A 55,747-nucleotide genomic window follows, 5' to 3' on the forward strand; every position below is an offset into this window, starting at 1 on the left:
CGGCTGGGGCTCGTCGTCGTCAATGACCGCGTGTTCAAAGGCTTCATCGCCGACGTAACCTTCCAGGCCGGCGGCGGACTCTTCGTCCTTGCCGAACATCCGGCGCCGCTTCTTCTTGGGCCGGTCAGGCTGGGGACGGTCCAGGTAGCTGCGGTCATGGCCCGCAGCCGGGTCCTGCTCCATCAGGTCGATGCCCATGAGGTGTTCGTAGGCTCCCCGGAGGCGCCGGGGGATGGCAGTGAACGGCGTGGCCGTGATGATCAGCAGGGAGACAAACGCCAGGACGCCGTAAACGGCCAGCGGTACTGCGGGGTGGATGGCGGCCAGGGGTGTCGCGGCGAGGAAACCGAGCATGCCGCCGGCTGCACGCAGGCCGTCGAAGCCCTCGGCCACTGTGGGCTGCCCGCCCAGGACGTGGGCAAGGCCGGAGCCGGCGAAAGTCATGATGAGGAAACCGATGCCTACGCGGTTGTTGCCGCGCCCGTCGGACGGCTGCCGGAAAAGCCTGAACGCGCAGACGAAAAGCATCAATGGCAGCAGGAGCGCCATCCAGCCAAAGGTTCCGTTGACCACGGCGTGAACGGCGTCCGGGAACCAGCCCGTAAGCCCCCACCAGGCGAAGGTGGCAATGAAGACCGCAAGTACCAGGTTGAAAAGTGCGGCGCCGTCGCGCCGCTCCTCGGCAGGCAGATCGCTGACGTCATGGCCGATGCGCCGGACTCCCCCACCCACGAGGTGCCCGATGCCAAGCCACGCCCCGCCAGCCACGCGCAGCAGCCATGGCTGGTGGTGTTCGACGGCGGGAAGGGCGCGGGTGCGCGATGAACCGGCCGACGTAGCGGACCGGCCGGCCTTGGAGGCGGCGCCGCGGCTTCCCGCACCGCCGGATTTGGTGGCGGAGCTGCCCCTGCCTGATCCCCTGGGCGCGGAAGTAGTACGTGTGGCCATACTGCCACGCTACCGGAAGCAGGCCCCGGTTCCCCGGATTTACTGCCGTCCCGCGCTGTTCCCCGGCACACGTTTAAGCGCCTGTGCCCCGGTTCAGGCGAACCGGGGCACAGGCATGGCAGGGTGGCTGGATCAGGCCTCGAGCACCACGGGGATGATCATCGGCTTGCGGCGCAGCTTGCGGTTGACCCAAGTGCCCACGACGCGGCGGACCACTTGCTGAAGCTGGTGCGTGGTGTGGTCTGCATGGTTGAGCACGGCCTCCTCCAGCGCTGCGTTGATCTTGGGCATGATGTCGTCGAACACGGAGTCGTCCTCCGCCACGCCACGGGCGTGGATTTCGGGACCCGAGACGACCTTGCCGGTGGCGCGGTTGATGACCGTGATGATGGAGATGAAGCCCTCATCGCCGAGCACGCGGCGGTCCTTGAGGTCGGCGTCGGTAATTTCGCCAACGCTGGAACCGTCCACATAGACGAAGCCAACTTCCACCTGGCCCACGATGTCCGCCTGGTGGTCCCGGAGGTCGATGACCGTTCCGTTGTCCGCGAGGATAACGCTCGCTTCCGGCACGCCGGACTCGATGGCGATCTTGCCGTTGGCGATGAGGTGCCGGGTTTCGCCGTGCACGGGCATCGCGTTCAGCGGCTCGAGGATGTTGTAGCAGTACAGCAGTTCGCCGGCAGCAGCGTGCCCGGAAACGTGCACCTTGGCGTTGCCCTTGTGGATGACGTCTGCGCCAAGCTTCAGCAGGCCGTTGATGATCCGGAAGACGGCGTTTTCGTTGCCGGGGATGAGGCTGGAGGCCAGGATCACGGTGTCGCCGTCACCCACCACCACCCGGTGGTCGCCGTTTGCCATGCGGGACAGCGCGGCCATTGGTTCGCCCTGGGAACCGGTGGACATGAGCACCACGCGGTTGTCCGGGAGGTTGTCGATGTTCTTGATATCGACGATCAGCCCGGCCGGAACGTCCAAGTAGCCGAGCTTCTCGGCGATCGCCATGTTCCGCACCATGGAGCGGCCTACGAAAGCCACTTTGCGGTTGTGCTTGGCGGCGGCATCCAGCACCTGCTGGACGCGGTGCACGTGCGAGGAGAAGGACGCCACGATGATGCGCTTGGTGGCCTGGCCGAACATCCGTTCCAGTGTGGGGCCGATTTCCTTCTCGGCCGTGGTGAAGCCGGGGACGTCCGCGTTGGTGGAGTCGGACATGAACAGGTCCACGCCTTCTTCGCCGAGCTTGGCGAAGTGGCGGAGGTCGGTGATGCGCCCGTCCAGCGGCAGCTGGTCCATCTTGAAGTCGCCGGTGTGCAGCACGGTGCCGCCGGCGGTCCGGATGAACACGGCCAGGGCGTCGGGGATGGAGTGGTTGACGGCCACGAACTCGCATTCGAACGGACCGAACTTCTCCACCTGCCCCTCTTCCACGGTCAGCGTGTAGGGACGGATGCGGTGCTCCTGCAGCTTGGCCTCGATCAGGGCGAGCGTCAGCTGCGATCCGACCAGGGGAATGTCGTTGCGCAGCCGCAGCAGGTACGGCACAGCGCCGATGTGGTCCTCATGGCCGTGCGTCAGCACAACGGCCACCACGTCATCGAGGCGATCCTCGATGTAGGAGAAGTCCGGGAGGATCAGGTCAACGCCCGGCTGGGTCTCTTCCGGAAAGAGGACGCCGCAGTCAACGATCAGCAGCTTGCCATCGATTTCGAAGACGGCCATGTTCCGGCCGATCTCCCCCAGCCCGCCCAGCGGGACAATCCGGAGCGTGCCCTGCGGGAGGCGGGGCGGGGTGACAAGGCCGGTAAGGGCGGTTTGGGTCATATTGCACTACTTTCCAGGCGGAAGGTGCCGGGCTTCACCGTCAGGAGAAGACCAGCCCTGCTTCCGCCAAATCCCCGCGGATGGTTTCGATCTCGGTTTCGTCCGGCTCCACGAGGGGCAAACGGACAATCGAGTTGGGCAGGACTCCCTGCCATTTAAGAATCTGTTTGGCGGCTACGGCGCCCTGGACCCGGCTCATGGTGGCGCGGACCACGGGCTGGAGTTCGAAGTTGATCTTCCGGGCCGTGGAGAGGTCGTTGGCATTGACCGCGTCGATGAGCTCGCGGAACCGGCGGGTGGCCACATGGGTGGTCACGCCGACCAGGCCGACGGCGCCCAGGGCCATCCACGGCAGGGTGAGCCCGTCATCTCCCGAGTAGAACAAGAGGTCCGTCTCGGCCATGACGCGGGTAGCGGCGACGAGGTCCGCCTTCGCATCCTTGACTGCCACGATGTTGGGGTGCTGGGCCAGCCGGATCATGGTGTCCGGCTCGATGGGAATCGAGGAGCGGCCCGGGATGTCATACAGCATGACGGGTACGTCCACGGCCGAGGAGATGGTTTCGAAGTGCGCCCGCAGGCCAGCCTGGCTGGGCTTGTTGTAATACGGGGTGACCAGGAGAAGGCCATCGACGCCGAGCTTCGCCGCCTCCTGCGACAGGTGCACGGAGTGGGCGGTGTCATTGGTGCCGGTACCGGCAATGATGGCCGCGCGTCCGCCGACGGCTTCCTTGACCGCCCGGAACATGCCGAGGTTTTCCTCGTCCGTGAGGGTGGAGGTTTCGCCGGTGGTGCCGGTGACCACCAGTCCGTCGCAGCCGTCATCCACGAGCTTAGTGGCGAGCGCTGCGGCCTGGTCGTAATCCACGGCGCCGTCCTTGGTGAACGGGGTAACCATGGCGGTCAGGAGCGTGCCAAGGGCAGGGATGTGCGCGGAATTGTCAGCCATGGAAAAAACGTTACCCTGTCCCGCACTGGTTAGGACAATGCCGCGGCCGTGATGAAGATCAAATTGCGCTGTCCGGAGCGGACGGCGCTCCGCAGTAGCGGCGGACAGCCGCCTCCCGCAACTCCCCCGCCCAGGCCTCGAGCCGCTGGGCTGCCCGCACATAGTGGAACAGCTCCACCGGAGTGAGGGCGTCCAGATCCGCTTCCGCGATTCGGCGGGCCAGCTCGGCCCCCACGGGCTGTGCGGAAAGAGTGACCCCTTCACGCTCCCACTGCTCGTCCTCGGGCGGCCGGCCGGCAACCAACTGGCGAAACAGGTAGTCCACCACCCCTGGACTCATGGCCTTCATCACCCCGGCACGGGAGTCCGGGGCGGCAGGTACATCGGGTGACGTTTGCATGAGGCCACTTTATTCGAACATATCTTCGAATACAACACCTCTTTTGACGGCCATGACAGGCGGCTTCCCGGCCCCGTGTGAGAGCATCGGCTCATGACCCCCCGCACCCAGGCACGGAGTTCTGCCGCCAGCAACCGGGCGGGCTCCGGGCGCCTGTACGGGATCGATGCCGCGCGCGGGCTTGCCCTGTTGGGCATGATGGCCACCCACCTGCTGCCCACGTTCGAATCCAATGCCGAGCTGACACCCACCTGGGTGGGGTTGGTGTTTTCCGGCCGGGCTTCGGCCCTGTTCGCCGTTTTGGCCGGCGTGGGCCTGGCACTGTCCACAGGGAAGCATCGGCCCCTAGCCGGCCCCGAACTCTGGGGAGCCCGCCGCGGCATAGCGCTCCGCGCGCTGGTGATTGCCGCCGTCGGACTTTCCCTGGGCGGGCTGGAAGTCAACGTGGCCATCATCCTGGTGCACTACGCCGTGCTGTTCCTGTGTGTCCTGCCGTTCCTCGGAATGGAGCTCAAGCGCCTGTGCGCGTGGACGGGCGGCTGGATCGTAGCGTCCCCGGTGCTTGCCTACCTGCTCCGGCCCTGGTTCCTTGCCCCGGAACCTCCACTGAAGCTGGGCCACAATCCGTCATGGGAGGACGTGTCCACCCCGTCCCGGCTCCTCGGCGACATCTTCTTCACTGGGTACTACCCCGCCTTCCAATGGCTGTCCTACTTCCTGGTGGGACTCGTCGTCGGCAGGCTTGTCCTGGACCGTGCAATGGTGCCAGTGGTGCTGCTGGTGGGCGGGCTGATCGTTGCCCTGCCCGCCAAGTGGCTGGGCACTGCCGCGATGCAGGACTGGGGCGGCCTGGCGGCGCTGGAAAACGTGATCAACTCCCCCGGCTATCCACTGGAGAACATCCTGCAGGTGAACCTGACCGGCATCCCGCAGGAGGATTCGTGGTGGTGGCTGGCTTCTGCGGCCCCGCACTCGGGCACCACCCTGGACCTACTGCACACCGCGGGAACTGCACTGGCCGTGATCGGGGCCTTCCTCCTGCTGGAACGACTGGCCGCATGGGTGAACCTGGACCTGCTGCTGCCGCTGCGGGGTGCCGGCGCGATGACCCTGACCCTGTATTCCGCACACGTCTGGGCGATGTCCGGCCTTTACGGCGAGCCGGTCCCCAGAGGGTGGACCGAGGAAGGCCTGTTCTTCGTCCAGGGAGCCATTGTCGTGGCGGTTGGCGTGGTGTTCGCAGTGCTGCAGCGCCGTGGTCCACTGGAGTGGGTGGCGCACTCCGCCGCCCGGTTGGGTCGGGGAAAGGTCAACGCGCGGCGCTAAAGAGCCGCCCGGCGTCGCGCATTGCCGCCCGCGCACGCTTCCGGTCCCCAGCAGCGTCGTAGGCGCAGCTGAGGCGGAACCAGGAACGCCAGTCGTCCGGTGCGGCTTCGGTCTCGGCCCGGTACTTCTCGAACTCGGCGTCGGCGGCGGCCCGGACGATCCGCCCGGCAGGAGTGCGGGGAAGCTCATCGACCGGCAGTCCGCCCTCGGCCTCGAGGATCTTGGCCATCTTTTCCGTGCGGGCGCCGAACATCAGCTCGCGGATCAACGCCCAGGCGCCGATGGCCGGCAGCACCAGGTAGGCGGCGCCGATGGCCTTCGCCGTCACGTTGGGGTCTGCCAGGAGCAGCACCGAACGCTGGAACGACACCACGAGGTAGAAGACCAGCAGCAGTGTCACCGCGCCCACCCAGATCTTGGTGCGGTTCTTCCGGAAGGCGTCCATCACGGCCGGCATGCCGCTAGAGTCCCAGGTCAAGGTAGCCGTCCAGGCCTACGGTGAGGCCGGGGTGGGCTGCCACCTGACGGACGCCCAGCAGGACGCCAGGCATGAACGAGGCGCGGTCATAGGAATCGTGGCGGAAGGTCAGCTGTTCGCCGGGACCTCCCAACAGCACTTCCTGGTGCGCCACCAGGCCGCGCAGCCGCACGCTGTGCACACGGACGCCGTCCACGTCACAGCCGCGGGCACCGGCGAGTTCGCTGGTGGTGGCGTCGGGGCTTGGCGCAACCTGCGCCGCCGCGCGCTCTGCGGCGATGAGCTGGGCGGTGCGGACGGCGGTGCCGGACGGCGCGTCCACCTTGTCCGGATGGTGCAGCTCGATGATTTCGACTGATTCGAAGTACTTCGAGGCCTTCGCCGCGAACGCCGACGCCAGCACCGAGCCGAGAGCAAAGTTGGGGGCGATCAGTACGCCGGTGCCGGGGTGTCCTGCCAGCAGGTCCTTGAGGGCGGAGAGCCGCGCTGCGTCCCAGCCCGTGGTGCCGACAACGGCATGGATACCGTGTTCGACGGCGAATCGGACGTTAGCCTCGGTGCTTTCCGGCACGGTCAGGTCAACCAGGAACTGGGCACCGGCTTCCGTGACGCGCTCCAGTGAGTCGCCCCGGCCCAAGGCTGCGACAAGTTCCATGTCGGGTGCGGCCTCGACTGCCTTGACGGCTTCGGCGCCCATGCGGCCATTGGCGCCCAGCACGGCGACACGGAGGAGGGCAGGGTTTTCTTCGGTCATGCCGTTAACCCTACCGGCGGAAGCGGGAGTCAGCCGCCGGCGCCGACCCACTCCACGGTGCCATCCGTAAAGAACTGTTCCTTCCAGATGGGCACCTGCTCCTTGATCCGGTCCACCAGTTCAGAACACACGGCGAAGGCCTGTCCGCGATGGGCGGCAGAGACTGCGCAGACAAGGGCAGGATCGCCGATTTCCAGCATGCCGATCCGGTGTGCGGCCCAGATGCGGACCGGTTGGGCAGGAGCCTGGCTGGAGGCCTCACCTTCCGTCTGCTCGGCAACCAGCCGGGCAACGACGTCGGCCATCACCTGGTGCGCCGTGGGGTGCGCACTGTAACTCAGCCGCTCAACCTGCTTGCCGCCGTCGTGATTCCGCACCACGCCGCTGAAGCTCACCACGGCCCCGGCCGTTTCGCTTTCGACGGCCGCGATTGCCTGGTCCACCGAGATCGGGTCCGCGCTGAGGACGGCGTGGACCACCTCGAATGCCTGGTCAGTGCCCATGTACGCCTTCCAACTGGTCGCAGAGGTGCCCGATCACCGGGTCCAGGACGGTCAGCCCGTCCATGACGCCCTTGGGTGATCCGGGCAGATTAACAATAAAGGTGCTCCCGGCGGCGCCCGCGTATCCGCGGCTCAGCGCAGCAAGCGGTGTCTTGGCGGCGCCCGCGCGGCGGATCGCCTCCATGATGCCGGGAATTTCCCGGTCGAGGAGCGGCAGGGTCACTTCGGGCGTGCGGTCGTCCGGGTTCAGTCCGGTGCCGCCGCTGGTGATGACGACGGCGGGACGCTGGGTGAGCAGGGCCCGCACCGCGGCGCCCACCGGGTCACCGTCCGGGACCACCATGGCCGGGAAAACGTCGAAGCCGTGCTCGGTGAGCCAGTCGGTGATCACGGGGCCGGTTTCGTCGTCATACAGTCCGGCCGCTGCGCGTGTTGAGGCAATGACCACCCCGGCTTTCCTGCCCTGGACGTCGCCGTGGCGGTGGGGTTCGGGGGAGGTGCTCACAGGGTCCAGTCTCCGCTCTTGCCGCCACTCTTTGCCAGGACTTTGATGTCCGTCAGGACGGCGTGCTTATCGACGGCCTTAATCATGTCGTAGACGCTGAGCGCGGCCACTGAGGCTGCCGTCAGTGCCTCCATTTCGACACCGGTGACGCCCCGGGTCTTGACCGTGGCGACGATCGTGACGGCCTCGGCGTGCAGCGAGAAGTCCACCGTGACCTTGCTCAGCGGGAGCGGGTGGCACAACGGGACCAGCTCGGGGGTCTTCTTGGCGGCCATGATCCCGGCAACCCGTGCGACGGCGAGGGCGTCGCCCTTGGGGAGTCCGCCGGAGCCCAACAGCCCCATGACTTCCCCGGTGGTCCGGACGGTGGCGGTGGCCGTGGCCTCGCGGGTGGTCTCTGGTTTGGCGGAAACGTCCACCATCTGGGCGCTGCCATCCTGGCGCAGGTGCGTCAGGGCCGGCGGGGTCTGTTCTTCATTCACAGTGTCCATACTTCCACTTCGTCCCCGGCGTTTAGAGCCGATTGTCCTTCCGGGACGTGGACCAGGGCGTTGGACCCTGCCAGCGCGTGCATCAGGTGCGAACCGGGTCCGCCCTGGAGTTCCACCGTTCCGTCCGGGTGCAGTGTGCCGCGCCGGACCTGGTGCTTGTGGGCCGGCGATTCGAGCGGGTGCCGCAGGCGCGCACGGACCCGCGGCCGGGGCGCTGGGGCACCCAGGAGTTCTGTCAGGGCCGGCCGGAGGAACATCTCGAAGGACACCAGGCAGCTCACCGGGTTTCCGGGGAAGCCAAGGAACGGCACGCCATTAACGGTGCCGATCCCCTGCGGGCCGCCCGGTTGCATGGCGACCGGCAGGAAATCCACCGGCTGGTCCGCCAGTGCCTGCCGCACCACTTCGTAGGCGCCCTTGCTCACCCCTCCGGTGGTCACGATGAGATCGGCGCCGGCTGCTTCGGGACGGAGCAGTTCCAGCAGCTCCGCCGGGTTGTCCGTTGCAATGCCGGCACGGCGCACCCGGAGTCCGGCCTGGACCATGGCCGCTTCGAGGAGGGTGCCGTTGGCGTCGTAGATCTTGCCCTCGGGCAGTTCCTGTCCCGGCGCCACCACTTCATCGCCTGTCGTAACCAGGAGAACCGTCACCGTTCGATAGACGGTCACCTCGGGCAGGCCGAGGGCCGCGAGCAGCCCCAGCTGGGCCGGTCCCAGGAAGGAGCCGGCGGGCAGGGCAACGTCCCCTTCCCGAAGGTCGCTGCCCACCGCGCGGACATAGGCTCCGGCGTCCGTGGCCGGCAGCATCACCACCGGTTCCTCGTCCGCGGCCAGGAACCGGTCCGGCACCGCCTTTTCAATAGGCACGACGGCGTCTGCCCCCGCCGGGATCATGGCACCGGTCATGATGGGTGCCGCTGTCCCCGATGCCAGCGCTGGCGGCGTCGCGCCCGCTGGAACCGGGGCCGAGACGCGGAGCCGGGAGCCGTCGTCGTGCGTTGCTCTTTGCGTATCCGGGGAGCGGACCGCATAGCCGTCCATCTGCGAATTTGCGAACGGCGGAAGGCTGACCGGCGCGATAACTGGATGCGGCAGGCCCCTGCCCAAGGCCTGGACCAGGGGCAGCACCTCGGTGCGGCTGGACGAGCGGAGGTCCACAAGCAGCGCGACGACCGCGGCACGGTGGGCAGCGATGGTTCGGGGAGTCATGCGGGCGCCTTCGGTTGCGGGCTGTGGACAGGGTCCACTCTAGCCAGCGCTGCCCGCGTCATGTGTGATGGGCCACCCAACGTGGCGTAGCCTGAAACCATGACTGTCCAGTTAGGCATCCCGCAGCCCCGGGAGGAAGGTTCACGGCCGGCGCTGCCGGAACCGGCCCCCAGGCCTGGTGACGCTCCGGACGGCCTGGCGGACCGCTATGGCCGCCGTGCCACGGACATGCGGCTGTCCCTCACCGACAAATGCAATCTGCGCTGCACCTACTGCATGCCTGCCGAGGGCCTCGAATGGCTGGCCAAGCAGGCGGTGATGTCGGCGGAGGAAATCGTCCGGATCGTGCGGATCGGCGTGGAGCATCTCGGCGTGCGCGAACTGCGCCTGACCGGCGGGGAACCGCTGGTGCGCCACGACCTCGTAGACATCATTGCCGCGCTGCGCCGCAACCATCCTGCGCTCCCCATTTCCATGACCACCAACGGTGTCGGGCTGGCGAAGAAGGCCGCAGCGCTCAAGGCGGCCGGACTGACGCGGATCAATGTGTCGCTCGATTCATTGCACGAAGAGACCTTCACCCAACTGACCAGGCGGCCTTTCCTGGACCAGGTGCTTGCGGGGGTGGACGCCGCATGGGCCGCCGGGCTCGGGCCCGTCAAGCTGAACGCGGTGCTGATGCGCGGAATCAATGACGCCGAAGCTCCCTCCCTGCTCGCGTGGGCGCTGGACCGCGGCTACGAGCTTCGCTTCATCGAGCAGATGCCGCTGGACGCCGACCACGGCTGGACCCGCCGCAACATGATCACCGCCGCCGAGATCCGCACTCTTCTGTCCCGGGACTACGTCCTTAGTCCTGATCCACGCTCCCGCGATGGGGCACCCGCCGAACGCTTTGAGGTACGACGGCGGGCGGCGGCTTCCGGGTGTTCCGGTGACGCGGGGGCCGCCTTGGGTCCCGTGTTGGGGACCGTGGGGATCATCGCTTCCGTGACCGAGCCGTTCTGCGCCGATTGCCGCCGGACCCGGATCACAGCCGAGGGGAAGATTATGAGCTGCCTGTTCTCCCGTGAAGAGTTCGACCTCTTGGGGCTGCTTCGTTCCGGCGCCGACGACGCCGCACTGGCACGGCGCTGGCAGGACGCGATGTGGCTCAAGCCCAAGGCCCACGGCATGGACCACGTGGGACTGGACGCTCCGGACTTCGTCCAGCCGGACCGCAGCATGAGTGCCATCGGGGGCTGATCAACCGCATGAACGTACGTTATTTCGCTGCCGCGCGCGCCGCTGCAGGGCTGGAAGAAGAACGCTTCGACCTTCCTGCCGGATCCACAGTGGCCGATCTCCTTGACGCAATCCTGGCCGTCGAACGCGCCACGCCGCCGGCCGGGACGCCGCCTCTCCCTCGAATCCTGGCCCGCAGCAGCTTCCTGCGCAATGAAGTTGCCGTGCGGGATCACAGCACCGCTTTGGGGGCGGACGACGTCGTTGACGTGCTGCCTCCTTTCGCCGGCGGGTAACGGCCCGGGCGGCGGTAACGGCCCGCTCCGGGGGAACGCGCGCTCCGGGGTAACGGCGCGCTTCCAGTCCGCTTCGGCCTATGTTCCGGGACCGGTCGCCTATGTCTTGGGATTCGGACGCATGGCCCTTCGATCCTGCGGACAGGTTTTTCCGTGATGCTCCGGCTCAAATTGTCGGACCGGGGTTGGATGATGTGGGTATGGGTTTTGGTGGGGGTGTCGGGGCGGCGGTGGAGGCGGTTGGGGGCTCCGCCGCGCGCCTGGATGCCCTGGTCCGGCAGGCCGCCGAACACGCGGAACCCGGTCCCGCTGGCCCGGATGACGCGGCTCCTTCTACCGGCGAAGCGAATACTGCCGGTGGGGTGCGGGATTGGTGGGCTGATCCGATGCGGGTCGAGGCCGACGCCCTGTTGGAGGTGATGGCCGAAGCGGCCCGGCTTGAGGCGAAGGCGGCGGCGTTGAAGGCCCGGGCTGCTGCCCGGTTCGCGGAGCTCGAAACGGCTCTCGCCCCGCCGGCGGTGAAGGCTGCCGGGATGCTCGAGGTGTCCATCCGGGCCGAGATCGGGTGCCTGCTGCGGATCAGTGACGGCGCCGCGGCCCTGTTTCTGGCCCACGCCCGGGCCCTGTGCACGGATCTGCCGTTGGCGTTGGGTGCGTTGGAGGCGGGGGCGATCTCCTGGCGCCACGCGGTCATCGCGTGCGATGAAACCACCGGCCTCACCCCTGCCGGGACCACAGCCCTCGAAACCCACTTCCTCACCCCAACACCGTCGCTTCCCGACGAGGCCGCTGGCCCCGCTGAGGCCGCCGGCGCCGATGATTCTGCTGATCCTGCCGGCCTTGATGTTGGTCCTGGTGGGGTGTGGTCGTGTGTTGCGGGGGATCTGACGCCGGGGAGGTTCCGGTCCCGGGTTCGGGCCTGGCGTGAACGCCATCACCCGGAGACGCTGGAGCAGCGGCATGTGAAGGGTGTCGCGGACCGCCGGATCGAATGCTCGGCGGACCGGGACGGGATGTCCTGGTTCAGCGCCTACCTGCCCGCGCACCAGGCCGAAGCGATCTGGAACCGGACCACCGCGATCGCCCGCGCCCTCCAAGGCCCCACCGAATCCCGGACCCTCACCCAACTCCGGACCGACATCTTCGCCACCGCCCTCCTCACCAACACCACCGAGGTCAAAACGGGGGCCGCCGCCTCAGCCAGGGGCCATGACGCCAAGACCGAGAATGATGCCGACGCCCGTGCTGCCGCTGATACCGGTGCTGACCTAGCCGGGCCGGCCGGTGAGGGGCTGGCCGGTAACGGTGCGTTGGCGCGGGTGCCGGTCCCGCGGGCGCAGGTCCTGGTGACCGTGCCGGTGTTCGCGCTCCTCGGGCTCACGGACGAACCGGCAGAGCTGGACGGATACGGGCCCGTCCCCGCCTCCATGGCAAGGGAAATCCTGGCCGACGGGGCGGACTCGTTCTACCGGGTCCTCATCGATCCCCGCGACGGGGCGCCGTTGGAGATCGGCCGCAGCAGCTACCGCATCCCGCAGGCCATGCGGAACTGGCTCCGGCTCCGCGACACCAAATGCCCGTTCCCGGGCTGCACCAACCACTCCCTCGACAACGACGCCGACCACCTCACTGCCTGGCACCACGGCGGCACCACCGGCATCAGCAACCTCGCCCAGCCCTGCCCCAAACACCACCGGCTCAAACACGCCAGCACCTGGACCCCCACCCCGGCAACCAAAACCACACCACCAGGCTGGACCTCACCGACCGGACGCCACTACAACAACGAACCCCACCCCTGGCACCGACCCCACCTACCCACCAACCTGCCCACCACCGCGGTGCCCATCAACGCCGCACCCACTAACACCGTGCCCATCAACGCTGGCTTCATCGACGACCACGACCTCCACCCGGCACACCCCGCCTGGGACACCTACCCCTACCCCTACCACTACCCCGACACACTCCCCGAAGACCCCATGGCATGGTTGTTTGAGCGGATGCCTGAACCCGCGGGAACCTAGGGTTTCGCCCGGTCCGTGCCAGCGCGCTGTTGGTCGGCCGCAGCCGGGCCAGGGTGCGTCAATCAGCCACGCGTCGGTAGCGCGACGTCATCAGGGGTCGGTAACCGCCGCCTTCCGGCAGGGCTGACGCTGCTCCCGAGCGGATTTCCGCAACATGGGTCAACAGGTCGCCGTCCACGCTGAGCGTGTGCCGGGTCGAGCCGCCGTCGCTGCGCCGTTCCACCCGGAGGACACCGTCGTGGACCACGCACCTGGTGGGCCCGTCCGGCACCGGACCGGCAGTGTCCACGTAGTACCAGAGGACGTCCTGATGCTGGGGATCCAGGGTAAAGATGCCGTGTCCTTCATAGTGGCTGCCGTCGGCCTCGGTATGCCGGTACGTCTGCACTACTGCGAAGCCGCCGGCCAGCCGTCGGTATGTCAGCTCGGCATCAACAGTGCGCGCGGGTCCCCAGGGGCCGGCGGGGATATCGGTGCTCCCTCGCCAGTGCCCCAGGAGGCTGGCCAATGCCGTGGACGGGTGGTCCGAACGGGCTGGGATCACGGTGTGCTCCGCCTTTTCTGGCAACTCGCGGGAATGAACCCATCCTATGCCCGGCGGTACCCTACGTCCTTAGTTACCTAAAGTCAGTTACTACACTCAGAGTCCGAAGGTTTCGGATTCCTCGAAGGGCCCCACCACGGTGACGGTGCGGGGGGCGGCAGCAAGCTCGGCTGCGAGGTCCTGGACCTGCTGGACCGTGACGTCCTTGATCAGGCGAAGGGTCTCGTCGATGTCCTGGTATTCACCGGACACGAGTTCAGCACGCCCCAGCCTCGACATCCGTGAGCCGGTGTCCTCGAGCGCCAACACGATTCCGCCACACAGTTGGCCGACTGCCTTGCGGAGCTCATCCTCCGTAATGCCGTGTTCTGCCAGCTTGTCCAGCTCGGCTCCCAGCAGTTCCAGCACCTGGCGCACCTTGGAGGGAGTGCAGCCGGCATACATGCCGAAGTACCCGGCATCCGCGTACGACGACGCAAAGGAATAGGTCGAATAGACCAAGCCCCGTTTCTCACGGATCTCCTGGAACAACCTGGAGGACATGCCGCCGCCGAGCACGGCGTTGAGCACGCTCATGACATAGCGGCGGTCGTCGGTGGCCACAATGGTGGGGCAGCCCATAATGATGTTGGCCTGTTCCACCGCCCGCTTCACGACGTGGAGCCCGGCCGTACCGGTAATCAGTGCACGGTCTGTAGGGCGGCGGTCCACGGGTGCCGCGTCGGACTCCAGCGACCACCCGGCAGACTCGAGCGCGTCCACCACAAGGCCGCATACGACGTCGTGCTCCAGGCCGCCTGCGGCGGTAATCACCAGCTCGTCAGGCCGGTAGTAGCGCTGGTAATGGTCCCAGACCGAATCGCGTGCCACGGCGCGGATGGCGTCCGGTGTGCCGCCGATGGGGCGGCCCAACGGGTGGCTGCCGAGGACGGCGGCCACAAAGTGTTCGTGGGCAACGTCGGTGGGATCATCGCTGTCCATCGCGATTTCCTCCAGGATGACGTCGCGTTCCTGCTCCATCTCGGCGGGGTCGATCACTGCACCGGTGATCATGTCGGCAATCACGTCGATTGCCATCGGCAGGTCCGTATCCAGGACCCGCGCAAAGTAGCAGGTGCTTTCCTTGGCAGTAGCCGCGTTGGACTCCCCGCCGACTTCATCGAAGGCGGAAGCGATTTCAAGCGCCGTGCGGCGCTTGGTTCCCTTGAACAGCAGGTGCTCCAGGAAGTGGGTGGAGCCGTGCTGCCCCGGGGCCTCGTCCCGGGAGCCAACACCAACCCAGAAGCCGATGGTGGCTGAACGCTGCCCAGGCATCGCTTCGGTCAGTACCCGCACTCCCCCGGGCAGCACGGAGCGGCGGACTTCGGAGCCGCCGTCGGAGCCGTGGACCAGGGTGTCGCCGCGGTGGTTCTGCTCAAGCGGCAGGGGTACAACAGTCATTGAGGCCTTTCAGGAGGGGCAGCCGGATCTGGCTGCCATCGTAACAGCGGCGGGGCCGGTGGATCACCCACCGGCCCCGCCGATTCATGCTTAGGCCGGAGCCCGGAGCTGACTAGGCGTCAGCGCCTTCCGCCGGTTCGGTGGAGTGCGCGCGCTCAGCGTCGGCTGCGCCCTCTTCCTCGGCAACAACCGGTGCCAGCGAGAGCTTTCCGCGGTCGTCGATCTTGGTGATTTCCACCTGGACCTTCTGGCCGACGGACACAACGTCATCCACGTTGTCCACGCGCTTGCCGTTGGCCAGCTTGCGGAGCTCGGAGATGTGCAGCAGGCCGTCCTTGCCCGGGGTCAGGGACACGAAGGCACCGAAGGTGGTGGTCTTGACGACCGTGCCCAGGTAGCGCTCGCCGATTTCCGGAACCTGCGGGTTGGCAATGGCGTTGATGGCGGAGCGTGCTGCATCTGCAGACGGACCGTCGGTAGCGCCAATGTAGACGGTGCCGTCGTCCTCGATGGAGATGTCGGCGCCGGTATCTTCCTGGATCTGGTTGATCATCTTGCCCTTGGGGCCGATGACCTCGCCGATCTTGTCCACGGGGATCTTCACGGCGATGACGCGCGGTGCGAACTCGGAGAGCTCGTCCGGGGTGTCGATGGCCGAGTTGATGACATCCAGGATGTGCAGGCGGGCTTCGCGGGCCTGCTTCAGTGCTGCAGCCAGGACCGATGCGGGGATCCCGTCGAGCTTGGTGTCCAGCTGGATGGCCGTGACGAACTCGGAGGTACCTGCCACCTTGAAGTCCATGTCGCCGAAGGCGTCTTCGGCGCCGAGGATATCGGTGAGCGCCGCGTAACGGGTCTGGCCGTCAACCTGGTCGGACACCAGGCCCATGGCGATACCGGCAACGGCGGCCTTCAGCGGCACACCGGCGTTCAGCATGGACAGGGTGGAGGCGCAGACGGAACCCATCGACGTCGAACCGTTGGAACCGAGGGCCTCGGATACCTGACGGATGGCGTAGGGAAATTCCTCGCGGGACGGCAGGACGGGCACGAGGGCGCGCTCAGCCAAGGCACCGTGGCCGATTTCGCGGCGCTTGGGCGAACCCACGCGGCCGGTCTCGCCGGTGGAGTACGGCGGGAAGTTGTAGTTGTGCATGTACCGCTTGCGCGTGACCGGAGACAGCGAGTCAATCTGCTGTTCCATCTTGAGCATGTTCAGCGTGGTGACACCCATGATCTGGGTCTCGCCGCGTTCGAAGATGGCCGAACCGTGAACACGCGGCAGGACCTCAACTTCGGCAGTGAGCTGGCGGATGTCCGTCAGGCCACGGCCGTCGATGCGGATCTGTTCCTTAAGGATGCGCTGGCGCACAACATGCTTGGTGACCGACCGGAATGCAGCGGACAGTTCCTTCTCGCGGCCTTCGAACTGGCCGGCCAGGGACGCGAGGACCTCGTCCTTGAGTGCGTCGGAAGCGTTGTCGCGCTCCTGCTTGTCAGCGATCTGGAACACTGCAGCCAGCTTCTCGCCTGCAGCAGACTCGACGGCTGCGTAAGCATCGTCCTCGTAGTCCAGGAAGACCGGGAACTCGACGGTGGGCTTGGCAGCGCGTGCGGCCAGGTCGGCCTGGGCGTCGCAGAGGGCCTTGATGAACGGCTTGGCAGCCTCGAGGCCCTCGGAAACGACCTCTTCGGTGGGGGCAGTGGCGCCCTGTTCCTTGATGAGGTTCCACGAGTTGTCCGTGGCTTCTGCTTCTACCATCATGATGGCGACGTCGTCACCGGCAACGCGGCCGGCAACCACCATGTTGAAGACGGAGTTCTCCAGCTGGGAGTGCTTCGGGAACGCCACCCACTGGGAGCCGTTCTCGTCTGCCACCAGGGCAACGCGCACGCCGCCGATGGGGCCGGAGAAGGGCAGGCCCGAAAGCTGGGTGGACATGGAGGAGGCGTTGATGGCAACGACGTCGTACAGCTCGTCCGGGTTGATGGCCAGGACGGTGACCACGATCTGGACCTCGTTGCGCAGGCCCTTGATGAAGGCGGGGCGCAGCGGGCGGTCCATGAGGCGGCAGGCCAGGATGGCTTCGGTGGATGGACGTCCTTCGCGGCGGAAGAACGAGCCCGGGATGCGGCCGGCGGCGTACATGCGCTCTTCAACGTCAACCGTCAGCGGGAAGAAGTCAAAGCCCTCGCGCGGGTGCTTGCCGGCGGTGGTGGCGGACAGCAGCGCGGTGTCTTCGTCGATGTACACCATCGCTGCGCCGGCTGCCTGCTTGGCAAGGCGGCCGGTTTCAAAGCGGATTACACGCTTGCCGAAGCGGCCATTGTCAATGACGGCTTCTGAGAACTGGATTTCGGGACCCTCCAAGAGAGTCACCTCCGTTTCTGTTTTACGGAAGTCCAGCCGCATCAACCCAGCCCAGCATCTGTCTACTGGCCCTGCACCCGGTCATCGATCGAGACCCACGGGCCGGGGCTTCGCATGGAAGCCGTTCCCGGGGATCACTACCGAGGACCGCGAATGCGTGATGCGGTTGATCCTCCTGTTTAGTTTTGGTTTGAAGAAGGCGGCCCGTTCCGTGGTTGGAATGGGCCGCCCCTAAGTCCGACTAGCGGCGCAGGCCGAGGCGCTCGATGAGCGAACGGTAGCGTGCGATGTCAGTCTTCTTGAGGTAGCTCAGCATGCGCTTGCGGCGACCAACCATGGCCAGCAGACCGCGCTGGGTGTGGTAGTCGTGCTTGTGCGCCTTCATGTGCTCAGTCAGATCCTTGATCCGCTGGGTCAGGACTGCAACCTGGACCTCGGGCGAACCGGTGTCGCCTTCGCCGGTTGCGTATTCCTTGATGATGGACTGCTTTACAGCGGCGTCAAGTGCCACAATAACTCCTAGAAAATGTGCCGTGAGGGCCCGGTCAGAAAATCACTGCCGGGTCTGCCCGCGCAGGTTTCCCGAACAAATCAGGGTTTCCCGAACATGGCAGGAACCAGCCGCCACGGACTGCAGCCGGATCCATCGCCCAGTTTACCGGCCGCGTGCCAATCTTGTCGAAAAGGCTGCAGGCCGGCGGTTCATTCGGCAACCGTTCAGCCGGCGAGTTCCGCCCGGATCGCGGCCATTCCCTGCAGGACCTCCCCGAAGCTGGTACTGAGGGGAGACAGGCCTACCCGGATGCCGTGCGGGGCCCGGAAATCCGGAATGACATCCTCGTCCCACAGCCCGGCCACCGTGGCCTTGGCGAAGTCCGGATGGTCCACGGTGATGTGGCTGCCACGCCCGGACGGGTCGCGCGGAGAGGCCAGCTCGGCGCCCAAAGGGGCCAGCCACGCATCAAAAAGCTTCACCGCGAATCCGGTGAGCCGGAGCGACTTCTCCCGGATGGCGGCCATCGATGCTTCCTCGATCAGGTCCAGCGTGCCCTGCATGGCGATCATTCCGAAGATGGCCGGAGTGCCGCTGAGAAACCCGCGGATTCCTTCCGCCGGTTCATAGCCGGATGCCATTTCGAAGGCGTCCTTGCGCCCCATCCAGCCCCAGATGGGCTGCCGCAGCGAGCCAAGATGCCGGCTGTTCACATAGGCGAACGCTGGAGAACCGGGTCCGCCGTTGAGGTACTTATAGGTGCACCCGGCCGCGAAATCCACGCCGGCGTCGTCCAGCCCGATCTCCACCGATCCCGCGGAATGGCACAGGTCCCACACCACCAGGGCGCCGGCGTCGTGCACTGCTGCCGTGATGGCGGGGAGGTCGGCGAGGTGCGCTGAGCGATAAGCCACCTGGCTCAGGAGTACGACGGCGGTGCGCGGCCCCGCTGCCTGGCGCACCTGGTCAACGGTCACCCCGCCGGCAGGGTCGGGCTGGATCCAGCGAAGGGTCAGACCTTCCTCGCGTGCGATACCTTCCACCAGGTAGCGGTCCGTGGGGAAGTTCTCGGTGTCCAGGAGGATTTCGTTGCGGCCGGGGTCGTTCACTGCCGCAAGGGCTGCGCGGATCAGCTTGTAGAGGACCACGGTGGTGGAGTCGGCAATGATCGTCTGGCCGGGCGCGGCCCCCAGCACCGCCCGGCCAAGCTGGTCACCAATGGCCCGTGGCAGCTCGAGCCACTGCTCGTCCCAGCCGCGGATCAGCCGTCCGCCCCACTGGTCCGTGATGAACGCAGCGACATCCTCGGCGGTACGCTTCAGCGGCCGGCCCAGGGAATTGCCGTCCAGGTAGGACAGCGGAGAATCGGTGCCGATAAAGTGCTGCCGATAGGGGGCCAGGGGATCGCGGGCATCGAGTTCCGCAGCGCGAAGCCGGAGTTCGCCTGCGGCTGGCATGCTGTCAATTTCCTGCTGGATGCTCATTGTCCGATCTCCGTCCTGACAGCGAAAAGTTCCGGGAAGAACGTCAGCTCCAGGGCCTTCTGGAGGAAAGCGACACCGCTGGACCCGCCGGTTCCGCTCTTCATGCCGATGGTCCGCTGGACGGTCCGCAGGTGCCGGAAGCGCCACAACTGGAAGTTGTCCTCGAGGTCCACGAGTTCCTCGCACGCCTCATACGCGCCCCAGTTGTCCGCAGCGTGCTCGTAGATGTGCTTGAACAGCGGGACCAGTTCCGGAGTGAACTCGTGGGCCCGGGTCACGTCGCGCTCCAGGACCGATGCCGGCACGGCGAGGCCCTGTCTGGAAAGGTAGGCCAGGAACTCGTCGTAGATGCTGGGCGAGCCAAGTAGCTCCGCGAGCATCACGTGCGACTCCGGGTCTGATTCAAAAACGTCCAGCATCTTGCGGTTCTTGTTGCCCAGGACGAACTCCACGGCACGGTACTGCGCTGACTGGAACCCCGAAGAGTTGCCCAGGAACCCCCGGAACTGCGAATACTCCGTGGGGGTCAGCGTGGCCAGGACTGACCATTGTTCGGTCAGTGTCTTCTGGATGTGCTTGACGCGGGCAATGCCCTTCAGCGCGGAGCCGAGGTCGTCCGCGCGGAGCCACGCCGCGGCGCTGCGCAACTCGTGGAGCACCAGCTTCAGCCACAGCTCCGTGGTCTGGTGCTGGATGATGAACAGCAGTTCGTCGTGGTGCTCGGGTTCGCTCACCGGCTGCTGTGCGCTCAGCAGCGTTGGCAGCTGCAGATAGGACGAATAGCTCATCCGGGAACTGAAATCGCGGACGATCCCCTTCTCCAGCTTCCGGGTGTTCTTCTCCACTGGCACTGGCGGGCCTTCCTGTCTGGCCGGCAGTTCTGGTGCCGGGCGGTGGGGGCGGAACAGCCGCCCGGCCGGTTGGCGGCGGGACGGCAGCGTCGCAACCTGCGGGGTGCCCGGCTAGTGGCTGCGTAACAGATCGTGCGTCTGGACAACGTCCAGCCGCATTTGCTCAACGAGCGCTTCCGGCCCACGATAGGCCACCATCCCCCGCAGCCGGGAGACGAATTCCACCACTACTGTCTGGCCGTAGAGATCGAAGTCCTCCACGGCTTCCTTGGGCCGGTCAATAACGTGCGCCTCGACCTGACGGCTGACGCCGTCGAACGTGGGATTGGAACCTACCGAAATGGCTGCGGGCCAGCGCTTTCCGGCCTGGTCCACCAACCAGCCGGCGTAGATGCCGTCCGCGGGGATCAGCCCGGAGGCATCCGGGGAAAGGTTGGCGGTGGGAAAGCCCAGCGCACGTCCGCGGGCGGCGCCGTGCACTACCTCGCCCCGCATCCGGTGCGGCCTGCCCAGGACCGCAGCGGCGGTGGCCACGTCGCCCTCGCGCAACGCCTCGCGCACCCAGGTGGAGGAACAGCGGCGGTCCTTGCCGTCGTCCTCGTGCAGAGGGTAGCCCTCTGAACCGAATTCGCTGATGACCTGAACGTCGAAGCCGAACTTCCCGCCGAGCTCCTTCATGGTGTCCAGGTCGCCGGAGTTGCCGCGGCCGAAGCGGGCATCGTGGCCGATCACCACCTGGCTCGCGTGGAGGCAGTCCACCAGGTACTGCCGGACGAACTCCTCCGGGGTCAGGCTGGCCAGGTCCAGCGAGTACTTCATGACCAGCACGGCATCAAGGCCCAGTTCGCCCAAGGCTTCCAGCTTGTCCGGCAATCCCATGATCATTTCCGGCGCAGCCTCGGGGCGGTGGATCACGGCAGGGTGTGGATCAAAGGTGACGGCCACCGATTTGGCGCCGGAGAGGCGGGCTGAGCGGATCAGCTGGGACAGCACCTGCTGGTGACCCCTGTGGACGCCGTCGAAGTTTCCGAAGGTGACCACGGAAGGGCCAAAGTCCGCCGGGACCTCGGCCGGATCGTTCCAGATGTAGACCATCACCCTCGCCTTAACAGCTTGCAAGTATCAATGTTCGGGCCCGGTACCGGCCGCGGAACTCTCTAAGATTACCTGCATTCGAGGGTTTGCCAGGACGCCGGGAAAGCCGTGGGCAGGGCTGTTACTGCTCCCCCGCCGCGCTGCCGCCCGGCAGGGGCCCGGTAAAGAGGCTGATGAGCCCGTCCACTTCCTGCGCAGCCGTCGAGGGATGCCGGAAATGCTGATGGGGCCGGATGATGTAATGCGTCCTGCGCCCCACCCTTGACCGTTGCAGATACCCGCCCTCTTCAAGGTCCTTGAGGATCTGCAGGGCCGCACGGGTGGTGATGCCCACGTGCTCGGCGATGTCGGTTACGCGGATGTCCGGGTACCGTGCCACAGACAGCAGGACATGCCCGTGGTTGGTCAGGAACGTCCAGGCGGGCCGGGTGTGCCCGCCTGGACGTGGAGCGTCATGGCCGCTGTCGATGGAATTTTCAGCTGTCATGGATGCTCCGTTGTTTTCGGGGTCATGGATGGTTGGTCCTGCATGGTTCCCGGCGGCGCCACAACGGTTCAAGGGCTGCCATCTCTTCGGGGGATGCTGTCCCGAACGGTGCACCCTCCGGCGCGGGAAGCGGCCGGCGGCCCTGGCCCCGGGTTGCCCACAGGCTTGCTGCCACGGCCACGAGGAGGATGGTGACGATAACCGCCAGGGAAACCGGGGTGGGGATGTAGTAGACGTCGATCTTCAGGAACATCTTGATGCCCACCCAGATCAGGACAAGCGCCAGGCCGGTCTTCAGGTAGACGAACCGGTGGATAAGGTCGGCCAGCAGGAAGTACATGGCGCGTAGTCCCAGGATGGCAAACGCGTTCGCGGTGAAGACCAGGAAGACCTCATCGGTAACGGCGAAGATCGCTGGGATGGAGTCCACGGCGAAGACGATATCCGTGGCCTCCACGAGGACCAGAACTGCGAGCAGTGGGGTGGCCAGAAGGACTCCCCGGCGCCGGATCAGGAAACGTTGCCCGTGGAAGTCATTGGTCATGGGAACGTGGCGGCGGAAGAGCTTCAGCGCCCGGGATTTTTCGGGGTCCAGCAGGTCGTCCCGGTGCCGGACCATCCGGAAGCCGGTGACAAGCAGGAATGCCGCAAAAATATACAACACCCACTCCGCGCTGGTGATGATGGCGGCGCCGCCGGCAATGAAGATGCCGCGGAACAGCAGTGCGCCCAGAACGCCGAAAAACAAGACGCGGTGCTGGTATTCCCGGGGCACCGCAAAGTAGGTAAAAATAATGGCCCAGATAAAGACGTTATCCACCGCGAGGGACTTCTCGATCAGGTAGCCGGCAAAATATTGCTGGCCAAACTCCGCCCCGTAGACCTTCCACACCAGTACGCCAAAACCTACGCCAAAAGCGACCCAGACCACGGACCACAATGCGGCCTCCCGCACCCCAATCACATGGGCCTTGCGATGGGCAAAAAGGTCAAGTGCAAGCATCAGGACCATGAAGAGAAGTACGGCCAGCCAGGCCCATAAAGGAACATTCATCAGGGGAAACCCGCTTCCAGTCAGATATATACCAACCGGAGGTCTTTCCCGGCTCCGCCGGAGCCTGCCCCGCCGGACCGCTCAGGGGCGGTCGGATTGACGACGAAGCATTCGGGGGATACTCCCCTCCACACAAAACAGTGAAGCATATTTCATGTGTCGAGACAACAAACAGGGCACTCAGCCCGCAGCAGGCACCGCGCCCCGGGGACGCCGCCGGTAAAGCCAGGCCAGCCCAAGGATTGGCAGCACCAGCGGCACAAAGCCGTAGCCTCGGCCGAACATCGACCATACGGTTTCATGCGGGAATTGCACCGCATCGAAGATGCTCAGGGCACCCACTACCAGTACGCCCACCAGCTCCACCAGCACCGCGGCCAGCGACACTTTGAACCAGGTCCGTCCGGACTTTGCGAGGGAAACGGTGGCCACTACATATACGAGGGCCGCGAAGGCAGAGAGCAGGTATGCCAGAGGCGCCTCGGAAAACTTGGTGAGGATCTGATAAGCGGCCCGGGCGGACGCGGAGATCGCGAAAATCGCGTAGACCGCGATCAGGAGCCGGCCGGGACCGGTGTTGCGGGTGTTCGCTGCGGCAGCTGCCGTCCCGGACTTCTCTTTCACGATGGATGATTCTTCCACTTCAGTACCAGATCTGGTTCATGCGGGCGGCCATGACCAGTGCAGTCACGCCCACCGCGGCGAGTACAAAGTTGCTCCAGCGGGTCCGTTCGAGGATGGACCAGTACACTGCGGCGGGCGGCAGCAGCAGCGCCGTCACCAGGTAGCCCCAGAATTCCCATGCCTCCCCCGCGATCGGCTCACCGGCGATGACCCGCACGATCGAGCCCACCAGGTAGACCAGGAGGGCAAGTTCGACGGCGGCCACCGACAGGATGGTGATGTCGTTCGGGGCCTTCTTCATGATGCCGGCCGCCAGGCAGATGCCCGTGGACAGCAGCCCGACCACCAGAATGATGTAGAAATACGCGTCCACGCTCAGGCCTCTCCGGCCGCGGAGGTGGCGGCGGTACCTGAACCGGTCCCCGGCGCGAACACCAGCACTGGCTTGGCATGGCTACCGCTGTCTGCCAGCAGCGCCACGAGGCTACCGTCCGGGGCGAACGCGGCAGCCGGATGGTCAGCGGTCGCAGCGGAGGTGCTTCCGGCCGGGGCGCCGGAGGCGATGCGCCGGCCGAAGGAAATCTCCGTGGTCTCCTCGGCCGTAAGCTCGCGGATTGGCATGAGTGCGCGGGCCGCGTCTGCAATGTCCAGGACGCTGAGCTCCTCAGCCAGCTGCTCCAGGGTCCGGGCCTGGTCCAGCGAATAGGGGCCCACGTGCGTGCGGCGCAGTGCCGTCAGGTGCCCGCCGACGCCCAGGGCGGTGCCCAGATCCCGGGCCAACGCCCGGATGTAGGTACCGGAAGAACACTCGACGGTGACATCCAGGTCGACCACGTCGGTCCCGGCCGGACGGCGGATGGAGTGCACCTCGAAGCGGTGGATGGTGACCGGGCGGGCGGCGAGCTTGACGTCTTCCCCCGAGCGCACGCGCGCATAGGCCCGTTCACCGTTGACCTTAATGGCACTGACGCTGCTGGGCACCTGTTGGATTTCACCGGTGAGGGCCGCCACGCCGTCGTAAATTGCCTGCTCAGCCACGGCGGAGGCGGAGGCCGAGGCGGTAACCTCGCCCTCGGCGTCGTCCGTAACTGTTGACTGGCCCAGCCGGATGGTGGCCGTATAGGTCTTCGTCGTGCCCACGATGTAGGTAAGCAGGCGGGTGGCCTTGTTGATACCCACTACCAGGACGCCGGTGGCCATGGGATCAAGGGTCCCGGCGTGGCCCACTTTCCGGGTGCCGGCGATCCGCCGCATCCGGCCAACCACATCGTGGCTGGTCCATCCCTGCGGTTTGTCCACTATCACCAGTCCAGAAAGCACGCTTCCCAGTATATGGGCGACGCCGCGCGCCCCGCCCACCGGTGGGCGGCTAGGATGGCAGGCATGCCTGAGCTTGCCGCCCATGTCCGCGACGTGCCCGTCAACCAGATCCGCGAGATCACCGAAGCTGCGTGGCGCACCCCCGGCGCCCTGGTTCTCAGCATTGGCGAACCGGGCTTTCCGCTTCCCCGCCACGTCCTGGAGGCAGGCATGGCGTGCCTGGACCGGGACGAAACCAACTACACGCCCAATGCGGGCCTTCCGGCACTACGGGAGGCATTTGCGGCGAGGTTCCGGGAACGCACCGGGTTGAACGGGGAAACGGGCATCGGCGCGGACCGCGTCTACGTGGTGGACGGAGCCCAGCAGGGCCTGCATTTCGCCATGAGCCTGCTGCTCTCCCCCGGCGATGAAATCCTCATTCCCAACCCGGGCTACCCCACCTTTGCCATGACCAGCCGGCTGCTCAACGCCGTGCCCGTGGGCTATCCGCTGTATCCGGAGCATTCGTTCCAGCCGCGGACCGCGGACATCGAGGCGCTGATTACGGAGCGCACGCGCGTGCTGGTGCTGAACTCGCCGTCGAATCCCCTGGGCGCCGTGCTCAGCGAGGACATGACCCGCGAGCTGGTGGAGCTGGCCCGGCGGCACGATCTGTGGATCATCTCCGATGAGTGCTACGAGGCCTTTACTTACGACGTTCCGCACGTAAGCCCGGCAAAGTACGACGGCGGCACGCCGGGTGACGCGCGCGTGTTCACGTCGTTGACACTCTCCAAAACGTACGGGCTCACGGGCCTCCGGATCGGCGCGCTGATCTGCCCTCCGGGCCTGGAGCAGAAGATGGACAACGTGATGGAGTCGATCGTTTCCTGCGTGGCATCCCCGTCGCAGTATGCAGCCCTGGCCGCGCTCACCGGACCCCAGGACTACGTACGGGAGGCGCACCAGCATTACCGGGAGAACCGGGACGCAGCCTCCGCCGCCCTCGACGCGAAGGGCATCCCCTACCTGACCGCGGAAGGCGCCTTCTACCTGTGGGCGGACGTGTCCCATGCCAGCGGAGGGGATGTGCGCGGCTGGGTGCGGCGCTTCCTGAACGACTCCGGCGTGGCGCTGGCCCCCGGCACGGCATTCGGATCCATCGGCGAAGGCTGGGTGCGCATCGCATTGTGCGGGCGGAAAGACGAACTCCTCGAAGGGCTGTCGCGCCTGCCGGCACGGGACTGACGGTCCCGGCGCCTTGGCTCGGCGCTGAACTACCTGCCTGCTTTGGCCAGTGCCGCGGCCAGCCATGACCGCAGGGCCTGGGCCGGTGCCGCGCCGGCCTGCCGCTCAATCACTGCGCCGTCCACCATCACCATCAGCGTGGGGATGGCCTGGACATCGAACCTGTGCGAGAGGCCGGGGGCCTTGTCCACGTCCACCTTGACGAGCTTGATCCTGCCGGGCTGCTCCCTGGCCAGCTTGTCCAGCGCCGGGCTCACCATCCGGCACGGCCCGCACCACTCCGCCCAGAAATCCACCAGCACGGGAACCGGCGACTGTTCGGCCACATCCGCGAAATCCGCGTCCCCTGCATCCACGATCCACGGAAGATCCGCCTTGCAGTTGCCGCAGCGGGGCCGCCCCGGAGCCGCAGCGGGAATGCGGTTGGTCTTGCCGCAGGAGGGGCAGGTGATCAAGGATGCAGCCGTCATAGCTAGATCCTAGCCATGACAGCACAGGAAAGCCCGGACCAGTAGCGGTCCGGGCTTTCTCCACGCAACGGGTGTCTCCGCTACTTTCGCGCGTTGCCGTCCTCGTCGATGCCGTCGTCATCACTGAGGTCGAGGTCCTCTTCGTCGAAGTCGTCTTCGTCGATTTCCACGTCGCCAGAAGCGTCGCTCCGGTACGGATCGGGGTCCCCTGCGTGCCGGGCCCGTGCGGCCAAAGCGGCAACCTCGGCGTCACGCTTCTTGGCCTCCCTGAGCAGCTCTTCGAGGTTGGAGGCAACGACGGGAATCTGGTCGGCCACGAACTCCAGGCTGGGAGTCAGCCGGACAGTGATGTTCCGCCCCACTTCCTGCCGCAGCACGCCCTTGGCCTTCTCCAGTCCCTTGGCAGCGTCGGCCTGCACGGCCTGGTCCCCAAAGACGGTGTAGTAGATCGTGGCGTGCTGCAGGTCGTTGGTCACCCGGGCATCGGTGACGGTAATGCCTTCAAGCCGGGGGTCCTTGACCTTGCGGCCCAGGGCCTCGGCAACAACAACCTTAATCCGCTGCGCCAACTTGGCAGCACGTGCCGGATCAGCCATATCCACTCCTCAATTAGTGTTACGACGGCGGGGCGCCCCCGGATTCCGGAGGCTCCCCGCCCATGGTACGAAACCGGACTAGACGCGCGGCTTCTCGCGCATCTCGAAGGTCTCGATGATGTCGCCCTCGGCAATGTCGTTGTACGAGCCGAGGCCGATACCACACTCGAAGTCCGTGCGGACCTCGGTGGCGTCGTCCTTGAAGCGCTTGAGCGTCTCAACGGTGAGGTTGTCGCCGATGATCTTGCCGTCGCGGCTGATGCGGGCCTTCGTGTTACGGCGGATGATGCCGGAACGGACGATGGAACCGGCAATGTTGCCGAACTTGGAGGAACGGAACACTTCGCGCACCTCGGCGGTACCCAGCTGGAACTCTTCGTATTCCGGCTTGAGCATGCCCTTGAGAGCCGCCTCGATGTCGTCGATCGCGGAGTAGATGACCGAGTAGAAGCGCATGTCCACGCCTTCGCGGTCTGCCAGTTCGGCAACCCGTTCGGCCGGCTTGACGTTGAAGCCGATGATGACGGCGCTGTCCACGGTGGCCAGGTTGACGTCGTTCTGCGTGATGGCACCCACACCGCGGTGGATGACGCGCAGCTGCACGCCTTCGCCGACGTCGATCTTGAGCAGGGCGTCTTCGAGGGCTTCCACGGCACCGGACACGTCACCCTTGAGGATGAGGTTGAGGGTGTCGATCTTGCCTTCGGCCACTGCCTGGTCGAAGTCTTCGAGGCTGATGCGCTTGCGGCGCTTGGCCAGTGCGGCGTTGCGGTCGGCAGCTTCGCGCTTCTCGGCGATCTGGCGGGCGGTGCGCTCGTCAGCGGTCACGAAGAAGGTGTCACCTGCACGCGGGACGTTGGACAGACCCAGGACCTGCACGGGGCGGGACGGGCCTGCCTCGGTCAGGGCGCTGCCGTCGTCGTCGAACATCGCACGGACGCGGCCATGGGCCGTGCCTGCCACGATGGTGTCGCCGACGCGCAGGGTTCCGGACTGCACCAGGACGGTTGCCACGGCACCGCGGCCCTTGTCCAGGTTGGCTTCGATCGCGATACCGCGGGCGTCCTTGTTCGGGTTGGCGCGCATGTCCAGGGCAGCGTCCGCGGTGAGCAGGACTGCCTCGAGCAGGTCGTCAATGTGCAGGTTCTGGCGGGCAGAGACCTCCACGAACATGGTGTCGCCACCGTATTCTTCGGGAACCAGGCCGTACTCGGTCAGCTGGCCGCGGACCTTGTCCGGGTTGGCGCCTTCCTTGTCGATCTTGTTCACGGCCACGACGATGGGCACGTTGGCCGCCTGGGCGTGGTTGAGGGCTTCAACGGTCTGCGGCATGACGCCGTCGTCCGCGGCCACCACCAGGATGGCAATGTCCGTGACCTTCGCACCACGGGCACGCATGGCGGTGAACGCCTCGTGGCCCGGGGTATCGATGAAGGTGATCTTGCGGTCTTCACCCTCGTGGTTGTGCGTGACCTGGTAAGCACCGATGTGCTGCGTGATGCCGCCGTGCTCCCCGGCCATGACATCCGACTTGCGGATGGCGTCCAGCAGGCGGGTCTTACCGTGGTCCACGTGGCCCATGACGGTGACAACCGGAGGACGTGCCTCAAGTTCCTCGTCGCCTTCAGCTTCGAGCTCGGCATCGAAGTCGATGTCGAAGCTGGAGAGCAGCTCACGCTCCTCGTCTTCCGGGGAAACAACCTGGAGCTTGTAGCCGAGCTCCTCGCCCAGCAGGGCAAAGGTCTCTTCGTCCAGCGACTGGGTAGCCGTGGCCATCTCGCCGAGGTGGAAGAGAACGGTGACCAGCGCGGCGGGGTTTGCCTCGATCTTGTCGGCGAAGTCCGTGATGGAACTGCCGCGGCGCAGCCGGATAACGGTGTTGCCGTCGCCGCGGGGTACGCTCACGCCACCCAGCGACGGTGCGCTCATCTGCTCAAGTTCCTGGCGCTTTGCGCGCTTCGACTTGCGCTGCTTGCCACGGCCTGCGCCGCCCTTGCCGAAGGCACCCTGGGTACCGCCGCGGCCGCGGCCGCCCTTACCGAAGCCACCGCCGGCGGGAGCACCGCCGCCGCCACCGGGACCGCCGGTGCCGGGAGCACCGGGGCGTCCGGGACCGCGGCCGCCGCCCGGACGGCCTGCCCCTGCGGGTGCGGGACGCTCAGTGCGGTTGGGCATCATGCCCGGAGTAGGACGGTTTCCGCCGGCACCACCGGGACGCGGTGCGCCCGGACGCGGGCCGCCTGCGCCTGCTGCGGGGCGGGGACCGCCCGCACCTGCTGCCGGACGCGGACCGCCGGGACGGGGACCGCCCGCACCGGCCGCGGGACGCGGACCGCCGGGACGTTCACCGTCAGTGCGGCCGCCGCCGGGACGGGGCATGCCCTGCGAGGTGGCGAAGGGGTTGTTGCCCGGGCGGGGAGCACGCTCACCGTCGCCGCCGCGGCCGCGGGGCATGCCCTGGGACGTGGCGAAGGGGTTGTTGCCCGGGCGGGGACCGCCGGGGCGGGGGGCCGATGCGCCGGACGCAGCGCCGCCCTGGCGGGGAGCCGGAGTTTCGGCCTTGGGGGCCGGGCGTGCACCGGGCTTGGCGCCGGTGGAGGGTGCTGCGGGGGCAGCCGGGGCCGCAGCTGCGGCGGGTGCCTGGGGTTCCGCAGGAGCGGGCGCTTCGGCCTTGGGAGCCGGAGCCTTGGGCGCAGCCGGACCGGGGGCCGGTGCTGAAGGACGTGATTCTCCCGCGGGGGCAGGCGCCTTGGGGGCGGCGGCCGGAGCTGCGGACTTCGCAGCGGCGTCCGGGAAGGCGTTGCGCAGTTTGCGGACAACGGGGGCCTCAATGGTGGATGAGGCGGAGCGAACGAATTCGCCCAGTTCCTGCAGTTTCGTCACTGCATCTTTGGAAGTAATACCGAGCTCTTTGGCGAGCTCGTGTACGCGGACCTTGGCCACATTTCTCCTGTCTCGGTCCGCACCGAGCCAGGCACGAACCGTCTACTTCTTACTGCGGGCCCCAGCCGCGATTGGTGCAGCAGGGCCCATTGCAGAGCGCAACAAAGTTGTCATCGTTGCGCACTCATCGCTGGGAACTCATCGGGTTTCCATCAGATTTCTGACCCGCTTTCAGGTTGGACGGTAGGTGTTGCGGCCACCGGGGCAGCTGCAACGTTCGTGCCTTGCATGATCCGGCGTTCGACGGCGGCAGTTCCGGTTGCGCCGTTAAGGGCACGTCCGAATGCACGCCGTTTGACCGCCAGGGCCAGGCACGATTCGCTGGGGTGCAGCCATGCACCCCGGCCAGCCATCCGGCGTCGTTCATCCACCAGGACAGCGGATGATCCGCTGCCTTCGGCGACGAGCCGGAGCAACTCTGACCGCAGCCCCTTTTTCCGGCATCCGATGCAGGTGCGTTCAGGCTGATTCCCGGGGTCTAGTACTTCTGCCACGGTGATCGTCCTGACGTTCATATCTGCTGGCCAGAGGGTTACCCGCCCTGCTGCTGCAAGGTGGCACGCCCAAGGCGCACGGCTGCCGGCCGTAAGGCGCGGTCCTCTTCATTCTAGCCCCTTCGGGCGGTGTGGCCCGAACCGGAGGGCCTCGCCGGGCCCGTCGGGACCCCGCCAGGCCGGCCGGCAGCGCTGCCGCATGGGGTCAGCCGCCGGAGGTCGGCTACCGGCGTCAGCCTGCCTGGGTAGCGGCGTCGGAGACGATATCGATGCGCCAGCCGGTCAGCTTGGCGGCGAGCCGGGCATTCTGGCCTTCCTTGCCGATGGCGAGGGAGAGCTGGTAGTCGGGAACCACCACGCGGGCGGACCTGGTGGATTCGTCGGTGATGGTGACGGAATTCACACGCGAAGGGGACAGTGCGCTGGCGATGAAGGTGGCGGGGTTCTCGCTGTAGTCGACGATGTCGATCTTCTCGTCGTTCAGCTCCGTCATGACGGCGCGGACGCGCGAACCCATTTCACCGATGCACGCCCCCTTGGCGTTGATGCCGGGGATGTTGGCCTTGACGGCGATCTTGGTACGGTGGCCGGCTTCGCGGGCCAGTGCCACGATCTCCACCGAGTGGTCCGCGATTTCCGGCACTTCCAGTTCGAACAGTTTCCGGACCAGGCCCGGGTGGGAACGGGACAGCGTGACCGACGGACCCTTGGAGCCGCGGTGGACGTCGATCACCAGGGCGCGCAGGCGGTTGCCGTGCAGGTACTTCTCGCCGGGAACCTGCTCGGGCGGCGGAAGCAGCGCCTCCACTGCCCCCAGGTTGACCTGGATCATGTGCGGGTTGTTGCCCTGCTGGATGGTGCCTGCCACGAGTTCACCCTCACGGCCTTTGAACTCGCCGAGGACGTTGTCGTCCTCGGCGTCGCGCAGGCGCTGCAGGATGATCTGGCGCGCGGTGCTGGCGGCAATGCGGCCGAACCCGGCAGGGGTGTCCTCGAACTCACCGATGGGGGCACCGTCGTCGTCAATCTCAGTCGCCCAGATGGTGACGTGACCGCTCTTGCGGTCCAGCTCGGCACGGGCCTTCTCGAAGGCACCGGGCGACTTGTGGTAGGCCACCAGGAGCGCCTGCTCGATGGTGGGGATCAGGAGGTCCAGCGGGATTTCACGCTCACGCTCCAGAAGTCTCAGTGCGCTCATGTCAATATCCATCAGGCCTCCTCAGAAGGTCCATTGTGTCCAGGTTCCAGACCATCCCCGGAAAGGTGGCTGAATTCGATCTCGACTTTTCCGCTGCGGATCCTGTCGAAAGGAAGTTTTATAGGTTCGCCCTGCTTGGGCTTCATGCCCTTCTTGACGGCGATTTCCGGGACCAGGGCCACACCGCCGTCGTCCACCGACTGGATGCGGCCGGTGACGTTCTCGCCCTGCACCACGTTCACCTTCACCATGCGGCCCTTGGCGCGGTGCCAGTGGCGGGGTTCGGTGAGGGGCCGGCCGACACCCGGAGAAGAGACCTCGAGGTCATAGGGGCGGCCGTCGTCGTTGGGATCGTTGTCCAGCACGTCAGAGAGCACCTTGGAGATGTCCGCGATGACGTCAAGGCTGACGCCGCCGGTCTCCTCCTGGGGCAGGTCCACCACTACATGCACCACGCGGTGTGAGCCGGCGACAATGCTGACGTCCTCGAGGTACAGGCGGTTGGCCTGGACCGCGGGCTCAAGGAGCGCCCGGAGCCGGGCTGCTTCGGGGTTCGGGGCCGGTGCAGACTCAGCCTGGCCCGTTCCGGTGTGGTCTGGTGAAGCCGTGGCTTCTGCATTGCTCACGATGCCGGCCGCCCTCCTTATAGGTGATGTTGTGTGTACTAGCGTAGCTATTTTACCGGCAGAGTGGTGGACACAGTTTTCTGCCGGCCATGGCACCATGGTCTGTTGTGAAGGACGACAGACAGGGCGCCGGGAAGCGGAGACACCCCTTCCGCTCCATCCTCTTTTCGTTGGCGGCCCTCCTTGTCCTCAGCCTCGGATTCACGCTGATTCCCGCGGAACCACCCGCTCCTGCGCCGCCTTCAGCTGCCGATATTGCACGCGCGGCCGCCCTGGACGACGCCCTCCGTCTCCGGGCCGCCGCGGGCCGCCCCGTTGCCAGGGCAGGGGATAAATCTGCCTCGGGCGCAGGCGTTGGCGACGTTGTGACCTTGCTGACTCTGCAGGCCCGCGCGCTGCTCATCCCGGAGGAGTCAGTACCCCGGCCTGACACCCCGGCGGGGCCGCCGGGGGCGGCTCTGTCCGTCCCGGACCTGGCCAGGGACCTGGCGGCCAGCGGAACCAGGCGCCTCCAGGACGCAACAACAACGGACGACGGCGGATTGGCCCGCCTTTTGGCGGGCATCGGGGCCGCACAGCTCCTTGCCGCCGAGCGGTTGCAGGCCGGCACTGCGGCGGCAACGCCCCCTGCCGGGAGCGTACCGGCCTCCACGACGGCCACACCGTGCCCCTCCCCCAAGGCAGCCCCTGCAGCCTCTGCGCCGACAGAACCTCCCACCGCCCCCTCCCCGGATGCTGCCGCCGCGTTGTCGGCTGTCGTGCAGGCGGAACGGGAGGCTGTCTATGCCTACGAGGCCGCAATGCCGCGCCTCGCGCCCGGCGCGGCGGGTCCGGCGTCGGCATTCCTTGGCAGCCACCGGACCCTCGTCCGGGACGCCGAAAGCCGGCTCCTCCTGCACTGCCGCGCCACGCCGGTCCAGCAGCCCGGCTACGCCGTCGACGCAGATTTCCTCCAGTCCCCGGCAGGCCGGCTGGGCAGGCTCGAAGCCGCAACCTTGGGCGCTTACGGCGACCTCATTGCGCTCTCGGAAGGCGGGGTCCGTGGATGGGCGGTATCGTCACTCCGGGCGGCGGCGGCGCGTGCAGTCCAGTGGGGTGCCGATCCCGGCCCGCTACCCGGCCTCGCCATCGACCCGGCACAGCTCCCCGAGCTGCCCGGACCATCCGAACCGGCCGGTCAGCCCGGGCCGGCAACACAGGGCCCCCAGCGCTAACGGCCGGGCCTCAACCCTGGTGGCAGGGCCCCACACTGCCGCCGGCCGCGGCGCTGTCGTAAACGGCGTGTCAGCGCTGCCGCCCGGCCGGCACTGGTCCTGCTCCTGCCGGAGTGGTTTGCTGGGGACATGCACGCACCCGAGCCCGCAGACGCATCCCGGACCGGCACCGGTGCTGACCGGCCCCTGCCCGCTGCTCCGCACGGCGACGAGCCCCACGGCAATGACCTGGCACACCGGCTCAACTGGCTGCGGGCGGGGGTCCTCGGCGCCAATGACGGCATCGTTTCGGTTGCGGCCATCGTGGTTGGCGTGGCCGGCGCCACCCCGGCGACAGGCCCCATCCTCGCCGCCGGCATGGCAGGGCTGGTGGGCGGTGCCATATCGATGGCCTTGGGCGAATACGTCTCCGTCAGCAGCCAGAGCGACAGCCAGCGGGCCCTGATCGAGAAGGAACGCCGCGAACTCGCCGAAGAGCCCCAGGCTGAGCTGGCCGAACTTGCCGCCATCTACGAAGGCAAGGGCCTGACACCGGAAACAGCAGCCACGGTGGCCCGGGAACTGACGGCCAAGGATGCCCTTGCCGCACACCTGTCAGCGGAACTCAACATTGACGAGACCGACATCGTGAGTCCGTGGCACGCTGCGTTCGCTTCTGCGGTGGCCTTTACGATCGGCGCTGTCCTGCCGATGCTGGCCATTCTGCTGCCGCCTCCCGAAATCCGCGTGCCCCTGACCTTCCTCGCCGTTCTGCTTGCCCTCGCCCTGACCGGCGCCGTGGGGGCGTGGATCGGCGGCGGCTCCAAGCTCAGGGCTGCGGTCCGGGTGGTGGCTGGCGGTGCGCTCGCCCTCGCGGCCACCTTCGCCCTTGGCAACCTCCTGGGCGCTTCCGGGGTGGTCTAGATCTCCTGCCCGGTGTTGGATCTACCCAGTGCAAACCCCACGGCTCGGCGCCCACATCAAGGGCTATGTAACCCGCCGCGGACTGCGGCCAGGGCGGACCTGACGGCGTCCACCGCCGTGTCGACTTCGTCCGGGCCGGTTTGCCAGTTGCTGACGGAAACACGCAGGACGTCGCGGTCCCGCCAGCGCGAGCCCGACATCCACACCCGGCCGTCCTCGATGATGCGCTCCGTCACGGCCCGGGTGGTGGCGTCATCGCCGAAGGCCACGCATATCTGGGTGTACTGCACCTCGTTCAGCACCTCGACGCCGTCGAGTGCGGCCAACCCTTTGGCAATGCCGGCCGCAGCCTCTGCAAGCCCGGTCACCTGGCTGGCCACGCCCTCCCGGCCAAGGCTCCTCAGGGCAGCCCAGACCGGCACACCCCGCGCCCGCCGTGAAAGCTCCGGCGCCTTCTCGAACGGATCCCCCGGCCCCTCGGCATCGTGCATGAGGTAGCTGGCGTGCAGGCCCATCGCGGACCGCAGTGCGCCGGCGTCCCTGACGATGGCGATGCCGCAGTCGTAAGGGACGTTCAGGGTCTTGTGGGCGTCCGTGCCCCAGGAATCGGCCTGCTCGAAGCCTGCAACCAGCTGCCTGAGGGCAGGGGCTGCCGCTGCCCATAGCCCGAAAGCACCATCCACGTGCACCCAGGCGCCGTGCCGGTGGGCCACTTCGACCGCCCGGTCAAACGGGTCGAAGGCGCCGGAGTGAAGGTTTCCCGCCTGCAGGCAGACGAGCGCCGGTCCGCCTGCACCTGTGCCGCTGCCTCCGCTGGTCTCAGAGAGGGCAGCATCGAGGGCCTCCGGAAGAAGCCGTCCCTGGTCATCGGTATCCACCACTGTGGGCCGCCCCAGGCCCAGGTAGCGCAGCGCAAGGTCAACCGTGTCGTGGCGTTCCCGGCCCACGAAGCAACGGATCCTGGGCGCCCCCGCGAGACCGTCCCGGTCAAGGTCCCATCCGGCGTCCGCCATCAGCCGCCACCTTGCCGCAGCCATGCCGGTGAAGTTGGCCATGGTGGCGCCGGTGACGAAGCCGACGTCCGCCTGCGGCGGCAGCCCCAGCAGGTCCAGCAGCCAGGCGGCGGCGGCCTCCTCGATGGCTGCCATGGCCGGGGTGGCGTAGCGCAGCCCTGCGTTCTGGTCCCAGGCGCTCACCAGCCAGTCGCTGGCAAGGGCCGCCGGAAGGGTACCTCCAATGACCCAGCCGAAGAACCTTCCGGACGGCATCGCCATCAGTCCGGGGTCGGCTGTCCGGGCCAACAGGTCGATGACCTGGTCCGCAGGCATCCCTTGCGCCGGAAGCGGACCGCCGAAGGCCGGCACGAGATCGTGCGCGGTCCTGCCCGGACCAATGTGCCGCCCCGAAAGGCTCCCCAACCATGCTGCTGCGTGCCGGGTGGCGGCGGCAAGCGCCGGCGCGTACCCGTCGTCGTCGTGGGACATACCTGCATGCTACGCCGGGGCGCCGCGGCGGACGAGGCCTCTTCGGGGCAGGTCAGCCCAGGTTTTCCTGCACGATGTCGTAACCGAGCTTGATGATCAGGGCCGCGACCACCAGCAGGAAGACAGTCCGGACGAAGCGGCTGCCCTGCTTCACCGCCGTCCTGGCGCCGAGGTAGCCGCCCGCCATGTTGGCGGCCCCGAGCAGCAGCCCCAGGCCCCACAGGATGGATCCGTGCGGGAGGAAGAACATCAGCGCACCGGCGTTGGTGGCCATATTGACGATTTTGGCCTTGGCACTGGCCTCCAGGAAGGCATAGCCCATGGCGGAGACGAGGGCTATCACCAGGAAGGATCCCGTGCCCGGGCCGATGAGGCCGTCGTAGAAGCCGATGACTCCACCGATCAGGCACGCCACCACGTAGTGCCTGTGGCCTTCATGCCGCAGTGCGGTGAGGTGCCCGGCGTCGGGCTTGAGCGCGGTGAAGAGCGCCACGGCCACCAGTGCCGCCACAATCACCGGTTTAAAGACCGACGACGGGAGGCTGGCGGCCAGCACGGCGCCGCCGAAGCTGCCGGCCAGGGCAATGACCGCCATGGGAAGGGCAGTTTTCAGGTCCGGCCCGACCCTGCGGTAGTACGTCGCGGCGCTGGTGGCCGTCCCGAAAATAGACCCCATCTTGTTGGTGGCCAGCGCCTGGACCGGTGTGATGCCGGGTACCAGCAGCAGGGCGGGGAGCTGGATCAGCCCGCCCCCGCCCACCACGGCGTCCACCCAGCCGGCGGCGAAGCCGGCAACCATGATCAGGAGGATCGTGCCGCAATGCAGCGACTCCGGGAAAAAGTCCACTGCCGCAGCCGTTAGCTGCGGACGGCGTTGACTACGTAGTCAACGGCCTTGTCCACGGCAACGTTCTCTGCTTCGCCGCTGCGGCGGTCCTTGATTTCCACTACGCCGTCCACCAGGCCGCGGCCCACGGCGAGGATGGTGGGGACGCCCACCAGTTCGGCGTCACCGAACTTGACGCCCGGGGACACCTTGGGACGGTCGTCGTAGATGACGTCCAGGCCCGCGGCCTGCAGGTCGAGGGAGAGTTGCTCGGCCGTAGCGAAAATGTCGTCGCCGCGGCCCACGGCCACAACGTGCACGTCCGCAGGTGCGACGGCGCGCGGCCAGACCAGCCCCTTGCTGTCGTGGTTGGACTCAGCCAGGGCGGCCACGGCCCGGGTGACACCCACGCCGTAGGACCCCATGGTGACCGTGACCTGCTTGCCGTTCTGGTCCAGCACCTTCAGCTCGAGTGCCTCCGCGTACTTGCGGCCCAGCTGGAAGATGTGGCCCATCTCGATTCCGCGGGCAGTCTCCAGCGGACCGGAGCCGTCCGGAGCAGGATCGCCCTCGCGGACTTCGGTGCACTCGATGACGCCGTCCCACGCGAAGTCCCGCCCGGCCACCAGGCCATAGACGTGCTTGCCCGCCTGGTTGGCGCCCGTGATCCAGGACGTGCCGCGGACGACGCGGGGGTCGACCAGGTACAGGAGCTTAGTTGCGCTTTCGGCGCCGAGGAGCGGTTCTTCAAGGGACAGGCCGGGACCCAGGTAGCCCTTGACGATGAGCGGCTGCTTCTTGAGGTCGTCGTCGTTGGCCGCCTCGATGCCGAGTTCGCCGGCAATGGGCAGGAATGCGCCGATGTTGGCCTCGACGCGCTTGAGGTCTACACCCCGGTCGCCGGGGACGCCGATGACCACGAGCTGCCGTTCCCCGGTGGGTAGGGTAACGGCGAGCACCACGTTCTTGAGCGTGTCAGCGGCCGTCCAGGCGCCGCCGTCGGACTCCGCCCGCGGTGCGATCTGGTTCGATGCCGCCACGAGGGTTTCGATGGTGGGCGTGTCCGGCGTGTCCAGGACCTCTGCTGCGGGGGCACCGGTGAAGTCGACCTCGGCGGGCACTACGGTGGTGACGGCCTCTACGTTTGCGGCGTAGCCGCCGGCCGAGCGGACGAAGGTGTCCTCGCCGATCTCCGTGGGGTGCAGGAACTCTTCGCTCTTGGACCCACCCATGGCCCCGGCTGTCGCCGTGACGGGAATGACCTCGAGGCCCAGGCGTTCGAAGATCCGCAGGTAGGCGCCGCGGTGGGCGGCGTAGCTGGCGTCCAGGCCGGCGTCGTCCACATCGAAGGAGTAGGAGTCCTTCATGATGAACTCGCGGCCGCGCAGGAGCCCGGCCCGGGGACGGGCCTCGTCACGGTACTTGTTCTGGATCTGGTAGAGGCTGAGCGGAAGGTCCTTGTAGGACGAGTAGAGATCCTTGACCAGGAGCGTGAACATCTCCTCGTGCGTCGGAGCCAGCAGGTAGTCCGCACCCTTGCGGTCCTGGAGCCGGAAGAGCCCTTCGCCGTACTCCGTCCAACGGTTGGTGGCCTCGTAGGGTTCGCGCGGGAGGAGGGCCGGAAAGTGAACTTCCTGGGCGCCGATGTTAGCCATTTCTTCGCGGATCACTGCCTCCACCTTGCGCAGGACGCTCAGGCCCAGCGGGAGCCAAGTGTAGATACCGGGGGCCGCGCGGCGGATGTAGCCTGCCCGGACCAGGAGCCTGTGGCTGGCAACCTCGGCGTCGGCGGGGTCTTCACGGAGGGTGCGCAGGAAAAGCTGGGACAGTCTAAGGACCACGGGTGGTATCCGTTTCTGGGGAAGTGCTGGATCAGCAGGGCCGGACGGGTTTTGTCTGGGTACTAATCTACCGGCACCCGGCACCGGGCCCGCACTTGGCCCTGCCGCCTGGCCATCCGGAGGCACGCCCCGGAAACGCGTCCTGGAAGCAGTAGAGCCACGCCCGGGAATACAAAGCCCCTGGCCCCCCATGGAGCTGGTCATCGCATCCGGGCGTGGCCCGACGCCGTTACCGCCTTCGTGACTGGTGAGAACAGAGACCGTCCAAACCACTCCAGCGCAGCTAGATCGAACCTATGTGATGACGGGCACATTGACAAGTATTTTTTTGATCCGGCCTGTTGACCGGCTTTACCTGGGGTCCTACCGTTAATTCATCAGCTGGTGAATTACGGGCATCCGGCCCGTAAGGCCAGCAGCGGAGGCGGCCATGTCCCACTCGGCAACACTGCCGGGATCGTCCCGTACCGCGGCCGACGCCGCGGTGGCAGCCAGCGGTTTGTCCGTGCGGCGCGGCAGGGTCCCGGTCCTGCGCGGCCTGGATTTTTCGATACCCATCGGCAGGATCACCGGGCTCCTGGGCCCCTCGGGCAGTGGAAAGACCACCCTTATGCGGGCCATCGTCGGCGTGCAGGTGGTCTCCTCCGGCATGGTCCACGTCCTGGGCCTTCCCGCAGGCAGTCCTGTCCTGCGCCACCGTGTCGGCTACGTGACCCAGTCCCCCAGCGTCTATCCGGATCTGACCGTCGAAGCCAACGTGAGGTACTTCGGTGCCATGCACGGCAAAGGGAAAGCCGACGTGGCGGAGGCGATTGCCGCCGTCGGGCTTGAACCGCAGGCGAAGCAGAAGACTTCAGACCTCTCCGGCGGCCAGCTAAGCCGCGCGTCCCTCGCCTGCGCGCTGGTTGCGCATCCCCGGCTGCTGGTGCTGGACGAGCCCACCGTGGGGCTTGATCCAGTGCTGCGGGCTGACCTGTGGGGCCGCTTCCGCGCCATGGCGGACGCCGGCACCACGCTGCTGGTGTCCAGCCACGTCATGGAGGAAGCCAGCCACTGCAGCGAACTCCTGCTGCTGCGCGACGGCAGGCTGGTGGCCCAGTTGACGCCGGCCGAACTGAGCCGCCGCGGCCGCAGCACGGACCTCGAACAGGCATTCCTGGCCATCATCCGGGAATCCGAGGAGAAGCCGGAAGGTGGTGCACGATGAACCTGCGCATGATGCTGGCCACCACCCGCAGGGTGCTGAGCCAGCTGCGGCACGACCACCGCAGCGTCGCCATGATCCTGGTGGTTCCCGCGCTGCTGCTGACCGCCGTCTACTTCCTCTACGAAAACGAGACGCTGCCGCCGGGGGCGCCACGCACCTTCGACCGCGTCGGCCTGATGATGCTGGCCATTTTCCCGTTCGTAGTGATGTTCCTGGTCACGTCCATCACGATGCTGCGGGAACGGACATCGGGAACGCTGGAGCGGCTGCTCACCACACCGGTGCACAAGGCCGACCTGCTCTTCGGGTACGGCCTGGCCTTCTCCATCATGGCTGGCCTGCAGTCGCTGGTGGCCACTGCCGTGGCGTATTGGGTTTTTGGCCTGGACATCCAGGGCTCGCCCGGCTTCGTGGTGATGATCGCGGTGATCAATGCGGTGCTCGGCGTCGCTCTGGGCCTCTTCTGCTCCGCCTTTGCCCGGACCGAGTTCCAGGCGGTGCAGTTCATGCCGGTGGTGGTGGTGCCGCAGATCCTGCTGTGCGGGCTTTTCGTGCCGCGGGACCGGATGAATGAAGTACTCGAGGCCATCAGCAACGTCCTGCCCCTGACCTTCTCGGTGGACGCGCTGCAGGAGGTCGCGGCCTTTGCCGAACCCACAGAGGCCCTCTGGCAGGACGCCGGCACTATGGCAGCGATTGTCCTGGGCATGCTGGTGCTGGCCTCCCTGACCCTGCGCCGGCGCAGCCCGTGACCGCTGCACGTGGTCGTCGGAGCGGGACCACAGCCTCGAGGGACCATATCCTGGAAGCGGCCCGCCGCCTGTTCGCCGAGCATGGATTCGAGGGCACAAGCCTGCGCCAGGTGGCCCGGTCCGCCGGGGTGGATCCCGCCATGGTCCACCACTTCTTCGCGGGCAAGGACGAGCTCTTCGCCCTCAGCGTCGAGCTTCCCGCCGATCCCGAGCAGGTCCTCTCCGGAGTGGTGGATGCGGACGCCGAAAAGCGCGGGGAGCTGGTGGTGCGGGCCGTCCTGCGCCTGTGGGAGAGCCCCGCCCAGCCGGGCCTGCTGGCGTTCATCCGCGGCACGCTGGGGTCGAAGGCGAAGACCACCCTGCTGCGGGAAATGGTGACCCGGACCATCATTAACCGGATCATCGCCGGACTTCCGGGCAGCCCCGGGGAGCTGGCGCTGCGGGGAAACCTGGTGGCCACCCAGATGGTGGGGCTGATGATGGTCCGGTATGTGGTTCGCCTTGAGCCCCTGGCATCGACGCCGGCCGAGGAAGTGGTTCAGCTGGTCGCGCCGAATGTGCAGCGCTACCTGACGGGAGCCCTCTAGCCGAAGAACCCGGGTCCCGCTAGAAAAGGACCGTCGCGAAGGTGTCCCGCTGGACGAAACCCACCCGTTCATACGTTGAGCGGGCCCTGGTATTGAAGCCGTTGACGTACAGGCTGGTGACCGGAGCGATCTCCTGCGCCCGCTGCACCACGGCGGCCATGTATCCCGCACTGAGCCCCAACCCGCGGAATTTCGGGTTCATCCAGACTCCCTGCACCTGCGTGACCTCCGCCGTCACCGCCCCGAGCTCGGCCTTGAACACCACGTCGCGGGCCTCGTTGAGGTGGACCAGCGAGTGGCCCTGCCTGATCAGCCCCTCAACCCTGCGGCTGTAGAACTCCCTGCCGCCCAGGAAGGGTGAGTAGCCGACTTCCTCCTCGAACATGGCGGCGCAGGCGGGAAGGATGCGCTCGAAGTCGGCCAGGTGCCCCCGTTCCAGCCCGGGATGGGGTTCGACGGCGGGCGGGCCTTCGATGGTCATGAGCGGCTGGTCGTCGCGGACTTCATGCGCCCGGTGTCCGAGCGCTGCGAGCTTCGCGTGCAGTGCCAGGACAGCATCGGCAGGGCCAAAAGCGGAGGCATAGCGGCGCCCGGAGCGGTTGGCTGCCGCGGCCACGGCTCCGGCCAAGGCCGGGTCCAGCTGCACCGGGACAAGGTTGGCTCCGGCCCAGCAGGCACCCACCAGCAGCCCGCCGTCGAAGACACCAAAAATGCCGGCACCGCCGCTGGTGGGCGCGGCAGTGCCGGCAGTACGCAAATGCGCGAGGATGAAGACATTCCCCACCGGGTCCCGTTGGGCAAGAGAGCGCAGGGAAGCGGTATCTTCACCGTCCAGCGTGCGGACGGAAATGCCCGCCGGCGCCTCGTCTTCCCTACGAGACGCTAACCACGGGGCTACCCTTGACAGCATCTTCGCCATCGGCCTCCCCCATCTCTTCAGCGATACGCATGGCCTCTTCGATCAGTGTCTCAACAATTTGGCTTTCGGGCACCGTCTTGATGACTTCGCCCTTCACAAAGATCTGGCCCTTGCCGTTGCCCGAAGCCACTCCGAGGTCCGCTTCACGGGCCTCGCCCGGTCCGTTGACTACACAGCCCATGACGGCCACGCGGAGCGGGATCTCCATCCCCTCCAGACCGGCGGTCACCTGCTCTGCGAGGGTGTAGACGTCCACCTGGGCACGGCCGCAGGAGGGACACGAAACGATTTCGAGCTTGCGCGGCCGCAGGTTCAGCGACTGCAGGATCTGGTTGCCCACCTTGATTTCCTCCACCGGCGGAGCGGAAAGGGAAACGCGGATGGTGTCGCCGATGCCGCGGGAGAGCAGGGCCCCGAAAGCGGTTGCCGACTTGATGGTTCCCTGGAAAGCGGGCCCGGCCTCGGTGACACCGAGGTGCAGCGGCCAGTCGCCTTTCTCGGCGAGCATTTCGTAGGCGGCGACCATGACCACGGGGTCGTTGTGCTTGACGGAGATCTTGAAGTCATGGAAGCCGTGCTCTTCGAAGAGGGAGGCTTCCCAGACGGCGGATTCCACCAGCGCTTCCGGGGTTGCCTTGCCGTACTTCTTCAGGATGCCCGGCTCGAGCGAACCGGCGTTGACGCCGATGCGGATGGAGGTGCCGTGGTCGCGGGCCGCGGCCGCGATTTCCTTGACCTGGTCGTCGAACTTCCGGATGTTCCCGGGGTTGACCCGCACGGCGGCGCAGCCGGCCTCGATGGCCGCAAACACATACTTGGGCTGGAAGTGGATGTCCGCGATCACGGGGATCTGGGACTTCCGGGCAATGATGGGAAGCGCCTCGGCATCATCCGCCGAGGGGCAGGCCACGCGGACGATGTCGCATCCGGAGGCCGTGAGCTCAGCGATCTGCTGCAGGGTCGCGTTGATGTCCGTGGTGGGCGTGGTGGTCATGGACTGCACGCTGATGGGCGAGTCCGAGCCCACTCCCACGGAGCCGACTTTGATCTGGCGCGTCTTGCGGCGCGGGGCAAGGACGGGGGGCGGGGCTGAGGGCATTCCCAGGCTGACCGAGGTCACGTGGACTCCTAGAGTTGGAAAGTGTGGCGGCTACGCGGCGGTTCCGGCGAGCATGCCGGTCACGGGAGCCCATTCGGTAATGCGGGTGCCGGCGATGACGCCTGCGGCGGCGAAGGGATCCTGCTTGAGGATCGAGTGCAGGGCAGCCTCGTCGGCGGTCTTGAAGATCAGCAGCGCTCCGGCACCGTCCCCGTAGGGGCCGCTCGCCAGGATAACGCCATCCTGGGCGAGGCTCCCGGTCCATTCGCGGTGTGCCGGCCGGGCCTCATCGCGGGCTTCGGTGGAATCGGCGGCGTAAACGTACTCAACGGCAAAAACTGTCATACCGCTACCCTATCGCTCCCCCGCGCTGCCCATGCATCCGGCCGGCCCTGCCCGGAGCGCTCAGGCCCTGTCACGGGCAGTCAGGCGAGGAACAGTGCCATGACCAGGGCTGTGGTCCCGGCAGCCCACAGCAGGGACGTCAGGGTGCCGATAATGAACCGTTCCGCCGCCACCGGGGTTTCCTTCAGCTCCGCGAACCTGCCCAGTCCCTTGATGGCCACAATGTAGGCGATGGCCACGGACTGGCCGGTGAGGATGGCCACGGCCACCCCCAGGCGTTCGAGGACCCCAATGATCGCGCCGCCGCGCAGGATCCGCTGGCGGGGTGCATCCGGAGCGTGCACCGGACCGGCGACCGTTTCCTCCGGTGCCGGGTCCGCTGCACGGTCGTCGATGGTCCTGGCCAGCTTGAACACCAGCGTCGTCACCGGCCAGCCACCAAAACCGGCCACCACCAGCGCGGCGATTATCCAGACTGCGGTCACGGCAGTTTCCCTCCTGGTCCCTGGGCAGGTCTACCCGCCCGCGTCACTGGCCCCGCCCGGGCCGACAATCCTGGTCCGGGCGTATTCGAGCAGCATCGCTGCCGCAGGCCTCGCCGCCCATTCTTCCTGCCAGCCGGACCGGACCAGGGTCCGGCTCACCGACTGCTCCGTAATTCCCAGTTCACCTGCCACCTGCTTCTGGCGTCCATGCCTGTCCGGGCCAAGGCGGCGAAGAGCGTCTACCACGCGCCATTGGGCTTCCGTGCGTTCGTGGACCAGACGGCCCAGGAGCCGCAATACAGCCTCTGCGTTGGCGCACGCCCGCACCCCTTCGTCCCCTGCCGGGGTTCCCCCGGCGTCCGTGCCCATGGCGCCGGAGACCACTGACAACGGGACCAGCGGCGCCGCGGCCTTGGCTGCTTCCACGGCTCGCCGGGCGGCCACGAAGCCCGCACCTGAACCCTCTCGGGAGCTGGCGCCGGGTGGGAGGACCACATGGCCGACACCGATCCCTACATACCAGCGCCCGGAGCGCAGGGCATGGAGCGCGGCATCCACCACTGCTCCGGGGTCAGCCAGGACTCCCTGCACCTCATCCCCCACTGAGCGTTCGAAAGCGGCACCGCCCGCAGGGTCCGTAAGGACCCTGAGTTCGGAGATCAACTCCGGCACGCGGTCCCGGTCGCCGGTACTGCCCCGTTGGTCAATGGTCAGAACGAACATTTCTCAACCATAGACGTCTGATAATCGAATATCAATCATAAATGACTGATAATCAGATAATGAGCCGAAAAGGGCTGATATTGGGGCTGGTGCCTAGCCGAAGATGTTGACCGGCTTCACGATGTCCGCATAGATCAGCAGCACGCTCATACCGATCAACAGGGCGGCCACCACGTAAGTCACCGGCAGCAGCCTGGCAATGTCGAACGCTCCCGGGTCCGGGCGGCCGGCCAGCCTGGCCACCTGCCGTCGCGCACCCTCGTACAGTGCACCGGCCACGTGCCCGCCATCCAGCGGCAGCAGCGGAATGAGGTTGAAGACCGCGAGCGCGAAGTTCAGCCCGGCAAGGAGACCCACCAGCGTGGCCAGCCGCGAAACGGCCGGGATTTCCTCCATGGCGGCCACCTCGCCGGCCACTCGTCCCACCCCGACCACGCTGATAGGGCCGTTGGGATCGCGCGGCTCTTCGCTGAAAGCGGCCTTTGCAACGCCCACCACCCGGGCAGGCAGGTTGAGCACGACGCCGGCCACCTGGCGGATGTTCTCCCCCGCCATGGGCAGCACGGACGACGCCGGCTGGGGCACCAGGGTGGTTTGCGCGCCAATGCCCAGGAATCCTACGTCCTGGTACCGGAGGTTGCCTTCACTGTCCCGCTCCTGCCGGCCGTCCACGCCGACGACGGGACGGGCCGAAAGGACGGGCGTCACGGTGGTGGAGACCGTTTCGCCGCCGCGCTCCACGGTGATGGCCACTTCCTGCCCTGCAGAAGCCCGGATCCATTCCGTGAGTTCTTCCCAGTTGGTGACGGTCCTGCCGCCGAAGGAGAGCACGGTGTCGTTGGGCCGCAGCCCGGCAGCGGCGGCAGGCGTGGGCGTGCAGTCGCCGGAATCGGGGTCGATGGTTTCACCGGCCGCCACCTGGCATTTGGAGACGTCAGCGATGGTGGTGGTGGCCGTGGCCATGCCAAACCCCATCAGCAGCACCGCCGTGAGGATGAGGCCCAGCACCATGTTCATGGCAGGCCCGCCCAGCATGATGATGATCTTCTTCCACACGGGCAGCCGGTAGAAGACCCGGTTCTCATCGCCCGGACCCACTTCGTCGTGGGCCATGGAGCGGGCCTCCGTGGCCAGTGCCTGGAACATGCCGGTGCTGGAAGCGCGGACAGTGCCGTCTTCCGTGTTGGGCGGGTACATTCCGATCATGGACACATAGCCGCCCAGCGGGATGGCCTTGATGCCGTATTCGGTCTCGCCCCTGCGCCGGGACCACAGCGTAGGGCCAAAGCCGATCATGTACTTGGTGACCCGCACCTTGAACAGTTTGGCGGGCAGCAGGTGGCCCACCTCGTGAAGGGCGATGGACGCGGCGATACCGACGGCGACGAAGACGACGCCGAGGATAAAGAGGAGTACGGGTGTCATGGGAGGTGTTTACTGCTTCCTAGAGGCTGCTGAGTGCTAAACGTTCGTTGGCGCGGGCGCGTGCCCACGTTTCAGCTTCCAGCACCGACTCCACCGTCAGCCCGGAGGATCCTGCATGTTCGCTGAGGACGGCCTCGATGGTGTCCACGATGTCCGTGAAGCTGATCCGGCCGGCGTGGAATGCGGTGACCGCCTCCTCGTTCGCGGCGTTGAAGACCGCCGGGAAGGTGCTGCCGCGGCGGGCAGCGTTCCTGGCCAGCTCCACGGCCGGGAAGGCCACGGTGTCGAGGGGTTCGAAAGTCCAGGCAGCGGCCTTGGTCCAGTCGCAGGCAGACGCGGCCCCGGGCACCCGGTCGGGCCAGCCCAGCCCCAGCGCAATGGGCAGCCGCATATCCGGCGGTGACGCCTGGGCAATGATGGAGCCGTCCACGAACTCCACCATGGAGTGGACCACGGACTGCGGGTGGACCACCACGTCGATCCGGTCCAGCGGAACGTCGAACAGCAGGTGCGCCTCAATCAGCTCCAGGCCCTTGTTGACCAGGGTGGCGGAGTTGGTGGTGACCATGACGCCCATGTCCCACGTGGGGTGGGCAAGCGCCTCCTGCGGGGTCACTGCGTGCAGGTCATTGCGGGTCCGCCCGCGGAAGGGCCCGCCGGAGGCCGTCAGGATCAGCTTTTGCACCTCGGACCGCGTGCCGGAGCGGAGGCACTGGGCGATGGCCGAGTGCTCTGAATCCACAGGAACGATTTGGCCTTCCCGGGCCGCGGCCTTGACGAGCTCGCCGCCCACGATCAGCGATTCCTTGTTGGCCAGCGCCAGCGTTGCGCCGGACTGCAGTGCCGCGAGGGTGGGCGCGAGGCCGATGGAGCCGGTGATGCCGTTCAGCACCACGTCGGCGTCGACGGCGGCGATGCGTGCTGAGGCGTCCGGGCCGGCCACGATCTCGGGACGGTAGCCGGTTTTACCGGCTGCGGCGGCTGCCTCGGCGATCAGCGCCGCCAGCCGGCGGGGATCCCCATCGGCGATCCCGACGGCGGCCGCGCCCGTGTGCACGGCCTGGCGGGCCAGCAGTTCAAGGTTTCCCCCTCCCGCGCTGAGTGCGACCACCTCGAAAAGGTGCGGGGCGCCGTCGACGACGTCAATCGCCTGGGTGCCGATGGAACCGGTGGATCCGAGAAGGACGATTCTGCGAGGCTGCATTGCTTAAGTATCCCGCACATCGCCAACCTCCCGGGCGGCGGCTGCCCGGCGTAACGTTGATCCCGTGGACTGGCTCTCCTGGTTTGATGCGCCCGAATACGGATTCGCCCGGCAGGTGCTGCAGCGCGGCGTGGCAGCACTCTACTTCGTGGCGTTCCTGTCCACGCTGAACCAGTTCCCGGCATTGCTCGGCGAACGCGGGCTGCTGCCGGTACCCGAGTATCTGAAGGGTTTCAGCAGGCTGCGCCGGCCCACGCTCTTCCGGTGGCGCTACTCGGATGCCCTGCTGCGGGGAGTCTGCGCGGTGGGGCTGGTGGTGTCTGCTTTGCTGGTCGCCGGTATCCCGCAGACCGGACCGCCCTGGGTTCCGCTGATCGCCTTCCTGGTGCTGTGGCTGCTGTACATGTCGATTGTGAACGTGGGCCAGACGTTCTACGGTTTCGGCTGGGAAATGTTGCTCCTGGAAGCCGGTTTCACGGTGGCGTTCCTGGGCTCGGACCAGACGGAGCCGCCGCGGACCATCCTGCTGCTGGTGGTGTGGCTGGTGTTCCGGCTGGAATTCGGCGCCGGGATGATCAAGATCCGCGGCGGGAGGGAGTGGCGGGACCTGACCGCGCTGTACTACCACCACGAAACACAGCCCATGCCCGGCCCGCTGAGCCGGCAGGCGCACCTGCTGCCCAAGCCGCTGCACCGTGTGGAAGTGTTGGGAAACCATGCCGCCCAGCTGGTGGTGCCGTTCTTCCTGTTCGCACCGCAGCCGGTGGCCAGCGTGGCGGCAGGAGTCGTCATCGCCACCCAGCTGTGGCTGGTGGCCAGCGGAAACTTTGCCTGGCTGAACTGGATTGCGATCGTGCTGGCCTTCGCCGCCGTCAGTGATCCGGTGCTGCGGGCCGTATTCCCCTTCCTTCCGGCGGACTGGCCGGGCAGGGAAGCACCCGCCGGGACTCCGCTGTGGTGGCTGGCCATCACGCTGGCCGCCACACTGCTGCTGGCGGTCCTCAGCTACTGGCCGCTGCGGAATCTCGTCTCGAAGCAGCAGCTGATGAACGCCAGCTTCAACCGGTGGCAACTGGTCAACACCTACGGTGCGTTTGGCACCGTGACCAAACAGCGCATCGAAATCGTGGTGGAGGGAACCCTCGACGCCGATCCGGACGATGCGTCCGACTGGCGGGAATACGGGTTCAAGGGCAAGCCCGGTGATGTCCGGCGCATCCCCCGCCAGTGGGCGCCCTACCACCTGCGGCTGGACTGGCTGATGTGGTTCCTGCCTCTGCGCACCGTGCACGAGGAATGGTTCTACGCGTTCCTGGGCAAGCTGCTGGAGGCGGACCGGCAGACGCTGCGGCTGCTCCGGCATGATCCGTTCGACGGCGTCCCGCCCCGGTGGGTGCGCGTGCGCGGTTACCACTATCGTTTTGCCACCCGGGAAGAGTTCCGCAGGACGGGGAACCGGTGGATCCGGACCCTGCTCTCCGAACCGATTCCGCCGTTGTCCCTGCGCCGGTCCTAGAGCCGGGACCTGCGGATCCTAGAGTCCTGCCCTGCGGATGGTTGCCTGGGCGTGCTTCAGGATGGGCCCGTCGATCATCTTCCCGTTGTGCTGGAACACTCCGGACCCGGCGTCCCGCGCGGCCTGCAGCAGTTCCTGCGCCGCTGCAACGTCCTCTTGAGACGGCGCATAGGCCTCGCGGACCACGGCAGCCTGGCTGGGGTGGATGCAGGCCTTGGAGCTGAATCCGGACGCGACGGCGTCCGCCGCTTCGGCAGTGAGGCCCGGCAGGTCCGGAATGTTCACGTAAACCGCGTCCACGGCCTCCTTGCCGTGCGCCCGGGCCGCCAGGAGCACCGCAGAGCGCGCGTGCATCGCCACGGCCCGGTAGCCACCGTCGTCCGTCCTGCTGGAGGTGCCGCCCAGGCTGGCGAGGAGGTCCTCCGCCCCCCACATCAGGGCCACCACGTTGGGGGCCGCGGCGATGGCGGGGGCGTTCAGGACGCCGAGCGCCGTTTCGCAGAGGGCGATGACGTGGTAGTCGGCCAGGGCTTCGAGCTGGCCGGCGTCCTCGGCCTTGGCCAGCATCACGGTCCGGTAGGGGGTGTGCGCCAGGCAGTGCAGGTCCTTCTCGAATTCGTCCGTGCCCACCGGGTTGACCCGCACGATGGTGCGGGTCGGTTCCAGCTCGGGCGCCTCCCCTGTGGCGCCCACCTGGGCCAGGATGGCACCTCGGGCGCGCTTCTTGTCCGCGGGCGCCACCGCATCCTCGAGGTCAAGGATGACGGCGTCGGCACGGGCTGCGGCCTTCTGGTAGCGCTCAGGACGGTCGGCCGGGCAGAAGAGGAGGGACGGGCCCATCACGAAAGTCATACCGGCATTGTCTCCTGTCCATCCCCGGCGCCGCCGCGCAGTTGCCGGGCGTGCGCTTCCCTGGTCCACATCAGGCAGCTGCGGGTGGCCAGTGCCACCACCGTGCCGTCCTGGTTGCGGCCGGTGTGTTCCATGGTGACGATTCCCTGCCCGGGCCGGGACCCGGACAGCCGCTTGCCGCTGATCACCGTCTCCGTGTACAGCGTGTCGCCGTGGTAGAGCGGGTGCGGGAAGGACACGTCCGTCAGGCCGAGCTGGGCGATGATGGTGCCCTGCGTGAGCTGGGATACCGATTGGCCCACCACGGTGGCCAGCGTAAACATCGAGTTGACCAGGCGCTGGCCGAACGGCTGCCCGGCGCTCCAGGCGGCGTCCAGGTGCAGGGCCTGGGTGTTCATGGTCAGCGTCGTGAACAGGACGTTATCCGCTTCGGTGACCGTCCGGCCGGGACGGTGCGCATACAGGACCCCCTCCTCCAGTTCGTCGAAGTAGAGCCCGCGCTGCTCGATGATGCGGGGGCCGGCGTCGTGCGCCGGTGCGTTGCCGTTCTGTGAATCGCCGTTCATACGGTCAGTTCCATGTCTTCCTCGAAGAGTTCCGCGGCGGTGGCCGCAGCCACGTCCGCCACGGAGACGTTGGGGGCCAGTTCGCGCAGCACCAGCCGCGGACCGGCGTCGTCCCGCACTACGTCGATGACGGCCAGGTCCGTGATGATCCGATCCACACAGCCCTTGCCGGTCAGCGGCAGGGTGCACTCCTGGACAATCTTGGGGTTGCCGTTCCGGTCCACGTGCTCCATCATCACGATGACTTTCTTCGCCCCGAACACCAGGTCCATGGCGCCGCCCATGCCTTTGACCATCTTGCCGGGGATCATCCAGTTGGCCAGGTCCCCGTTGGCGGCCACCTCCATCGCACCGAGGACGGCGACGTCCACGTGGCCGCCGCGGATCATGCCGAAGGAGGAGGCGGAGTCGAAGAATGCCGCGCCCTTGTTCACGGTAACGGTTTCCTTGCCCGCGTTGATCAGGTCAGGGTCCACGGCGTCCTCCGCAGGGTAGGGCCCGACGCCGAGGATCCCGTTCTCGGAGTGGAGCACCACCTCCACGCCCTCAGGGATGTAGTTGGGGATAAGGGTGGGCATGCCGATGCCGAGGTTTACGTACTGGCCGTTGTGCAGTTCCCGGGCCACGCGGGCAGCGAGTTCGTTGCGGGTCCACCCTTTGGTCTCGGGGCTGCCGTCGGCCGGCGCCGGGTGCTCCTGGTGGGAGGCACGCCGGTATTCCGGCCGGACCGCTTCCGGGCGGGGGGCCTCGGGGCTGTTGGGGTCCATGGCTATGCTCCTGCCTGCTGGGTGGTGGCGTTGGCCTGGTCGAGGGACACCGTGCGTTTCTCGATCCGTTTCTCCGCGCCGGGGGCCAGGACCACGCGCTGGACGAAGATGCCGGGCGTGTGGATGTGCTCCGGGTCCAGTTCACCGGGCTCCACCAGTTCCTCCACTTCGGCGATGGTAATCCGGCCGGCCATGGCACACAGCGGGTTGAAGTTCATGGCGGTGGCATGGAAGACCAGGTTGCCGTGGCGGTCGCCCTTCCAGGCGTGGACCAGCCCGAAGTCCGGGGTGAGCGATTCCTCCAGCACATAGTCCACCCCGCCGAACGGGCGCACTTCCTTCGCTTCCGAGGCGACGGCAATCCCGCCGTCGGCGTCGTACTTTTGCGGCAGGCCGCCGTCGGACACCTGCGTGCCCACCCCCGCCTTGGTGTAGAACGCAGGGATGCCGGCACCCCCGGCGCGGAGCTTTTCCGCCAGGGTGCCCTGCGGAGTGAGCACCACCTCCAGCTCGCCCGAGAGGTACTGGCGCGCAAACTCCTTGTTCTCCCCCACATACGAGCTGATGGTGCGCCGGATGCGGCCGTCCTTGAGGAGGATACCCAGGCCCCAGTCGTCTACGCCGCAGTTGTTGCTGACCGTTTCGAGGCCGGTGGTGCCGGCCCGGTGGAGGGCGTCAATGAGGGTGACGGGGATGCCGCAGAGGCCGAACCCGCCCACGGCCAGCGAGGCGCCGTCCGGGATGTCCGCCACGGCTTCCGCGGCGGATGCAACAACCTTGTCAATCATCAGTGATCCTTTCGGCCGGCAACGGCGCCCGGGCCTAGAGGCCCAGTTCGCGGGCGATCAGCATCAGCTGGACCTCCGTGGTGCCCTCCCCCACTTCAAGGATCTTGGAGTCGCGGTAGTGGCGCGCCACGGTGAACTCGTTGATGAAGCCATAGCCGCCGAATACCTGGGTGGCATCCCGCGCGTTGTCCATGGCTGCCTCGCCTGCGACCATCTTAGCGATGGCCGCCTGCGTCTTGAACGGCTTGCCGGCGAGCATCCGGGCCGCGGCGTCGTAGTACGCCAGCCGGGCCGTGTGGGCGCGTGCTTCCATCCGGGCGATCTTGAAGGAGACGGCCTGGTACTTGCCGATTTCCTGGCCGAAAGCGCGCCGTTCGCTGGCATAGCGGACCGAGAGGTCCACGCAGCCCTGGGCCGCACCTGTGGCCAGTGCCGCGATGGCGATCCGGCCCTCATCCAGGATGGACAGGAAGTTCGCGTAGCCGCGGCCTTCGGCTCCGAGCAGGTTGGCTTCCGGGACCCGGACGTCCTTGAGCGTCAGCGGGTGCGTGTCGGAGGCGTTCCATCCCACCTTGTTGTACGGCTTCTCCGCCTTGAAGCCCGGCGTGTCGGTAGGCACCAGGATGGTGGAGATGTCTTTCTTCACGGACCCGTCCGGGCGCTCGGTCTGGCCGGTGACGGCAGTGACGGTGACCAGGCGTGTGATGTCCGTGCCGGAGTTGGTGATGAACTCCTTGTTGCCGTTGATGACCCAGTTTCCGTCCTCGCGCCGCGCGGTGGTCTTGGTACCGCCTGCGTCCGAGCCCGCCTCGGGTTCGGTGAGTCCGAAGCCTGCGAGCGCCTGGCCCGAGGCCAGCATCGGCAGCCACTCCTGCTTCTGCGCGTCCGTGCCGAACCGGTAGATAGGCATGGCGCCCAGGGAGACTCCGGCTTCCAGGGTGATGGCCACGGACTGGTCCACCCGGCCCAGTTGTTCCAGCGCGAGGGCAAGCGCGAAGTAGTCGCCGCCCATGCCGCCGAATTCTTCCGGGAACGGCAGGCCGAAGAGGCCCATCTCCGCCATCTGCTTGACCACTTCGTAGGGGAAGCTGTGTTCCTCGTCGTGCTTGGCGGAGACCGGGGCCACCACCGTGTCCGCGAAGTCGCGGACGGTGTCGCTGAGGTCCTGGTATTCCTCCGTCAGTTCAAAACCGTTCATGCCTGGGCTCCTTCGCCATCAAGTTCGTTGGGGGTGTTCGTGTCGTCGAGCGGGTGGATGGTGGCCACCACCTGGTCTGCCTTCACCAGGGCGCCGGCAGCCGTTGTCAGGTGCACCGTGCCTGCCAGCGGCGCGAGGAGCTGGTGTTCCATCTTCATGGCCTCCACGGAGAGCAGCACCTGGCCGGCCTGCACGGTGTCGCCGTCCCGGACCGGTACGGCGACCACCGTGCCCGGCATGGGTGAGCGTACTGCCGGGTCCGCTGCGCCTTCTTCCCGCTGCACTGCCGCCAGTACGCGTTCCAGGCGGGCCTCGCGGGTGAGGATTTCCAGCCGGCAGGACCAGCCTTCATTGCCCAGGAAGAGCGCCGAGGGACCCGGCCGGGGGTCCAGCCAGCTTTGCGCCTGGGGTCCGGTGAACACCGGGGCCAGCGAGTAGTCCCGGCCCTCGCCGTCGAGTTCCAGCCGGAATGCCGCGCGGGAGCTCAGGTGCAGCGCGGCCCGGCGCACCGGGCCGCCGTCCACTTGCACGGAGGCCCGCAGGGGCTCCTTCCCCGCTGCGTCCCCCGGCACCTCCAGGGCGCCGACCGCCACGGTGGCCACGCCGCCGTCGGGCGTACCGACACTGATGCGCCGCGGCGCCGGGCTGCCCACCCGCCAGCCGTCCTTGCGCTGCCATGGACCCGCCGTGCCAGCCGGATCGGGCGGGGTGTTCTGCCGCTCGTGGTCCGCGGCATAGAGGGCGGCCGCGGCGAACTCGAACGCGTCGGGCCGGCGGAAGGTGAGCTCCGGCATGCGGCGCCCGATCAGGCCTGTGTCCAGGCGGCCGGCGCGGACGTCCGGATCGTTGATGAGCAGGCGGAGGTACTCCACGTTGGTGTGCACGCCCAAGGCGGTATAGCCGGCGAGCGCCGCGTCCAGCGTGTCCAGGGCGTCGGTGCGGTCCGCGCCCCAGGCGATCACCTTGGAGATCATCGGGTCATAGCTGGAGGAAAGTTCCAGGCCATCCACCAGGGAAGAGTCCACCCGGACCCTCCCCCGGGCGGTGGCCACTTCGTTGGCTGGCGGGGCGCTCGGCCGCTGCCGGGGACCGGGCAGTTCGTCAAGAAGGAGTACCGTGCCGGTCGAGGGCAGGAAGTTTTTTTCCGGCACTTCCGCGTAGACGCGCGCCTCCACGGCGTGGCCGGAAAGTCCGACGTCGGACTGCCGGACGGTCAGTTCCTCACCGGCGGCGATGCGGACCTGCCATTCCACCAGGTCGATGCCGGTGACCATCTCCGTGACGGGGTGCTCCACCTGCAGCCGGGTGTTCATCTCCATGAAGAAGAACTCGTCCGGAGCCTCGTCCGAAACCAGGAACTCCACGGTGCCCGCGCCGGTGTAGTTGACGCTGCGGGCGGCGTTGCAGGCCGCCTCGCCGATCCGGGCGCGGACCTCGGCGCCGTTGGGCAGCCCGGCCAGCAGCGGCGAGGGCGCCTCTTCGATGACCTTCTGGTGGCGGCGCTGCAGCGAGCATTCGCGCTCGCCGAGGTGGATGACGTTCCCGTAGTTGTCCGCCAGCACCTGCACCTCGATGTGCCGCGGAGTGGTGACGAGCCGCTCCAGGAAGAGGGTGTCATCGCCGAAGGCGCTGGCCGCCACGCGGCGGGCCGTGGCGAGGGTGGCCGGTAGCTCCTCAGGGGTTGCCACGGCGTGCATGCCCTTGCCGCCACCGCCCGCGGAGGGCTTGATCAGGAGCGGATAGCCGACGGCGGCAGCCGCCTCCACGAGCTCAGCGTCGGTCATTCCCGGGCGGGCCACGCCCGGGACCACCGGGACGTCATAACCCGCCACGTGCGTCTTGGAGCGGATCTTGTCCCCCATGACGTTCAGTGCCTCCACGCGGGGGCCGATGAACGTGATGCCCGCTTCGTCCAGGGCACGCGCGAACTCCACGTTCTCGCTGAGGAAGCCGTAGCCGGGGTGCACCGCGTCGGCGCCGCTCCGCCGGCAGGCCTCAATGACCGCATCGATGCTGAGGTAGCTCTCGGCGGCCGCTGCAGGGCCGATCCGGACGGCCGTGTCAGCCTCGCGCACGTGGCGCGCTCCGGCGTCGGCATCGCTGTAGACGGCGACCGAGCGGATGCCCAGGGCGCGCAGGGTGCGGATGACCCGGCACGCGATTTCGCCGCGGTTCGCCACCAGGACGGTGCCGAACAGGGGCGGGGCGGCCTGTGGCGTGGATTCGGAAAGTGCGGGAGTAGTCATGGCTGGTTCACATCCGGAAGAGGCCGAAGGAGGTTTCGGGCAGCGGGGTGCGGGCTACGACGTCAAGCGCCAGGCCCAGGACGGTGCGGGTGTCCGCGGGGTCGATCACGGCGTCGTCCCAGAGGCGTGCCGTGGAGTAGTACGGGCTGCCCTGGTCCTCGTATTGCCGGCGGATGGGCGCCTTGAAGGCTTCTTCGTCCTCGGCGGACCAATCCGTTCCGGCGGCCTCGAACTGGTCCCGCTTGACGGTGGCCAGCACGCTGGAGGCCTGGTTGCCGCCCATCACCGAGATCCGCGCGGCCGGCCACATCCATAGGAACCGCGGCGAGTACGCCCGGCCGCACATGGAGTAGTTGCCGGCGCCGAACGAGCCGCCGATCACGACTGTCAGCTTGGGCACCCGGGCTGTTGCCACGGCGGTAACCATCTTGGCGCCGTTTTTGGCGATGCCGCCCTGCTCGGCGTCCTTGCCCACCATGAAGCCCGAGATGTTCTGCAGGAACAGCAGCGGGATGCCGCGCTGGTCGCAGAGTTCGATGAAGTGGGC

56 protein-coding genes (2 of these 56 cut by a window edge) are annotated in these 55,747 nt (G+C 67.2%); 11 read left to right on the plus strand and 45 right to left on the minus strand.

Features of this window, described 5'->3' with window-relative positions; all coding sequences use genetic code 11:
- The 4 genes from ACIQC0_RS00265 to ACIQC0_RS00280 form a co-directional block, all read right to left on the minus strand.
- Window positions 1–948: the 5' portion of a DNA translocase FtsK gene (locus ACIQC0_RS00265; RefSeq protein WP_400532150.1), read on the minus strand. The gene continues 1,932 nt to the left of window position 1, outside the view; only the first 948 of its 2,880 coding nucleotides appear in the window; it begins with the start codon at window positions 946–948; the stop codon falls past the left edge of the window.
- Between the two features lie 132 nt (window positions 949–1,080).
- Window positions 1,081–2,772: a ribonuclease J gene (locus ACIQC0_RS00270; protein ID WP_377217077.1), complete on the minus strand. Its 1,692-nt coding sequence runs from the start codon at window positions 2,770–2,772 to the stop codon at window positions 1,081–1,083.
- A 40-nt stretch (window positions 2,773–2,812) separates the two neighbouring features.
- Window positions 2,813–3,721 carry a 4-hydroxy-tetrahydrodipicolinate synthase gene (gene dapA / locus ACIQC0_RS00275; protein ID WP_377217076.1) on the minus strand — a complete coding sequence of 303 codons (909 nt, stop codon included), beginning with the start codon at window positions 3,719–3,721 and terminating at the stop codon, window positions 2,813–2,815.
- A gap of 58 nt (window positions 3,722–3,779) precedes the next feature.
- Complete coding sequence (locus ACIQC0_RS00280) at window positions 3,780–4,121, minus strand: hypothetical protein (protein ID WP_400532152.1); 342 nt, start codon at window positions 4,119–4,121, stop codon at window positions 3,780–3,782.
- 93 nt (window positions 4,122–4,214) lie between these two features.
- Between ACIQC0_RS00280 and ACIQC0_RS00285 the strand changes: the two genes are divergently transcribed.
- On the plus strand, window positions 4,215–5,447 hold the full coding sequence (locus tag ACIQC0_RS00285; protein WP_377217074.1) for a heparan-alpha-glucosaminide N-acetyltransferase domain-containing protein: 1,233 nt from the start codon (window positions 4,215–4,217) through the stop codon (window positions 5,445–5,447).
- Here ACIQC0_RS00285 and ACIQC0_RS00290 read toward each other — a convergent pair.
- From ACIQC0_RS00290 to glp, 6 genes are read right to left on the minus strand one after another with little or no spacing between them, the layout of a single operon-like run.
- Window positions 5,431–5,904 (minus strand): hypothetical protein, encoded by a 474-nt coding sequence (locus tag ACIQC0_RS00290; protein ID WP_377217073.1) that lies wholly within the window; start codon window positions 5,902–5,904, stop codon window positions 5,431–5,433. The two genes, ACIQC0_RS00285 and ACIQC0_RS00290, sit on opposite strands and share 17 nt — an antisense overlap.
- Window positions 5,905–5,908: 4 nt before the next feature.
- Complete coding sequence (gene dapB, locus ACIQC0_RS00295; RefSeq protein ID WP_400532155.1) at window positions 5,909–6,679, minus strand: 4-hydroxy-tetrahydrodipicolinate reductase; 771 nt, start codon at window positions 6,677–6,679, stop codon at window positions 5,909–5,911.
- Between the two features lie 29 nt (window positions 6,680–6,708).
- Window positions 6,709–7,182, minus strand: a complete 474-nt coding sequence (locus ACIQC0_RS00300) for a molybdenum cofactor biosynthesis protein MoaE (protein WP_377217071.1) — start codon at window positions 7,180–7,182, stop codon at window positions 6,709–6,711.
- The gene (locus ACIQC0_RS00305; protein WP_400532157.1) at window positions 7,172–7,687 is read right to left on the minus strand and encodes a molybdenum cofactor biosynthesis protein B; all 516 of its coding nucleotides are present in this window, start codon (window positions 7,685–7,687) and stop codon (window positions 7,172–7,174) included. Before ACIQC0_RS00305 ends, ACIQC0_RS00300 begins: the two co-directional genes overlap by 11 nt.
- A complete protein-coding gene (gene moaC, locus ACIQC0_RS00310) occupies window positions 7,684–8,178 on the minus strand; it encodes a cyclic pyranopterin monophosphate synthase MoaC (RefSeq protein ID WP_377217069.1) in 495 nt (164 codons plus the stop codon). The genes ACIQC0_RS00305 and moaC overlap by 4 nt, the downstream gene beginning before the upstream one ends.
- The gene (gene glp / locus ACIQC0_RS00315; protein WP_377217068.1) at window positions 8,166–9,386 is read right to left on the minus strand and encodes a gephyrin-like molybdotransferase Glp; all 1,221 of its coding nucleotides are present in this window, start codon (window positions 9,384–9,386) and stop codon (window positions 8,166–8,168) included. The genes moaC and glp overlap by 13 nt, the downstream gene beginning before the upstream one ends.
- A 99-nt stretch (window positions 9,387–9,485) precedes the next feature.
- Here glp and moaA point away from each other — a divergent pair, with 99 nt between their 5' ends.
- The 3 genes from moaA (at window position 9,486) to ACIQC0_RS00330 (ending at window position 12,933) form a co-directional block, all read left to right on the plus strand.
- Window positions 9,486–10,631, plus strand: a complete 1,146-nt coding sequence (moaA, locus tag ACIQC0_RS00320; RefSeq protein WP_377217067.1) for a GTP 3',8-cyclase MoaA — start codon at window positions 9,486–9,488, stop codon at window positions 10,629–10,631.
- Window positions 10,632–10,639: 8 nt separating this feature from the next.
- Window positions 10,640–10,906, plus strand: a complete 267-nt coding sequence (locus ACIQC0_RS00325; protein WP_400532158.1) for a MoaD/ThiS family protein — start codon at window positions 10,640–10,642, stop codon at window positions 10,904–10,906.
- Window positions 10,907–11,106: 200 nt separating this feature from the next.
- Window positions 11,107–12,933 carry a DUF222 domain-containing protein gene (locus ACIQC0_RS00330; protein ID WP_400532159.1) on the plus strand — a complete coding sequence of 609 codons (1,827 nt, stop codon included), beginning with the start codon at window positions 11,107–11,109 and terminating at the stop codon, window positions 12,931–12,933.
- A gap of 58 nt (window positions 12,934–12,991) precedes the next feature.
- On the opposite strand, the gene ACIQC0_RS00335 is transcribed toward ACIQC0_RS00330, so the two are convergent.
- The 12 genes from ACIQC0_RS00335 to truB form a co-directional block, all read right to left on the minus strand.
- On the minus strand, window positions 12,992–13,477 hold the full coding sequence (locus tag ACIQC0_RS00335; protein WP_377215497.1) for a DUF1579 family protein: 486 nt from the start codon (window positions 13,475–13,477) through the stop codon (window positions 12,992–12,994).
- A 96-nt stretch (window positions 13,478–13,573) separates the two neighbouring features.
- On the minus strand, window positions 13,574–14,917 hold the full coding sequence (locus ACIQC0_RS00340; RefSeq protein WP_377215496.1) for a M16 family metallopeptidase: 1,344 nt from the start codon (window positions 14,915–14,917) through the stop codon (window positions 13,574–13,576).
- A gap of 112 nt (window positions 14,918–15,029) precedes the next feature.
- Complete coding sequence (locus ACIQC0_RS00345) at window positions 15,030–17,288, minus strand: polyribonucleotide nucleotidyltransferase (RefSeq protein WP_377215521.1); 2,259 nt, start codon at window positions 17,286–17,288, stop codon at window positions 15,030–15,032.
- Between the two features lie 241 nt (window positions 17,289–17,529).
- Complete coding sequence (gene rpsO / locus ACIQC0_RS00350) at window positions 17,530–17,799, minus strand: 30S ribosomal protein S15 (protein ID WP_377215495.1); 270 nt, start codon at window positions 17,797–17,799, stop codon at window positions 17,530–17,532.
- Window positions 17,800–18,005: 206 nt separating this feature from the next.
- On the minus strand, window positions 18,006–19,265 hold the full coding sequence (gene kynU, locus ACIQC0_RS00355) for a kynureninase (RefSeq protein WP_400532160.1): 1,260 nt from the start codon (window positions 19,263–19,265) through the stop codon (window positions 18,006–18,008).
- Window positions 19,262–20,116 (minus strand): tryptophan 2,3-dioxygenase, encoded by an 855-nt coding sequence (kynA, locus tag ACIQC0_RS00360; protein WP_377215493.1) that lies wholly within the window; start codon window positions 20,114–20,116, stop codon window positions 19,262–19,264. Before kynA ends, kynU begins: the two co-directional genes overlap by 4 nt.
- Before the next feature lie 111 nt (window positions 20,117–20,227).
- Entirely contained in the window at window positions 20,228–21,211 is a 984-nt protein-coding gene (locus ACIQC0_RS00365; RefSeq protein WP_377215492.1) for a bifunctional riboflavin kinase/FAD synthetase, read from the minus strand.
- 121 nt (window positions 21,212–21,332) lie between these two features.
- Complete coding sequence (locus tag ACIQC0_RS00370) at window positions 21,333–21,698, minus strand: helix-turn-helix transcriptional regulator (RefSeq protein ID WP_400532161.1); 366 nt, start codon at window positions 21,696–21,698, stop codon at window positions 21,333–21,335.
- Window positions 21,699–21,720: 22 nt separating this feature from the next.
- Window positions 21,721–22,752 (minus strand): TerC family protein, encoded by a 1,032-nt coding sequence (locus tag ACIQC0_RS00375; RefSeq protein ID WP_400532162.1) that lies wholly within the window; start codon window positions 22,750–22,752, stop codon window positions 21,721–21,723.
- Window positions 22,753–22,932: 180 nt separating this feature from the next.
- The gene (locus ACIQC0_RS00380) at window positions 22,933–23,376 is read right to left on the minus strand and encodes a hypothetical protein (protein ID WP_400532577.1); all 444 of its coding nucleotides are present in this window, start codon (window positions 23,374–23,376) and stop codon (window positions 22,933–22,935) included.
- A gap of 19 nt (window positions 23,377–23,395) precedes the next feature.
- A complete protein-coding gene (locus tag ACIQC0_RS00385; protein WP_377215488.1) occupies window positions 23,396–23,749 on the minus strand; it encodes a hypothetical protein in 354 nt (117 codons plus the stop codon).
- 2 nt (window positions 23,750–23,751) lie between these two features.
- The gene (gene truB / locus ACIQC0_RS00390; protein WP_400532163.1) at window positions 23,752–24,696 is read right to left on the minus strand and encodes a tRNA pseudouridine(55) synthase TruB; all 945 of its coding nucleotides are present in this window, start codon (window positions 24,694–24,696) and stop codon (window positions 23,752–23,754) included.
- 63 nt (window positions 24,697–24,759) lie between these two features.
- Here truB and ACIQC0_RS00395 point away from each other — a divergent pair, with 63 nt between their 5' ends.
- On the plus strand, window positions 24,760–25,926 hold the full coding sequence (locus tag ACIQC0_RS00395; protein ID WP_400532164.1) for a pyridoxal phosphate-dependent aminotransferase: 1,167 nt from the start codon (window positions 24,760–24,762) through the stop codon (window positions 25,924–25,926).
- A gap of 29 nt (window positions 25,927–25,955) precedes the next feature.
- On the opposite strand, the gene trxA is transcribed toward ACIQC0_RS00395, so the two are convergent.
- The 6 genes from trxA to rimP form a co-directional block, all read right to left on the minus strand.
- A complete protein-coding gene (trxA, locus tag ACIQC0_RS00400; protein WP_400532165.1) occupies window positions 25,956–26,396 on the minus strand; it encodes a thioredoxin in 441 nt (146 codons plus the stop codon).
- A gap of 80 nt (window positions 26,397–26,476) precedes the next feature.
- A complete protein-coding gene (gene rbfA / locus ACIQC0_RS00405) occupies window positions 26,477–26,992 on the minus strand; it encodes a 30S ribosome-binding factor RbfA (protein ID WP_400532166.1) in 516 nt (171 codons plus the stop codon).
- Between the two features lie 78 nt (window positions 26,993–27,070).
- Window positions 27,071–29,935 carry a translation initiation factor IF-2 gene (gene infB, locus ACIQC0_RS00410; protein WP_377215483.1) on the minus strand — a complete coding sequence of 955 codons (2,865 nt, stop codon included), beginning with the start codon at window positions 29,933–29,935 and terminating at the stop codon, window positions 27,071–27,073.
- 152 nt (window positions 29,936–30,087) lie between these two features.
- Window positions 30,088–30,450, minus strand: coding sequence for a YlxR family protein (locus tag ACIQC0_RS00415; RefSeq protein ID WP_400532167.1), 363 nt, complete (start codon window positions 30,448–30,450; stop codon window positions 30,088–30,090).
- Between the two features lie 211 nt (window positions 30,451–30,661).
- Entirely contained in the window at window positions 30,662–31,639 is a 978-nt protein-coding gene (nusA, locus tag ACIQC0_RS00420; protein WP_377215481.1) for a transcription termination factor NusA, read from the minus strand.
- Entirely contained in the window at window positions 31,639–32,253 is a 615-nt protein-coding gene (rimP, locus tag ACIQC0_RS00425; RefSeq protein ID WP_377215480.1) for a ribosome maturation factor RimP, read from the minus strand. The genes nusA and rimP overlap by 1 nt, the downstream gene beginning before the upstream one ends.
- Window positions 32,254–32,618: 365 nt before the next feature.
- On the opposite strand from rimP, the gene ACIQC0_RS00430 reads away from it, so the two are divergent.
- Together ACIQC0_RS00430 and ACIQC0_RS00435 are read left to right on the plus strand one after the other, a co-directional pair.
- A complete protein-coding gene (locus ACIQC0_RS00430; RefSeq protein WP_400532168.1) occupies window positions 32,619–33,467 on the plus strand; it encodes a DUF4439 domain-containing protein in 849 nt (282 codons plus the stop codon).
- 129 nt (window positions 33,468–33,596) lie between these two features.
- The gene (locus tag ACIQC0_RS00435; protein WP_400532169.1) at window positions 33,597–34,370 is read left to right on the plus strand and encodes a VIT family protein; all 774 of its coding nucleotides are present in this window, start codon (window positions 33,597–33,599) and stop codon (window positions 34,368–34,370) included.
- Window positions 34,371–34,426: 56 nt separating this feature from the next.
- On the opposite strand, the gene ACIQC0_RS00440 is transcribed toward ACIQC0_RS00435, so the two are convergent.
- The 3 genes from ACIQC0_RS00440 to ACIQC0_RS00450 are packed head-to-tail and all read right to left on the minus strand — an operon-like array spanning window position 34,427 to window position 38,521.
- A complete protein-coding gene (locus ACIQC0_RS00440) occupies window positions 34,427–35,854 on the minus strand; it encodes a pyridoxal phosphate-dependent decarboxylase family protein (RefSeq protein ID WP_400532170.1) in 1,428 nt (475 codons plus the stop codon).
- 52 nt (window positions 35,855–35,906) lie between these two features.
- Complete coding sequence (locus tag ACIQC0_RS00445) at window positions 35,907–36,653, minus strand: sulfite exporter TauE/SafE family protein (protein WP_377215520.1); 747 nt, start codon at window positions 36,651–36,653, stop codon at window positions 35,907–35,909.
- Between the two features lie 59 nt (window positions 36,654–36,712).
- Window positions 36,713–38,521, minus strand: a complete 1,809-nt coding sequence (locus tag ACIQC0_RS00450) for a proline--tRNA ligase (protein WP_377215476.1) — start codon at window positions 38,519–38,521, stop codon at window positions 36,713–36,715.
- A gap of 430 nt (window positions 38,522–38,951) precedes the next feature.
- Here ACIQC0_RS00450 and ACIQC0_RS00455 point away from each other — a divergent pair, with 430 nt between their 5' ends.
- Genes ACIQC0_RS00455 through ACIQC0_RS00465 form a run of 3 tightly spaced genes read left to right on the plus strand, consistent with a single transcriptional unit; the run spans window position 38,952 to window position 41,067 of the window.
- Window positions 38,952–39,728 (plus strand): ABC transporter ATP-binding protein, encoded by a 777-nt coding sequence (locus tag ACIQC0_RS00455; protein ID WP_400532171.1) that lies wholly within the window; start codon window positions 38,952–38,954, stop codon window positions 39,726–39,728.
- Entirely contained in the window at window positions 39,725–40,480 is a 756-nt protein-coding gene (locus ACIQC0_RS00460; RefSeq protein ID WP_400532172.1) for an ABC transporter permease, read from the plus strand. The genes ACIQC0_RS00455 and ACIQC0_RS00460 overlap by 4 nt, the downstream gene beginning before the upstream one ends.
- Complete coding sequence (locus tag ACIQC0_RS00465; RefSeq protein WP_400532173.1) at window positions 40,477–41,067, plus strand: TetR family transcriptional regulator; 591 nt, start codon at window positions 40,477–40,479, stop codon at window positions 41,065–41,067. The genes ACIQC0_RS00460 and ACIQC0_RS00465 overlap by 4 nt, the downstream gene beginning before the upstream one ends.
- A 19-nt stretch (window positions 41,068–41,086) precedes the next feature.
- Here ACIQC0_RS00465 and ACIQC0_RS00470 read toward each other — a convergent pair whose 3' ends face one another.
- The 7 genes from ACIQC0_RS00470 to dxr all read right to left on the minus strand — a co-directional run bounded on the left by ACIQC0_RS00470 (window position 41,087) and on the right by dxr (window position 47,267).
- The gene (locus ACIQC0_RS00470; protein WP_400532579.1) at window positions 41,087–41,977 is read right to left on the minus strand and encodes a GNAT family N-acetyltransferase; all 891 of its coding nucleotides are present in this window, start codon (window positions 41,975–41,977) and stop codon (window positions 41,087–41,089) included.
- Entirely contained in the window at window positions 41,940–43,106 is a 1,167-nt protein-coding gene (gene ispG / locus ACIQC0_RS00475; protein WP_364160194.1) for a flavodoxin-dependent (E)-4-hydroxy-3-methylbut-2-enyl-diphosphate synthase, read from the minus strand. The genes ACIQC0_RS00470 and ispG overlap by 38 nt, the downstream gene beginning before the upstream one ends.
- A 30-nt stretch (window positions 43,107–43,136) precedes the next feature.
- Entirely contained in the window at window positions 43,137–43,430 is a 294-nt protein-coding gene (locus tag ACIQC0_RS00480) for a YciI family protein (RefSeq protein WP_377215473.1), read from the minus strand.
- Between the two features lie 80 nt (window positions 43,431–43,510).
- Window positions 43,511–43,915, minus strand: a complete 405-nt coding sequence (locus ACIQC0_RS00485) for a hypothetical protein (RefSeq protein WP_377215472.1) — start codon at window positions 43,913–43,915, stop codon at window positions 43,511–43,513.
- A 30-nt stretch (window positions 43,916–43,945) separates the two neighbouring features.
- The gene (locus ACIQC0_RS00490) at window positions 43,946–44,638 is read right to left on the minus strand and encodes a MarR family transcriptional regulator (protein WP_400532174.1); all 693 of its coding nucleotides are present in this window, start codon (window positions 44,636–44,638) and stop codon (window positions 43,946–43,948) included.
- A 93-nt stretch (window positions 44,639–44,731) separates the two neighbouring features.
- Entirely contained in the window at window positions 44,732–46,063 is a 1,332-nt protein-coding gene (locus tag ACIQC0_RS00495; RefSeq protein WP_377215470.1) for a M50 family metallopeptidase, read from the minus strand.
- Between the two features lie 19 nt (window positions 46,064–46,082).
- Entirely contained in the window at window positions 46,083–47,267 is a 1,185-nt protein-coding gene (gene dxr, locus ACIQC0_RS00500) for a 1-deoxy-D-xylulose-5-phosphate reductoisomerase (RefSeq protein WP_377215469.1), read from the minus strand.
- A 64-nt stretch (window positions 47,268–47,331) separates the two neighbouring features.
- Here dxr and ACIQC0_RS00505 point away from each other — a divergent pair, with 64 nt between their 5' ends.
- Window positions 47,332–48,783 (plus strand): lipase maturation factor family protein, encoded by a 1,452-nt coding sequence (locus ACIQC0_RS00505; protein WP_377215468.1) that lies wholly within the window; start codon window positions 47,332–47,334, stop codon window positions 48,781–48,783.
- 18 nt (window positions 48,784–48,801) lie between these two features.
- Here the strand turns inward: ACIQC0_RS00505 and ACIQC0_RS00510 are convergent, their stop codons facing one another.
- The 7 genes in view from ACIQC0_RS00510 to ACIQC0_RS00540 are tightly spaced (at most 34 nt apart) and all read right to left on the minus strand, a layout consistent with a single transcriptional unit that may run on beyond the window.
- Window positions 48,802–49,635: an HpcH/HpaI aldolase/citrate lyase family protein gene (locus ACIQC0_RS00510; RefSeq protein ID WP_377215467.1), complete on the minus strand. Its 834-nt coding sequence runs from the start codon at window positions 49,633–49,635 to the stop codon at window positions 48,802–48,804.
- Window positions 49,632–50,201 carry a MaoC family dehydratase gene (locus ACIQC0_RS00515; protein ID WP_377215466.1) on the minus strand — a complete coding sequence of 190 codons (570 nt, stop codon included), beginning with the start codon at window positions 50,199–50,201 and terminating at the stop codon, window positions 49,632–49,634. Before ACIQC0_RS00515 ends, ACIQC0_RS00510 begins: the two co-directional genes overlap by 4 nt.
- Window positions 50,198–50,968 (minus strand): CoA transferase subunit B, encoded by a 771-nt coding sequence (locus ACIQC0_RS00520; RefSeq protein WP_377215465.1) that lies wholly within the window; start codon window positions 50,966–50,968, stop codon window positions 50,198–50,200. Before ACIQC0_RS00520 ends, ACIQC0_RS00515 begins: the two co-directional genes overlap by 4 nt.
- Before the next feature lie 2 nt (window positions 50,969–50,970).
- Window positions 50,971–51,756 carry a CoA transferase subunit A gene (locus tag ACIQC0_RS00525; RefSeq protein ID WP_377215464.1) on the minus strand — a complete coding sequence of 262 codons (786 nt, stop codon included), beginning with the start codon at window positions 51,754–51,756 and terminating at the stop codon, window positions 50,971–50,973.
- A 34-nt stretch (window positions 51,757–51,790) separates the two neighbouring features.
- Window positions 51,791–52,954, minus strand: coding sequence for an acyl-CoA dehydrogenase family protein (locus ACIQC0_RS00530; RefSeq protein WP_377215463.1), 1,164 nt, complete (start codon window positions 52,952–52,954; stop codon window positions 51,791–51,793).
- Window positions 52,951–55,200 carry a biotin carboxylase N-terminal domain-containing protein gene (locus ACIQC0_RS00535; protein ID WP_400532175.1) on the minus strand — a complete coding sequence of 750 codons (2,250 nt, stop codon included), beginning with the start codon at window positions 55,198–55,200 and terminating at the stop codon, window positions 52,951–52,953. The genes ACIQC0_RS00530 and ACIQC0_RS00535 overlap by 4 nt, the downstream gene beginning before the upstream one ends.
- A 7-nt stretch (window positions 55,201–55,207) precedes the next feature.
- A protein-coding gene (locus ACIQC0_RS00540; RefSeq protein WP_400532176.1) for a carboxyl transferase domain-containing protein crosses the window boundary here: on the minus strand, window positions 55,208–55,747 show its end. Its footprint extends 1,068 nt past the window's final position; only the last 540 of its 1,608 coding nucleotides appear in the window; its start codon lies off the right edge, out of view — the gene reads right to left on this strand; its stop codon occupies window positions 55,208–55,210.

This window comes from Pseudarthrobacter sp. NPDC092419 (assembly GCF_044755045.1).
Lineage (GTDB): Bacteria > Actinomycetota > Actinomycetes > Actinomycetales > Micrococcaceae > Arthrobacter.

Excerpts from the sequence above, each read along its gene's own strand:
- ACIQC0_RS00290 (WP_377217073.1), bottom strand. The coding sequence starts at position 5,904 with ATGCCGGCCGTGATGGACGCCTTCCGGAAGAACCGCACCAAGATCTGG.
- ACIQC0_RS00510 (WP_377215467.1), bottom strand. The coding sequence starts at position 49,635 with ATGACTTTCGTGATGGGCCCGTCCCTCCTCTTCTGCCCGGCCGACCGT.
- glp (WP_377217068.1), bottom strand. The coding sequence starts at position 9,386 with ATGACTCCCCGAACCATCGCTGCCCACCGTGCCGCGGTCGTCGCGCTG.
- nusA (WP_377215481.1), bottom strand. The coding sequence starts at position 31,639 with ATGGATATTGACATGAGCGCACTGAGACTTCTGGAGCGTGAGCGTGAA.
- ACIQC0_RS00435 (WP_400532169.1), top strand. The coding sequence starts at position 33,597 with ATGCACGCACCCGAGCCCGCAGACGCATCCCGGACCGGCACCGGTGCT.
- ACIQC0_RS00495 (WP_377215470.1), bottom strand. The coding sequence starts at position 46,063 with ATGACACCCGTACTCCTCTTTATCCTCGGCGTCGTCTTCGTCGCCGTC.
- ACIQC0_RS00460 (WP_400532172.1), top strand. The coding sequence starts at position 39,725 with ATGAACCTGCGCATGATGCTGGCCACCACCCGCAGGGTGCTGAGCCAG.
- dxr (WP_377215469.1), bottom strand. The coding sequence starts at position 47,267 with ATGCAGCCTCGCAGAATCGTCCTTCTCGGATCCACCGGTTCCATCGGC.
- rbfA (WP_400532166.1), bottom strand. The coding sequence starts at position 26,992 with ATGGCTGATCCGGCACGTGCTGCCAAGTTGGCGCAGCGGATTAAGGTT.
- ACIQC0_RS00375 (WP_400532162.1), bottom strand. The coding sequence starts at position 22,752 with ATGAATGTTCCTTTATGGGCCTGGCTGGCCGTACTTCTCTTCATGGTC.
- ACIQC0_RS00270 (WP_377217077.1), bottom strand. The coding sequence starts at position 2,772 with ATGACCCAAACCGCCCTTACCGGCCTTGTCACCCCGCCCCGCCTCCCG.
- ACIQC0_RS00530 (WP_377215463.1), bottom strand. The coding sequence starts at position 52,954 with ATGAACGGTTTTGAACTGACGGAGGAATACCAGGACCTCAGCGACACC.
- ACIQC0_RS00455 (WP_400532171.1), top strand. The coding sequence starts at position 38,952 with ATGTCCCACTCGGCAACACTGCCGGGATCGTCCCGTACCGCGGCCGAC.
- ACIQC0_RS00445 (WP_377215520.1), bottom strand. The coding sequence starts at position 36,653 with ATGGTTGCCGGCTTCGCCGCCGGCTGGGTGGACGCCGTGGTGGGCGGG.
- ACIQC0_RS00440 (WP_400532170.1), bottom strand. The coding sequence starts at position 35,854 with ATGTCCCACGACGACGACGGGTACGCGCCGGCGCTTGCCGCCGCCACC.
- ACIQC0_RS00370 (WP_400532161.1), bottom strand. The coding sequence starts at position 21,698 with ATGACAGCTGAAAATTCCATCGACAGCGGCCATGACGCTCCACGTCCA.
- ACIQC0_RS00325 (WP_400532158.1), top strand. The coding sequence starts at position 10,640 with ATGAACGTACGTTATTTCGCTGCCGCGCGCGCCGCTGCAGGGCTGGAA.
- ACIQC0_RS00395 (WP_400532164.1), top strand. The coding sequence starts at position 24,760 with ATGCCTGAGCTTGCCGCCCATGTCCGCGACGTGCCCGTCAACCAGATC.
- ACIQC0_RS00340 (WP_377215496.1), bottom strand. The coding sequence starts at position 14,917 with ATGACTGTTGTACCCCTGCCGCTTGAGCAGAACCACCGCGGCGACACC.
- ACIQC0_RS00490 (WP_400532174.1), bottom strand. The coding sequence starts at position 44,638 with ATGTTCGTTCTGACCATTGACCAACGGGGCAGTACCGGCGACCGGGAC.
- trxA (WP_400532165.1), bottom strand. The coding sequence starts at position 26,396 with ATGACGGCTGCATCCTTGATCACCTGCCCCTCCTGCGGCAAGACCAAC.
- ACIQC0_RS00480 (WP_377215473.1), bottom strand. The coding sequence starts at position 43,430 with ATGACAGTTTTTGCCGTTGAGTACGTTTACGCCGCCGATTCCACCGAA.
- ACIQC0_RS00330 (WP_400532159.1), top strand. The coding sequence starts at position 11,107 with ATGGGTTTTGGTGGGGGTGTCGGGGCGGCGGTGGAGGCGGTTGGGGGC.
- dapA (WP_377217076.1), bottom strand. The coding sequence starts at position 3,721 with ATGGCTGACAATTCCGCGCACATCCCTGCCCTTGGCACGCTCCTGACC.
- ACIQC0_RS00300 (WP_377217071.1), bottom strand. The coding sequence starts at position 7,182 with ATGGGCACTGACCAGGCATTCGAGGTGGTCCACGCCGTCCTCAGCGCG.
- ACIQC0_RS00280 (WP_400532152.1), bottom strand. The coding sequence starts at position 4,121 with ATGCAAACGTCACCCGATGTACCTGCCGCCCCGGACTCCCGTGCCGGG.
- moaC (WP_377217069.1), bottom strand. The coding sequence starts at position 8,178 with ATGGACACTGTGAATGAAGAACAGACCCCGCCGGCCCTGACGCACCTG.
- ACIQC0_RS00470 (WP_400532579.1), bottom strand. The coding sequence starts at position 41,977 with ATGCTGTCAAGGGTAGCCCCGTGGTTAGCGTCTCGTAGGGAAGACGAG.
- kynU (WP_400532160.1), bottom strand. The coding sequence starts at position 19,265 with ATGAGCATCCAGCAGGAAATTGACAGCATGCCAGCCGCAGGCGAACTC.
- dapB (WP_400532155.1), bottom strand. The coding sequence starts at position 6,679 with ATGACCGAAGAAAACCCTGCCCTCCTCCGTGTCGCCGTGCTGGGCGCC.
- ACIQC0_RS00365 (WP_377215492.1), bottom strand. The coding sequence starts at position 21,211 with ATGGTCTACATCTGGAACGATCCGGCCGAGGTCCCGGCGGACTTTGGC.
- moaA (WP_377217067.1), top strand. The coding sequence starts at position 9,486 with ATGACTGTCCAGTTAGGCATCCCGCAGCCCCGGGAGGAAGGTTCACGG.
- ACIQC0_RS00535 (WP_400532175.1), bottom strand. The coding sequence starts at position 55,200 with ATGACTACTCCCGCACTTTCCGAATCCACGCCACAGGCCGCCCCGCCC.
- ACIQC0_RS00525 (WP_377215464.1), bottom strand. The coding sequence starts at position 51,756 with ATGATTGACAAGGTTGTTGCATCCGCCGCGGAAGCCGTGGCGGACATC.
- ACIQC0_RS00520 (WP_377215465.1), bottom strand. The coding sequence starts at position 50,968 with ATGGACCCCAACAGCCCCGAGGCCCCCCGCCCGGAAGCGGTCCGGCCG.
- ACIQC0_RS00285 (WP_377217074.1), top strand. The coding sequence starts at position 4,215 with ATGACCCCCCGCACCCAGGCACGGAGTTCTGCCGCCAGCAACCGGGCG.
- ACIQC0_RS00515 (WP_377215466.1), bottom strand. The coding sequence starts at position 50,201 with ATGAACGGCGATTCACAGAACGGCAACGCACCGGCGCACGACGCCGGC.
- ACIQC0_RS00415 (WP_400532167.1), bottom strand. The coding sequence starts at position 30,450 with ATGAACGTCAGGACGATCACCGTGGCAGAAGTACTAGACCCCGGGAAT.